We start from the raw sequence: 57,671 nt of genomic DNA on the forward strand, positions 1-57,671 counted from the left end.
TCAGATGGTGAATTTGACAAAGCTTGTTTATATTTCATTTACTTGTCTATAACTGTTAGTTAATTGTTTCTCTATTTAGCTTATTTTTCTTAATTCCGCAAGAGGTCTAATGTAAACAAGCCATCTTCACCAGGCTCAAACTCCAACACTCGCACCACAGCACTGATATTCAAAGCGCCGTAAATGTGAGGAAACTGCTCTCCTGCATCTAATCCTTCATATCGGATTTCTGGCTCCACTTTTTCAGATTCAATGCACAGGATAACTAAACCAGTTTGGTAGCGAAAAAAGTTATTAGCTACTTTAATAACTTGCTGCGGTGTTGAGCAATGAATAAAACCCTCAGATTCTAAGGTATCGCCGCGATATATTTCTGTTGATTGTGATTCTTCCCATTGTTCGCGCTTCGTGATATGCAAGATGATATTCATACAAATCTCAAATTTTAAGTAGGTAGTTATAAGGAGGTGGAGACTCCTTATTCATTCCTAGGTCGCAGCCTAGGAACGATATTTTTAAAGCTTGGATAGGTAGGCTTTGTTTATGTAGCGTAGCCATGATTCTCCTTCGTCGGGACTATTATTAAACAAATTCTCCTTTCGCTATCATAATCACTTTTCCCCCTACAAATACGTCAATTGAATCAGCACGTTTTTCAGCTTTCAACAACAGCAAGGAAGGTCTGCCAATTTCATATCCCTGTTCCACTCGGATATTAATGGGGTTTTGTCCAAAATAGGAATGCTGCGCTAAATATCCAGCCAAACAACCATTCGCACTTCCCGTGGCTGGATCTTCTGGAACGCCAAGATAATCGGCGAATACGCGCACGCTTAGGTCATTCTCTGCATTGTAGGTTTCCGGACAAAAAACCAGTATAGATTTTGCTTGAGTGGTATCTACAAGCTCAAAGTATTTATCTTTGTTGATTTTGATTCGCTTTAAGGAGGAGTGCGTCTTCAATGGAACGATGATAAACGGAACTCCAGTGGAAACTTCTTGAATTGGAAATCGGTTATCTATCTCGGCCGAATCTAGATTTAAAATCTTGGCAAGTGTATCTATTTCCAAGTTTTGGTTAAAAGCAGGCGCTTTTTGCTGCATCCATAACCATTCAACTGCTTGCTCGGCGTAATGCAGGGTTACAGGAATTTGTCCAACTTTCAAGTTTAGATTCAGGGATTCAACCGGTTTATTAATAATTTTCTGCTGCAAGATGTAGGCAGTACCTAGTGTAGGATGACCTGCGAAAGGTAGTTCTTGCTCTGGGGTAAAGATTCGCACGTCATAACCACCTTCGCGAATATCTGGAGATATCACAAAGGTAGTTTCTGAATAATTCATTTCTTTAGCGAGCCGTTGCATTTCACCATCCGAAAGTTCACCGATATTAGTAAAAACTGCTAACTGGTTTCCGGTGTATTTTTCTAGGGCAAATACATCCACAATGTAGAAGGTGAGGTTGTCCATATTTGGTAAAAATTGTTGCGTTGTTGCGATCGCTATTACGTTACCCAGAGGCTGGGATCGCGCTAGAGTGTACAATTAAGGACTGAGCAGATATACTCTTATTGGAGTTATGTATACTGGGTAACGATTAGCTACCCAGAGTGCATTGTAACCAAATATTTAATTGCTCATGCCATTCTTCGGACTTTTTTGGGTGACATCCTGGTTCAGCTATTTTTTATCGTCTAACCAGGCGTTGTTGAGGGTACCAGATTATTTGTCGGCTGCTCTTCCGTCCAAGGTTTTGTCGGCTGTGGGTAATCCCCTGGAAACTTATAATCCCGTAGTTTTTCCGGCACAATTCAACTTAGGGGGCTTGCATTCTCAGGAATTTAGTGCAGTTTTGCCTACCTTGGGTTTTCAGGCTGGATCGGGAATAGGAGAGCCTCTACCAAACAAAGACAAAGTAAAATCGGCTCTTCAATCTATCCACTGGATAGATGCGTTAGACAATGATCTCTGTGTTCCAGCGTCAGAGCAAAGCAATGAATCTGCGCCTTTTACACCAACAATCATTTCCAAATCTGCCTCATGGATTGAAGTACCAGGCAGTAGAGTATCAAAGATTAGTTTTTCTCAAAGAATAATGCAGGTTGTGCAGAATTTGTTAAACTGGCCTGCTCGTTTTGAGCCTAATGAAAAACCAAAGCCTGCGCCTGTTGCCGTGGTTCGGACTCGCTACAAAAGTGAAGCCGGGGAGAATTTAAACAGCTCTAAACTCAGTCAGCGGCAAGGATTTTGGCGGTCATTGGCGAAGGGAAAAAAGAATTCTTCTGGCAAAAAAGCCACAGAACACGAGCAGTTTCAAGTCTGGGTGAAGGGAAATTTGATTGCCGAAATTCCCGACAAAGTTGAAGCTGAAGCTTTTGCCAAGCGTGTAGCGAAACTTCTGCAAAACCCCAATTTGGATGGTTCACAAGTGCAACCAATGCTGTTTTATGGGATGCCTGGGGGGAGGTTAGGCAATAACCAGTTGTTTGCCATTGATGAAGCGATCGCATCCAATCTCGGTCGCAATGGAGAAATATTGGCAATCGAATGGGTGAATAATCTCCGCATCGCTTTGGGCGCTGCACCTTTAACCTTGGTGAAAGCACAGGCGCAACTGCACGGATTAGTCTCCACAGATGACAAATTTGAAGGTTTTGCCTCCTGGTATGGAGACTATTTTCACGGGCGCTTAACAGCAAACGGCGAGAAGTATAACCAGTACGCACTAACGGCAGCGCATCCCTCTCTACCATTTAATACCTTTCTCAAGGTGAAAAATACGAAAAATGGGGATGCTACCATCGTCCGAATCAACGATCGCGGCCCCTACATTGCCCCTAGAACGCTTGATTTATCGCGGACTGCGGCACGCTGTCTTAAAAGTGAAAAAGCTGGTGTCGTGCCGTATGAAGCGGTCGTTATGAAGCAGCTGTAGCCTAAGCCGAATCCAGTTGATTACCAGCCATGAAGAGTCACCCCAACCCCTCTCCGGTTGTTCTCTCTAGGGGTTGGGGGTGGGGTTCTTTAATTATGGGCAGACGGATTTGAAATTATTAGCCAGTAGCAACGGACTGACTAATAGCTAAACAGCGAATCGCCTCTAAAAGCCCTCTGGCTTTATTGAGAGTTTCTTCATATTCTTTTTCCGGGTCAGAATCCGCAACTAAACCAGCACCAGCTTGAACTGAAACGGTATGTTTACCGCCGTCTTGGGGACGCACAACCATCGTGCGGATAGCGATCGCAGTATTCAATTGTCCTTCAAAGTCATACCAGCCATAAGCCCCAGAATATGGCCCGCGACGGCAAGGTTCTAATTCCTTAATAATCTCCATCGCCCGAATCTTAGGCGCGCCGCTGACTGTCCCCGCGGGGAAGCAAGCCTTAAGTAAATCCCAAGCGGTTTTATCGGGGGCCAGGAGTCCCACAACGTTGCTGACAATGTGCATCACATGAGAGTAACGCTCAATTACCATCAGTTGATCGACTCTCACTGTACCGCTGGTGCAGACGCGCCCCATGTCATTGCGTCCCAAGTCAACTAGCATGACGTGTTCGGCAATTTCCTTGGGGTCTTGAAGTAAGTTTTCCGCAAGGCTGTCATCCTCCTTTGGCGTTTTCCCTCGTGGGCGGGTTCCAGCAATTGGTCTGACGGTAGCGATCGCTTTCCCTTCTGGAGAAAGATCCGCTTTCACCATCACCTCTGGAGAAGAACCAATAATTTGCCAGTCGCCAAAGTTGAAATAAGCCATGTAAGGCGACGGGTTAATTAAGCGCAGGGAACGATACAAGGCGAAGGGGTCGCCGCTATACTCAGCCGAGAGTCGCTGGGAAAGTACAACTTGGAAAATATCCCCCGCGCGAATGTAATCTTTTGCCTTTTGGACGTTGGCGCAGTATTGTTCGCGGGAAGTGTTGCTGGTATATTCACTTCCCTCTCCAGTTGGCGGAGTCCATTCTAAAACTGTGTCTTTCCCGGATAAAGGTAGCTGGAGTTTGCTTACCAGTTGCTTAACGCGATCGCCGGCTAACTTGTACGCAGTAGCCAAATCCACATCAGGATCGCGCAAATCTGCATAAGCGATCGCCCAAATTTTCCGCTTTACCTGATCGAAAATAATCAGGTTGTCCACCTGCATCCACAACCCATCCGGCAAATCATCTTCAGTAGCCGGATAAATCGGTACGCGAGGTTCAATCCAGTTAATTAATTCATATCCCCAGAAGCCAAACAATCCCCCAATTCCCGGCGGTAATTGAGGTAACTTCACTGGGTGAAAGGGTTTTAGGCAATATGCCAATGCCTTAAACGGGTCGCCTTCAAATGCGATCGCATTCCCGTTCCGATGAATTTGCCTAGTCTTCTCTCCCCTCGCCTCCAACACCCACAACGGATCGCATCCCAAAAAACTGTAGCGTCCGATATTCTCCCCACCTTCCACTGATTCCAGCAAAAAGCTATAAGGCTGTCCCGCGCAGACTTTGTACCAAGCAGACACAGGGGTTTCTAAATCCGCTACCCATTCCTGGTAGACAGGTACAAAGTTGCCTTCCTTAGCTAAATCGGAAAATTGAGTAAAGTCAGGAAAAATCATAAATTTATCGGGTATTGTTCCTCAAGTTTAAAAAATACAATAAGCCTTTCAAACAAATAGGGTGGGCATTAAGAAGGAAAAAGCAATAGGAAAAAGGGAAAAATGAATAATTTTGCCTTTTTACCTTTGCCGTTTGCCTTTTTCTTGCCCACCCTACTATTTCAGGACTTACGCAGTCAATTAGTGAATCCCTAATTCTGTTGTAGGGGCATGACATTGCCATGCCCCTACAGCGTGTTGACGTGCGTAAGCCCTACTATTTTTTATTTATTTTTTAGGGCAATTGGGGTTATGTGCCTAAAGTTATGCACAACGGCGTACCGCGCCACAAAACTATCGACATTTACCCCAAAAACGGACGCTACACCTCGAAAGTATTACGACCGCTAAACTTGACTTTTGGAGGTTCTACATTCTCTCCTAGGCGGCGTTCTTTCTTACCGACATAAGGACGACCGGGGTTTACCTTCTCAGGGAACACGCCATCCTTCGGATGTAGATACTCCATTTCACCGTTAGGGAAGACACGGTAAATCTTGTAGTTGTTGATTTTGAACTTGGCGCGTAGTTGCTGTCCGCCCAACATAATGCAATATTCTTTGCGGGCGAGGAACAGCAAGTTTTCCCCTTGCCGCATGATGGCAGAACCACCAATCGGCATTTCAAACACTTGCTCTTTGGGGCTTGTCCAGGTGATAGCGTACTTTTCTTCGGTTTGGGCTTTTGTTAGCAAGCCTCCGGTACTGCCACCAAATATCGGGGTTTGTCCAGTTAGAGTCTCTACCGTTTCTGGCATAGATTTTTCTCCCAACGTTTTAGGGCATCCTATCACCCAGCAAACGTCTCTATTGCCAGTCTGTCAAGAACTGTAACAGTTCGTCATTAGTCAAGGCGTTGGAAGGTTGAAGGTTGCAGGTTGCAAGTGTAAATTCCAACCTTCCAACGGTTACTGACTACTAACCATTGACTGCTTTGCCACGATGGGAACGGTGAAGTGAAACTCACTACCTTTGTCCTTACCAGCAGATTTAGCCCAAATTTCGCCACCCCAACCGCTGACAATCTGGCGACAAATTGCCAGTCCCAAACCAGTACCGCTAGTAGTTCGCCGCAAAGCGCCTTCTTCCTGATAGAACCGATCAAAGACAGCCTCAAGTCGATTGGGTTCAATACCGCGTCCCGTATCAGCAACAGTGACTTCCAGCATAGAACCACCGTTACTGGAAGCCTTAATAGTAATTTTTCCTTTAGACGTGGTAAATTTACAAGCGTTATCTAGCAACTTGGCAAGAACCTCAACCAGCCACTCGCCATCAGCTCTTACCAAAGGCAGGGAATCGGGGACTTTTGTGAGAATCTCTGGCAATTGACCATCAGAATGACGGGCGCGGATACTGCTGAGGGCGAGGTCAATGCACTCTTGCAACTCCAGCGATTCTGGGTGCCATTGTACGCGACCGCTTTCCAACCGTGAAAGGGTGAGGAAATCCTGCACGAGTTTACGCATCCGTTCCGCGTCGGAGAGAGCAGTGTTGAGCATCACCTGCCGCATTTCTGGAGACATATCCGGTTCGGTTGCCAGACTTTCCAGACAGACTTGGATGGTAGATAGAGGGGTGCGTAGTTCGTGACCAGTAATGGCAACCAAGTTGCTGCGGGTGCGGTCGAGGGCTTCTAGCTGCTGGTTGAGGTCTTCCAGGTTAGCGTAGGCCTCAGCTTGAATTAAAGCACCGCCGATTTGAGTAGCGATCGCTTCCACCAATTCCAGTTCATCTTCCTCGCACTCATACGGTGTCCCGCCGCAATAATGCAACTCCACCATCCCCAGCAACCGATCCTGATACAGCACTGGTACCATTAGCCACGAAGAAATAGAAAAATTGCTCACAATAGCTTGCAGCTGGCTATTAGAGCCTGACTTCAACCCATCCCCGACAATCCGAGAATCTGTCTGAGTATCAGCTACATACACTTGTTCTCGCTTCTGTACAACTTCCTGAAACAGAGGATTATTCTCCAAAGGCCAAGTCTGACCTAGCGTAGAGGGAAGTCGAGAATCCCCGCTACCACTCACACCCAAAAATTCATGATTGATTGTCGTAGCTGTATCCGTTGAGACGCGATATATTAGACACCGACAAGCAGACAAAGCCTGACCCAATTCCTGCACTGCTACTTCTAGAATTTCATCCGGATGTAGCGGCTGTCCTGTATTGCTACCCCTGCGAATGGCAGCGGTAATTGAGTTTACTAAACGCTCTTTGCGTTCCTGAGCAGAAATAGAACGATAAGCTTTTAGCAGTTTATACTGCCCAGCTTGTAAGTAAGTCAGCAGGCACTCAACAAACGGATCGGGGTTGGTGGCTGTTGCATTTTGAGTTAATAAATTCTCCCCAACCCCTACAACCCGTGCTACCGAAGCAATGCCGTAAGCATTTTGCGCTTGAGCGATTTTCTCTTCCAACTCCGGGCGATACTGTAAAATCCGATTCAGTAATAATCCAGCAACAGTACAGCTTACTTGCCGATCAAAACTCCAAATTCCCTCAAATCGGCGGGCTGTGTCCATCTCCAAAGGAGCCGACAGGCGGGACTTTTCTCCTCTTGCTTCTTGCCTCTTGACTTTTGCTTCTTCAGGTGTTCTTTCCCGACATACTAAGCAGGTGGCATAGTGCTGTCCTACCACCACTAAGTGCCATTCTTTACTCAAGCCGTCCTCAGGCTCAAAAGCCACAGTTTCGTAATAGCCCGATCCGTTGGTAAAGGATGCTTCCGGTGCCGCCATCACATATACCTGATCCGTCCGTTCGGCAATCCGTCGATACCGATGAGCCTCCTGACGATAGAAACGCTCTCGCTGGAAGCTGGCAATCACCAGATGCTTGTCTGAAGATGCCAGAATTTGGTCTTCCATAGCATGAGAGAGTGCCGTTAAGGAAGACTTGAAATACATTTGGGTTCGCAGGTGAGGCAGGGCCCAGAGCAGCTCTGTCAGCACAGAAGTCGGTATGATCATTAATTTTGCCGAGTTTTGTACCCGTTCTAATGCTTATCGTACAAAACCGCGCTGCATTCTAACTTTTAAATAGGATTTCTGTATTTATTTGCTACACATTAGATAGCAAATAAAAGTTATTATTTGTCAGTTATTAATTAACAAATCTTATATCTACTCTCTCCTCACTCTCCATACCCTAGTTCTTAGTCTTTATAACCATAATCAGCTCTACTTATCAATCTTTCTTAAGTAAGAGCTGATGTCAAAATAGCATAACAATTATGCGGAAACTTCATTTACATTAATATTTTGTAACTTTGTATACGAATTTCCTCAGTCAGTCCGCATAACTTATCATCAACGAGCGATTGACGAAACACCTGAAATCGGTTTGGGGGCAGTTGAGCGCTAAGTAATGAGGACACACCCATGACAAGCACAGCCACGCCAACAGCAAGTCTGAACAAGTTTGAAAAATTTAAAGCCGAAAAAGATGGTCTGGCAGTAAAGTCAGAACTTGAACACTTCGCCCGCATTGGCTGGGAGGCGATGGACGAAACAGACCGTGACCACCGTCTGAAGTGGGTGGGTGTGTTCTTTCGACCAGTCACTCCCGGAAAGTTTATGATGCGGCTGCGGATGCCAAGCGGTATTCTCACAGCTAGTCAAATGCGGGTGTTAGCTGAAGTCGTGCAACAGTATGGCGAAGATGGCAATGCTGATATTACCACTCGGCAAAACATCCAACTGCGGGGAATCCGGATTGAGGATCTGCCAGAGATTTTCAATCGGTTTAACCAAGTTGGTTTAACTAGCGTCCAGTCTGGGATGGACAACGTTCGCAACATCACTGGTTCGCCAGTAGCGGGAATTGATGCGGATGAATTGTTCGATACTAGAGAACTTGTGCAGCAAGTTCAGGACATGATTACCAGTAAGGGGGAAGGCAACAAAGCCTTCTCGAATCTGCCGAGAAAATTTAATATAGCGATCGCAGGTTGTCGCGACAACTCGGTTCACGCCGAAATCAACGACCTCGCCTTTGTCCCCGCATTCAAAAACGGCACCTTCGGTTTTAACATTCTCGTCGGTGGCTTCTTCTCCGCAAAACGCTGCGATGCAGCAATTCCCCTAAATGCCTGGGTTCCTCCCGAAGATGTTGTGGATGTATCCAGAGCAGTTCTCGAAGTTTTTCGCGACCAAGGCCCCAGATCCAATCGGCAAAAAGCCCGGTTGATGTGGCTTATCGATGAACTTGGACTCGAAAATTTCCGGGCATTAGTAGAAAAATATCTCTGTAAACCACTGCAACCAGCAGTCGAAAAAGACGAAATCGACTGGGAAAAACGCGACCACCTTGGCGTATATCCTCAAAAGCAACCCGGCTTAAACTACGTCGGTTTGCACGTTCCCGTCGGGCGTTTGTTTGCCCAAGATATGTTTGACCTCGCCCGAATAGCCGAAGTCTACGGCAGCAGCGAAATTCGCCTCACCGTTGAACAAAACGTCATCATCCCTAATATCCCAAGCTCAAGGATGGAGGCATTCCTAGCCGAACCCCTCTTAGAAAAATTCTCTACCAGTCCCCAACCATTGACAAAAGCGCTTGTTTCATGCACCGGGTCACAGTTCTGCAACTTTGCCCTGATTGAAACCAAAAACCGCGCCGTGGCAATGATTCAGGAGCTAGAGGCAGAACTTTCCCTAACCCAACCCGTGCGAATTCACTGGACAGGTTGCCCCAACTCCTGCGCCCAGCCGCAAGTCGCTGACATCGGTTTAATGGGGACAAAGGTACGCAAAAACGGCAAAACCGTTGAAGGTGTCGATCTTTACATGGGCGGCAAAGTGGGTAAAGAAGCCGAACTCGGCACCTGCGTCCAGAAAAGCATTCCCTGCGAAGACCTCAAACCAGTATTGCGCGATTTACTCATCCAGCAATTCAAAGCAGAAATCAAAAATTAGTCAGCAATTAGCAACAACCAACAAACAAAATGACGAGACTTTCCAGAAGGCAATTCATCATCACCGCAGGAGCAGCTACAGCTGCATCTTTACTCGCTCATGGCTGTAGCTCTGGCCCTACCAACACCTCCACAAACGCCAATAGCTCCACAGGTGGTTCAGGTTCCTCACCCGCCGCCACCCTAGCCGCTAACGCACCAAAAGTAGAAACACCCAACGCCAAGTTAGGATTTATCGCTCTTACCGACTCCGCACCCCTGATTATTGCCAAAGAAAAGGGTTTATTCGATAAGTACGGCATGACAGGTGTCGAAATCCTCAAGCAAGCTTCTTGGCCCGTAACTCGCGACAACTTGGAAATAGGCTCTCAAGGCGGTGGTATTGATGGGGCGCATATATTAAGCCCCATGCCTTACTTCATGACCTTGGGTCAGACCAAGAACAAGCAACCCGTACCGATGTACATTTTGGCGCGGTTGAATACCAACGGTCAGGCAATTTCCATTGCCAATACTTACAAAGAGGCAAAAGTTGGTTTAGAAAGCAAGGGGCTGAAAGAAGCCTTTGCTAAAGCCAAAGCAGGTGGTAAAAATGACCTCAAAGCTGCGATTACGTTTCCTGGTGGCACCCACGACCTATGGATGCGCTACTGGTTAGCCGCTGGCGGTATTGATCCTAACCAGGATATTTCCGTTGTTCCTATCCCACCGCCACAGATGGTGGCAAATATGAAAACGGGCAACATGGAAACCTTCTGCGTAGGCGAACCTTGGAACGCCCAGCTGGTTAACCAAGGACAGGGTTACACCGCATTGCTGACAGGTGAACTGTGGAAAGATCACCCAGAGAAAGCTTTTGCCATGCGACAAGATTGGGTGGATAAAAATCCCAACTCTGCCAAAGCGTTACTGATGGCGGTACAAGAAGCCCAGCAATGGTGCGACAAAGCAGAAAACAAAGAGGAGATGTGCCAAATTGTCTCCCAAGCGAAGTGGTTCAAGGTGCCAGCCAAAGATATTATTGAGCGTTCTAAAGGCAATATTGATTACGGCGACGGTCGTCCAGTGGTTACGGGTAGCCCGTTACAGATGAAGTTCTGGGCAGATAATGCTTCTTATCCTTACAAGAGTCACGACACCTGGTTCTTAACTGAAAACATTCGCTGGGGCAATATTCCCGCTGACACAAATCTTAAGGAACTCGTGGACAAAGTAAACCGCGAAGATTTGTGGAAAGAAGCGGCTAAAGCGCTTGGTGTTCCCAGTGCAGAAATTCCTACTAGCAGTTCTCGTGGCATTGAAACGTTCTTCGATGGTGTCAAATTTGACCCCGAAAAGCCAGAAGAATACTTGAAGAGTCTCAAGATTAAAAAGGCATAAATTGCTAATTGAAGGATAGCTAATTGCTAATTCCTTAAGAGGGGTTAGCAATTAGCCAATGACTAATAGATAACCATTAGGAGCGAGAATGACTGCTAAAGCTGACCGCCGCCTGCAAACTAACAATCCTCAACAGTTAGTGACAAGTTTTTTTCAGAAGCAAGCTAAATATATTGTGCCGCCCTTAGTTGCTTTGGCATTGTTTCTGCTAGTATGGCAACTCCTCTGCCCTCCTGGTTCTAAAGGTTTGCCAGGGCCAATACAAGTGATTGGTGATACTTGGAACCCTTACATTATTAATCCGTTTTTTGATAATGGCGGTACAGATAAAGGTTTGGCATTGCAAATTTTAGCCAGCTTAGGAAGGGTAGCAATTGGCTTTTCTTTATCTGCGATAGTTGGCATAACTGTAGGTATTGTAGTTGGGGCTAATGATTTTGCTTATCGGGCTGTAGACCCAATTTTCCAAGTGTTACGTACTATTCCCCCGTTGGCGTGGTTGCCTATATCTCTAGCAGCACTTCAACAAAGCAACCCTTCAGCTATTTTCGTGATTTTTATTACCTCAGTATGGCCTATTATTATTAACACAACTGTAGGCGTACAGCAGCTACCCCAAGACTACAGAAATGTCGCCAGAGTGTTGCGGCTATCTAAACAAAAGTATTTCTTGAAAATTCTACTTCCCGCAGCAGTTCCTTACATTTTTACGGGATTAAGAATTGGAATTGGTTTGTCTTGGTTGGCGATTGTTGCGGCTGAAATGTTGGTAGGCGGTGTGGGTATCGGCTTCTTTATCTGGGATGCCTACAACAATTCTTTGATGAGTCAAATTATCATCGCGCTTGTGTATGTCGGTATTGTTGGTCTGCTGCTAGATAGAATGGTGGCTTTTATCGCTTCAATGGTAGTTCCAGAAGAACAAAAATAGGGGTTGGGGACTGGGGACTGGGGAATAGGGACTAGGTAAGAATTATCCCCAATCCCCAATCCCCAATCCCAATCCCCAATCCCCAATCTCCCAATCACCAATCCCCAATCCCCAATTCCTATGTCTTTTGTAGAAATCGACCACGTAGACAGAATTTACCCACTTGCCAACGGTGGCACTTATGTAGCACTTAGGAATGTTGATTTAAAAATTAAACAGGGTGAATTTATATCTTTAATTGGACACTCTGGCTGTGGCAAATCCACCTTATTAAATATGGTGGCTGGTTTAGATAAACCAACCAGAGGAGGTGTGATTTTAGAGGGGAAACAAATCACTTCGCCAGGGCCAGACCGGATGGTGGTGTTCCAAAATTATTCGTTGCTACCTTGGCTTTCTGTTCGGGAGAATATCTCTCTGGCGGTAGATGAAGTATTTCAGAACAAGCCCAGAGGGGAGCGTAAAGGCATTGTAGAGCATCACATTGATATGGTGGGGCTGCGGCAAGCGGCTGATAAACGACCGGGGCAGCTGTCTGGAGGGATGAAGCAGCGGGTAGCGATCGCCCGCGCCCTCGCGTTGCGTCCGAAAGTGCTGTTGTTAGATGAACCTTTCGGGGCGCTGGATGCACTGACACGCGGCGGTTTGCAAGAAAAATTGATGCAAATTTGCGAGGAAAGCCACGTTACCTCAATTATGGTGACGCACGACGTGGATGAGGCGCTGTTGCTATCAGACCGAATCGTGATGCTGACCAATGGCCCGGAAGCGCATATCGGGCAAATTCTGGATGTGTCGATTCCCCGCCCCCGCAGGCGCATGGATGTGGTGAATCATCCCAGCTACTACGTGTTGCGGAACGAGATGATTTACTTCCTCAACCAGCAGAAAAAAGCCAAGAAGCGCCAGATACAGGCACCTATGGCTATTTCCCGCAACGGGTTGGAAAAAGTAAATCTGGAAATTGGCTTTATTCCCTTAACTGACTGCGCGCCTTTGGTAGTGGCGAAGGAAAAAGGATTTTTTGCCAAACACGGGTTAGAGGAAGTCACCTTAAACCGCGAACCCAGCTGGAAAGCGATCGCAGAAGGTGTGGGGACGGGACGGCTGGATGCTGCCCAAATGGTCGCCGGAATGCCGATGTCAATGACTTTGGGTGGTGGGGGAAAGCCGCCAGTACCAATTTGTACAGCATTGACTTTATCCCGCAACGGTAACTCAATTACTTTAAGTAAGGAATTATACAATCAAGGCGTTCGTACTCTGGCAGACTTAAAAGGAGCGATCGCCCAAAATCCTGACAAAGTTTACAATTTCGGGGTAGTGCATCCAGCTTCAATGCACAATCTGATGTTGCGTTCTTGGCTGGCTTCCGCTGGGATAGATCCAGATCAAGATGTCAACATCGCAGTGATTCCGCCCCCGCAAATGGTAGCCAACCTAAAAGCTGGAAACATTGATGGTTACTGCGTCGGCGAACCCTGGAACTCTCGCGCCGTTCAGGAAGGCTTAGGGTTTGTCATCACTACAGATATGCAACTGTGGGCTGGACATCCGGAGAAGGTACTCGGATGCAAGGAAGAATGGGCAAATAAATACCCCCAAACCCACGTAGCTTTAATTAAAGCGCTGCTGGAAGCTTGTGAATACTGCGATGACCGCCGCCATCGAGAAGAAGTTCTGGAATTACTTTGTCAGCCTCATTATGTAGGTGCTGCCGCAGAACATATTCGTCCCGGCTTTATCGACCCCTACGACCGCGGGACAGGCGAAGAACCTGAGATGATGTTGCGTTACAACCAATTCTTTGTTGACAAGGCAAACTTCCCAGAACGGGAGGAAGGACTATGGGTGATGACTCAGCTGGCACGATGGGGGATTATTCCGTTCCCGAAAAACTGGTTAGACGTTACAGAACGGGTGCGGCGCGTGGACGTTTATGGACAAGCGGCACGGGAATTAGAGTTGACGGATATTGGACGCGATCGCGAACCGATCAAAATGTTTGACGGAACGACTTTCAACCCCGACGACCCCCTGGAATACCTCAACAGCGTCAAAATTAAACGCCCAACCACCATCGAAGAAATCAACATCGACCAATTAGTTATTAGTAAATAGCTAATGGCTGATGGCAAAAACAATTAGTAATCCTTCATCCCCATCCTTCTCATGCAAACTGTAAACAGCAGCAACACCTCATCAGTTAGTCCTCACCCGTCAGCCTTCAGTCCGGTAATCAACCGCGACCCGTATTTGGTAATTGAGAATGTTTCCAAAGTCTATCCTTCTGCCCAAGGGCCATGCACGGTTCTGGATGGGGTAAACCTCACCGTTTACGAAGGCGAATTCATCTGCCTGATTGGTCACTCTGGTTGTGGCAAATCCACACTGTTAAACATGGTGTCAGGTTTCAACAAGCCGACTCATGGGGAAGTGCGCCTGCAAACTGCGACAATTCGCGAACCAGGCCCAGATCGGATGATGGTGTTTCAAAACTATTGTCTCCTGCCCTGGATGACTGCCTTTGATAACGTATATTTGGCAGTAGATTCCGTCTTCCCAGACAAACCCCACAAGGAAAAAGTCGCCATCGTCAAAGAACATTTGGCGATGGTGGGACTCACCGAAGCCGCTGACAAAAAGCCAACGCAACTATCCGGCGGCATGAAACAGCGGGTAGCGATCGCCCGCGCCCTTTCCATTCGCCCTAAAGTTCTGATTTTAGATGAGCCTTTCGGCGCATTAGATGCCATCACCAAAGAAGAATTACAAGAAGAACTCCTGACAATTTGGCGGGAACATCGGGTAACAGTCTTAATGATTACCCACGACATCGACGAAGCGCTGTTTCTAGCAGATCGGTTAGTAATGATGACCAACGGCCCAAAAGCGAAAATCGGCGAAGTCTTGAATATTCCCTTCTCTCGTCCCCGCAACCGCGCCCAGATCATGGAAAATCCCGAATACTACAACTTGCGTAACTACGCCCTAGACTTCCTGTATAACCGATTTGCTCATGACGATGAATAGTCATTGGCTAATTGAAGGATGGCTAATAGCTAATAGCTTCTCTGACTCTGCGCCCTCTGCGCCTCTGCGGTTCATTTTCTCCATCAAATAGGACTGCTAAATTAGCAATAAAATACAGACTAATGACAACTGACACTACAAAAACCCTTTGCCCTTACTGCGGTGTTGGTTGCGGACTGGAGGTGTCACCTCCAGCACAACCAGGTAAAGCAGTAAATAGGGATAGTCAAGGAACTCCCATCTGGAAAGTGCAGGGCGATCGCACTCACCCTTCCAGTCAGGGTATGGTGTGTGTCAAGGGTGCAACCGTTGCCGAGTCTCTGTCCAAAGACCGACTTCTGTATCCAATGGTGCGCGACTCCCTAGACGAACCCTTCCGCCGCGCCTCCTGGGAAGAAGCTTTAGATCGGGTGGCGAGTCGGATTAAAACCGTTCTCTCGACTCAAGGGCCAGAAGCCGTCTGTATGTATGGCTCTGGACAACTGCAAACAGAAGATTACTATGTTGCTCAGAAACTCCTTAAAGGGTGTCTGGGTACTAATAATTTTGACTCCAATTCTCGCTTGTGTATGTCCTCCGCCGTGGCGGGTTATTCGCAGAGCTTTGGAAGCGATGGCCCTCCCTGCTGCTACGAAGATTTAGATGAAACCGATTGTGCCTTTATCATCGGTAGCAACACGGCAGAATGTCACCCAATTATTTTTAACCGCCTGCGGAAACACCACAAGAAAAATCCTAAGGTGAAAATGATTGTGGTCGATCCCAGAAAAACCACCACAGCGGAAGCAGCAGATTTACATTTAGCGATAAAACCTGGGACTGATATTGATTTACTCAACGGTATCGCCCACCTGTTGATGCGTTGGGGCAGAATTGATAGTTTTTTCATTGACGAATGCACCTCCAATTTTCCGGCTTATGCTGAGGTGATTCAGCACTATCCGCCGGAAGTTGTCGCCAAACGCTGCGGCATATTGGTAAAGGAACTGGAAACAGCTGCTCGCTACTGGGCTGATTCTGAGCGCGTGCTGTCTATGTGGTCGATGGGCGTGAATCAGTCTTCGGAAGGGACTGCCAAGGTACGGACTATTATTAATCTGCACCTGATGACTGCTCAGATTGGTAAACCGGGGAGCGGCCCTTTTTCCCTGACAGGCCAGCCAAACGCGATGGGCGGACGGGAAACTGGGGGACTTTCCCACATCCTACCAGGCTATAGAGTGGTAAAAAATCCCCAACATCGCGCCGAATTAGAAGAATTTTGGCAACTTCCCGCCGGACAGATTTCGCCTGTTCCAGGTTTGGCGGCGTGGGACATCATCACGGGTCTGGAAACTGGTGATGTCGGAATGCTCTGGATTGCAGCAACTAACCCGGCTGTGAGTTTACCCGATTTGGAACGTTCTAAGGCAGCGTTAATGCGATCGCCTTTTACGGTATACCAAGACGCATATTACCCCACGGAAACTGCCGAATTTGCTCACGTCCTGCTTCCTGCGGCGCAGTGGAGCGAAAAAACTGGGACAATGACTAACTCTGAGCGAGTTGTCACTTTATGTAAGGCGTTTCGCACTCCTCCTGGTGAAGCGAAAGCCGATTGGAAAATCTTTGTGGAAGTAGCACTGCGACTGGGCTTTGGCGACAAATTTCCCTACTCTACCTCAGCTGAAGTTTATGACGAATATGCTCAGGTAACACGCGATCGCGTCTGCGATATGAGTGGCATCAGTCACGCACGACTAGCAGCACAAGGCCCCCTACAATGGCCCCTCCCAAAGGAAAAGCAATCTACACTTCCAGCTGTGAAGCGGTTATATACAGATGGGCGTTTTCCTACGCCTGATGGACGGGCGCGTTTTGGGGCATACCATTCACGCGGTTTGGCAGAACCACCAGATCCAGACTATCCCTATGTCCTAACTACAGGCAGACTTTACGGCCATTGGCACACCCAAACCCGCACGGGACGGATTGATAAAATCAAGCAGATGCACCCGAATCCATTTATTGAGATTCATCCCCGCGATGCTGCCAATTTAGATGTTCAGGAGAATGATTTGGTGGAAGTGCAAACTCGTCGCGGCACCTCTCGTTTTCCAGCTAAAGTAACAAAAGCAATTTCTCCCGGAACTGTCTTTGTCCCGATGCACTGGGGCGCACTTTGGGCAGACAAGGCAGAAGCTAATGCCCTGACTCATCACATATCCTGTCCCGACTCGCTGCAACCAGAATTAAAGGCTTGTGCCGTGAAACTTGTACCTGTTGCTGCCCAAAAATCTGAGGGAGGTTATTTACGTTGTGACACTAAATCTCCGGCTTTTTCTTCACGAGTTTAGCTTGGTAGAAATTTGTGAAAAATTAGTCCTTTTTGGTGGAACGAACCGCTGAGGGCGCTGAGGGAGAAAAGCACACATTTAAAGATTTTAGCAATCTTCCAAAAGAAAGAGTTAAAAAATTATAAATATTTCAAAAGGTGGGGTTCTGAGTAAATAGGCATCTTCTGTAGCAAAGTCTACCGATTCCTGGCATAAGAGGGCATAAGGTTAGATAAAAATCTGGCTAGATTGTCCGATAAATAGCTGTTGAGGCGAGTCGTGCGCTCGCTACAGACATAATATGCAACGAGGCTAAAACTTATGACGGAAGCAACCGAAGTACCAGGAAAGGTAGGTAAAGCTCAGGTGGAAGCGAACGGCTCCCCAGCAACCGTCGAATCATCTGAAAATTTGACAAATGCAGGCGAAGCAACACCAACCCAAAACAAATTTGAAAGGATTAAATCCGAAAAAGATGGTCTGGTATTAAAGCAAGAACTAGATTATTTAGCTGAGATTGGCTGGGAAGCGATGGAAGAAGCCGATAGAGACTATCGGTTGCGGGTTTTGGGTTTGTTTTACCGCACAGTGACACCAGGCAAATTTATGCTGCGGATGCGGCTGGCGAATGGGATTTTAAGTACCTATCAAATGCGAGTTTTTGCTGAAATTGTGCAGCATTACGGAGATGAGGGAAACGCTGATATCACCACACGGCAAAATATTCAACTGCGACAAATACGCCTTGAAGATGTACCAGACATCTATCGAAAATTAGAACAAGCTGGATTAACATCGGTTCAATCTGGTGTGGACAATGTTCGGAATATTACGGGTTCACCTTTAGCAGGAATCGATCCAGATGAATTGATCGATACGCGAGGATTGTGTCGCATGGTGCAGGACATGATCACTAATATGGGCAAAGGGAATCCAGAGTTTACGAATTTGCCAAGAAAATTTAATATTGCGATCGCAGGTTGTCGTGACAATTCAGTTCACGCCGAACTTAACGATATTGGTTTCATCCCGGCTTACAAAAACGACACCATCGGCTTTAATGTCATCGTCGGCGGGATGTTCTCACCCAAACGTTACGAAGCTTCAGTTCCCATGAATGCTTGGGTTCCACCAGAAGACGTGGTGGCTTTGAGTCGAGCAATTTTAGAAGTTTACCGCGACCACGGACTTCGGGCAAATCGGCAAAAGTCGCGGCTGATGTATCTGATTGATAAATGGGGAATTGAGAAGTTTAGAGAAGAGATAGAAAAACGCTTTGGTGAAGTTAAGGGAACTATACCTTTACAATCGGCTGCTGAAAAAGATGAATTTCTGTGGGAAAAGAAAGATTACATCGGCGTTTATAAACAGAAGCAACCTGGATTAAACTTTGTGGGTTTACATATTCCCGTCGGTCGGATGTATGCCCAAGATATGTTTGACTTAGCCAGAATTGCCGAAGTGTATGGTAGTGGGGAAATTCGGTTTACAGTAGAGCAAAATTTGATTATTCCCAATATCCCCGATACTCGTATGGAAGCGTTTTTAAAAGAACCACTTTTAGAACGTTTTCCACTCGATCCAGAAAACTTGATGCGCGGGTTAGTTTCCTGCACAGGAAGTCAATTCTGCGGCTTTGCACTAATAGAAACCAAGAACCGCGCTTTGGCTTTTGTTAAAGCCTTGGAAGCAGAATTAACTTTACCTCAACCAATACGAATTCACTGGACGGGATGCCCCAATTCTTGCGGTCAACCGCAAGTGGCAGATATTGGGTTGATGGGAACAAAGGGACGCAAAAATGGCAAAGTCGTCGAAGCCGTCGATATCTGGATGGGCGGAAAAGTTGGCTATGAAGCTGAACTTGGTAGCCGGGTGATGAAATCGATTCCCTGCGACGAGCTTAAGCCAGTGCTGCGAGATTTGTTGGTTGAACACTTTGGGGCAAAACCTAAGCAGTCATTAGTTCTTAGTCATTAGTTTGTTGCTAATGGGTAATAGGTAATTCTTAACTGCCATTAGCCATTAGCAAATGACTAATTACCAATAACAAATAACTAATAATATGAGTGATTTAATCAAAACGCTCTGCCCTTACTGTGGTGTTGGGTGTGGTTTAGAAGTTTCTCCGCCAGCCCAAGCTAACCGGGAAACGAATCGAGATAGTAAAGGCAATCCTGTCTGGAAAGTTCGGGGCGATCGCGCTCATCCTTCGAGTCAGGGTATGGTATGTGTCAAAGGAGCCACAGTTACAGAGTCTATCAGTAAAGACCGACTGATGTATCCAATGATGCGCGATTCCCTGGATGAACCTTTCCGTCGCGCTTCTTGGGACGAAGCCTTAGATGCGATCGCAAGCCGCATTAAAACTGTGCGCGATACTTCTGGTGCAGATGCAATCTGCCTCTATGGTTCTGGCCAATTCCTCACGGAAGACTATTATCTTGCCCAAAAACTTTTTAAAGGTATTTTGGGTACTAATAACTTTGATACCAACTCGCGCCTGTGTATGTCTTCCGCCACAGCCGGGTATTATTACAGCTTAGGTTCAGACGGCCCCCCCTGTTGCTACGAAGACCTGGAATTAACAGATTGTGCCTTTATCATCGGTTCCAATACGGCAGAATGTCACCCGATTATCTTCAACCGACTGCGGAAACACCACAAACAAAACAATAATGTCAAAATGATTGTGGTCGATCCGCGCCGCACCACTACAGCTGAAGCCGCAGATTTGCATCTGGCAATTCGACCAGGTACAGACATCGATCTACTCAATGGTATTGCTTATCTACTGCTGCGCTGGAACCGCCTCAACATCGAATTTATAGACGAATGCACCACAGGTTTTCCATCCTACACTGAGTTAATTCAGCACTATCCGCCGGAAGTAGTCGCTGAACGATGCGGTATTTCTACTCATGACTTGATAACAGCCGCAAAAGCTTGGGCTGAATCGAAGCGTGTGCTGTCTATGTGGACTATGGGTTTAAACCAGTCTTCAGAAGGTACCGCCAAAGTGTGCAGTCTGATCAATTTGCACCTCATGACTGGTCAAATTGGCTTTCCCGGAAGCGGCCCTTTTTCGCTGACAGGTCAGCCGAACGCGATGGGGGGAAGGGAAGTTGGCGGTTTAGCGCATCTTTTGCCTGGGTATCGTTTGGTAAAAAATGAGCAGCACAGAACCGAAGTTGAGCAGTTTTGGGGATTACAACCTGGGAAAATTTCGCCCGTTCCCGGTCGCAGCGCTTGGGAAATTATTACTGGATTAGAGACGGGAGAAGTAGAATTTTTGTGGATTGCGGCGACTAACCCAGCGGTGAGTATGCCGGATCTGGAACGGACAAAAGCCGCCCTCAAGATTTCGCCTTTTACTGTTTACCAAGACGCTTACTATCCCACAGAAACCGCCGAATTTGCTCACGTTTTGTTACCAGCAGCCCAGTGGGGCGAAAAAACTGGCACGATGACCAATTCTGAGCGAGTAGTAACGCTTTGTCCAGCTTTCCGTCCACCAGTAGGACAGGCGAGGGCAGATTGGGAAATTTTTGCAGAAGTCGGTCGTCGCTTGGGATTTGCTGAACAGTTTGCTTTTACTTCTTCAGCGGAAGTTTATGCCGAGTTTGTGCAGTTGACACGCGATCGCGTCTGCGAACAAACTGGCATCAGTCATGCACGATTGGCAGCACAAGGCCCTATACAATGGCCCGAACCAGACAAAAAAGAACCCAAATCTTTACCCAACGCGGTGAAAAGGCTGTATACAAATTCCCGTTTTTCCACGCCTGATGGAAGGGCGCATTTTGTTGCCCATCATTCGCGGGGTTTAGCAGAACCACCAGATCCAGACTATCCCTTTGTCCTCACCACTGGCAGACTTTACGGACATTGGCACACTCAAACCCGTACTGGACGCATTGAGAAAATTCGGCAGATGCACCCGAATCCGTTTATTGAGATTCATCCGCGTGATGCTACAAAGCTGGGTATTCAGGAGAACGATTTGCTAGAAGTCCGAAGTCGTCGCGGTACATCCCGATTTCCAGCCAAAGTCACAAAGACAATTTGCCCCGGAACGGTCTTTGTCCCCATACACTGGGGCTATCTTTGGGCAGACAAGGCCGAAGCCAACGCCCTTACCCATCCAGTCTCTTGTCCTCAATCCTTGCAACCAGAGTTAAAAGCTTGTGCGGTGCAACTTGTACCCGTTGCAACCCTGATGGATTCATCTGAGTATCTGCCGTCAAAGGCTTACTCTGAGACTTTTTCTCCACCAATTTCGGTTTGAGGAAAAGTCTTTTACCTCCGCAATGGAGGGAAAGATGGCATCAAAATAAAAACGGTAGGGCAGGTGGAAGATATGAGTTAACAAAAACATCAAAATAGTTGCAACTTTTCTATTATTTCAAGATTAATTGTAAGTTAAGCTCTTGGAACGGATGCCGTTGGTATCCTATAACCCTGATTAGGTCGTGGGGAATGGTTGAGTGAGAAGGAAACCCAAGGAATTCATGAGTGCTGTTAGGTTTCACGTTGTTCAACCATTCTCTAACTAGGGTTGGGATTTTTAGCTTTCAGTGAACTGTATTGGATTATAAATTAGGCGATATTTAGGGACGCGATCGCTTCGGACGCGCCAACTTGTTGTGATAACACAAGTTGCGTTTTTTGGATTGTATACCACAACGCATTAGGCACTTTTTGCATCCAATGGTTGCGTGAATTGCAATATTGGATTAACTAATAATTATAAAAATAAATTCAATTATCCAAATAAAAGAGATTTAAAAATAAATTGAACTTTGGTAACAGAGTATACGAAAATCCTACACAAACCTAATTAATCTAACAGGAAAGCCTTCTCTCGAACAAAATGAAATCAATTACCTGCATTTCAGCTCAAATCCCTAGAAATTTGATATTGAACAATTAAAGAAAGCCTAAGCATTCAAAATTAGTTTTCGGGTAAAAAAAAGCTTTGTTTTGACTAAGTTTATACCCAGTCTAGTTGTGACAGTAAGACTGTTGTACTTTGTTTAAAAAAGGAGATTTTTAAATGTCTGGAATATGGTCATTTAGCGGTCGATACCGCATCTTACACTTGAGCTGGTTTGCTTTCTTTCTGACATTTGTGGTTTGGTTTAACTTTGCCCCATTTGCCACGGCAGTAAAAGCAGACTTGGGTTTAACGGAAGCACAACTTAGAACTTTGGCTATTTGTAATGTCGCTCTCACAGTTCCAGCCAGAATTATTGTGGGGATGATATTAGATCGCTTTGGCCCTCGGATTACCTATTCATGCCTGCTAGTTTATGCTGCCATACCTTGTTTAGCGTTTGCCTTGGCACAGAACTTTGAACAATTAGTTTATAGCCGCTTGGCATTGAGTATTGTCGGGTGTGGCTTTGTGATTGGTATCCGAATGGTGGCGGAGTGGTTTCCTGCCAAAGAAATTGGCTTAGCGGAAGGCATCTATGGCGGCTGGGGTAACTTTGGGTCGGCGGGTGCTGCGTTCACTTTACCGACTATTGCCGCCGCCGTCGCCTTTTTAAATGCGGGTCAAGTTAACTGGCGGTTTGCGATCGCTCTCACCGGAATTGTTTCCGCCATTTACGGGGTAATTTATTACTTTAACGTCCAAGATACACCCCCCGGCAAAGTTTATGAGCGCCCAGAAAGCAGCGCGGGGATGGAAGTCACAACCCAGAAAGATTTCTGGTTTATGATGCTGATGAACATTCCCTTAGTGGGGGTTTTGGGCTTAATCGCTTGGCGTTTAAATCGAGTTAACTTCATCAACAATACGCAACTGTATACCACTTGGTTTCTGCTGGCTTGCTTATATGCGTTCCAGGCTTACAATTGCTGGAAAGCCAATAAGAAATTGATGAATGGTACAAAACGATATCCTGCTGAAGAACGTTACAAATTTTCTCAAGTAGCTAATTTACAATTGGCTTACCTTGCTTGTTTTGGTTCTGAGCTTGCAGTTGTTTCCATGCTGCCTACATTTTTTCAAAGAAGCTTTGGCTTAACTGCGGCAATCGCCGGGGCAGTTGCTGGAACTTACGCATTTATGAACTTAGTAGCTCGTCCGGGTGGTGGTTTAATTTCTGACAAAATCGGCAGCCGGAAATGGACGCTGGCGGCGACACTCGCAGGCACCGGAATTGGGTATTTAGTATTTAGCAGTTTGGGTGGTAATATACCGCTTTTGGTTGTAGTAATTATGACCATGATTGCTTCCTTCTTTGTGATGGCAGCAGAAGGGGCAACTTACGCGATTGTCCCCCTGATTAAGCGGCGAGTGACGGGACAAATTGCTGGTAACGTCGGTGCTTACGGCAATGTGGGGGCGGTGGTTTTCCTCACTGTATATAGCTTGTTGCCTGAAGGCGCTGCGGGCGATCGCATCTTTTTCCAGATGCTAGGCTTAATTGGCTTAATTGCAGCTAGTTTTTGTGCATTCTTCCTCAAAGAACCGGAAGGCTCTCATGAAGGTGAAGAAGCAGAAGTTTTATCTCCAAAAACTGAAGTGTTTTCCCACGAACAGGAACGACATTAATTTCAACTTCTACCTAGCAAATATACACCCACACTCTTCTAGGGTGTGGCTACACAAACAAAGCCCGGATGGTGCGCGGGCTTTCCTCTTATTACCAGGTTGAGCTTAGTAGCGAGGATGAGGCGGCTTTACCTTCTCATCTTTGCTACCAAGAGATTAATTTTGGCTAGTTTGCTTCCACAACTTCTCCAAAACCTGTATTTTCTGAGTCAGAGCCGTAGCGCGATGAAGGCAATACTTGTCATACAACACTACCCCTACACAAGCTCCACCAAGAATAAAATAGGTAAGCCAGAGAAGGATATTTGCAAGTGACTCTTGCTCTTGGGGAGTAAGCATTTGCAAATTAATAGTGACAGTAGATGATTTTAGGCTTTCAGCTGCTTGCTTGGGAGCCGAAGCGCGATCGCTAGTCTTTTCCACCTCGCACAGCAAACGCTCTCCCTGTTTTACACAGGATAAATGCTGTACCTGTTCTGCATCTACAACCGGCTCCACGCTAGCCGCAGATGCGCTCGCACAAGCAAGCAATCCCGAAGCCGTTAAACACGCAGCTAGAAAATTAAGTTTGAATTTCATAGCTGATTGAAACCCTGTTGGGCTGTTCGACAAGCTGGAAGCGTTAAACCGTGCTTGTGTTATACCTAAAACCATTTTCCCTGCCTTCCACGTTGCACAAATTTTAAAAGTATTTTGTAGTCATTGATACTATTGTACATTTGTGGGACAAGACATTCATCACCAGATCGGGGCAATTTTGGACTTGCCTCGATCTCGAAGGCTTGCTAACAATGCATCTCGGCTAGTGATGAAAAGGCTAGGCGGGAGCGAGTCTTAATCCAGTATTGGGTTTGGGAAGCGATCGCGTCTGTGGAAAATGCGGTTTGAGCTAACCAGGATGCCAAACTTGCATCTGGGTTATGTCATCTATTTTTAACTTCAGCGCTAAAAGCTACTTTCAATACATTTTCACTTTTACTGCTTGGGTAGGTTTAATTGTCTAGAGATTTGAAAAAGGCCATTCATTATTTCAGAGGATGTCTGAAAAGTCATAATCCACACGCTTAGACGGTGGAGATCCCCCTTGCATCCCCCTTAAAAAGGGGGACTAAGACTTGATTCTCCCCTTGAAACGGGGGCTGGGAGTATCAAGCTAATTGACACTTCTGGGACATCCTCCCAACTATCTGGGGAGAAACAGCGGATTTCTTCTCAAAGAACCCTAGACACTTAATTAGGAAGATTTCCTAGACGATGCAGCAATAATCGGGCATTAGCAATTTTTCCCCTGGTTCTTTGTCTCCAACTAGAAACGAGAAATTCTGATTCGATGGCTACTAAAATTGAGGATATTTCATGTCATCAAATGCTCAATCTCAAACAATGGCGGCCGAGACGCTACAAAGTAGCGATCGCGAACTTACCTACCAGCAAACAATCCTTTGTGCCGCAGTAATTGGCATTGCTGGAGGATTAGTTGCAACTGCTTACTACTACGTGCTGGAAGGAAGTTTACATTTTGTCTGGCACACACTTCCTGATGTTCTCAACCCCTACTTCCCCAGCAATTTCCCCGCATGGAATTACGTGTGGATTGCCACTACCATTGGCGGATTTCTGGTTGGTGTCACGCTGCACTTAATGGGACTTCCCGGTGAAGTTTCCTTTGTCGTCGATAAAGTACACGATCCAGGGCGAATTTCTGTGCGCCAAACTCCAGCGATGATTCTAGCATCATTATTTTCGATTACCGCAGGCGGTAGCGCTGGCCCAGAAGCCCCACTTGTACAGATTAATGGCAGTTTTGGCGGTTGGCTTGGTCAAAAGCTCCATCTGACCCTGACAGCAACCCGCGTGCTAACCTTTTGCGGGATGAGCGCTGCCCTTGGAGCCTTCTTCGGTGCGCCTCTTGGTGGCGCACTCTTCGCCTTGGAACTTCCCCATCGTCGAGGCTTGGAATACTACGAAGCCCTAATCCCAGCCGTACTTTCAGCGATTTTGAGCTTTGTTGTGTTTCGGTTTAATACCGGGTTAACGATTGGTGGGATGTACCACTTTGCTGCTATTCCGAAACTGTCCCTAACTAATTTAGCTCAGGGTGCAATGCTAGGAATATTAGGGGCGCTAATTGCTGTCATCTTTATTTATCTATTCCGGATGATCGGACATCTGAGTGAGTACCTGCGACACCAGACGATTCTACTGGCCACGCTGGGAGGATTATCAATTGGTTTGATTGCATTGGTTTTCCCCCAAACGCTGTTTTTTGGCGAGAAAGAAATTCAAACCGTCGTTGAAACAGGTTCTACTTTTGGGATGACAATGTTGCTTGCGATCGCTTTTGCGAAAATGTTAGCGGTATGTTGCACCCTGCACTCTGGTTTCCGGGGTGGATTCATCTTTCCGCTGTTTTACATTGGTGCGGCGGTGGGTTTAGCTATTTCACTGGCTTTCCCCGAAATCCATCCGACAATTGGAATGATTTGCATGATGGCGGCGGTGAATGTGGCGGTGACAAAAACGCCCATCAGTACCACTGTAATTTTGGGCGTACTCTCCGATACAGCGATGGTTCCGGTGCTGGTAATCGCCAGTTTTGTGAGTTTCCTGTTGACCACCCAAGTATCATTGATTAAAACGCAGCGATCGCGTACTGTCTTTGGCGGAGAATCCCCGGAAGTAAGATTAGCTGCTGGCATTGCAAATACTTAAGAATGTAGCGTTTCTCAGTCGGGTGGAATATATCGCGGTTCTTTTGTTTTTGTCACCTTGGTAGGGACATGGCATTGCCATGTCCTTACAGATGTATCGCATGGGTGGAATATATCCCGGTTATGACGTTCAGCCCACCTTGGTAGGGATATGGCAATGCCATATCCGTATTCCCTATAGATGTATAGCACCTAACTCTTACTACAAAACTGCCCGAAATGTGACTGTAGGGACTTACCCAAATCTTCGGGCAAGACAGGGGACTAAGAAAAGCTATTAGCTTAGCGGTAAAAAAGTGAATTGCTATTAGTTTCTCAAACGCCACGCCCCTCAACGCGGGAAACCCACGCACGGGGGTGGCTTCCTAACCTTACAATTATTCTTAACTTCAGTTTTAGAATCAATCGTCGGAGCAACGAACAAATCCGATGTTCGCAAAATCACGCGCGCGATGTTTTGGGAAGAGTTAATCTCCTCAAAAACGGCTCCAAAATCCAAAATCCAAAATCTAAAATCAAATGGCTGATTTCTTTAAATTTGAAGCAGACTTCGTAGACTCCTTACGCTGCATTCCCATGCAAGTGCGGATGAAATTAGACACTTGCGGCGTAAAATTAAAATTACCGCACTGGCACCAATTTAGCCAAGTTGAGCGTCAATCTGTGGTAGATATGCCCTGCACCACACCAGACGAAATTCAAGCATATCGCCAATTTCTCCACCAGCGCGTTATCGAACACACAGGCATTCCCCCAACTGACTTGCCAGTAGAACCTCACCCTCCCTGGACGGATGCAATCAACGTGCCAGATACCATTCAGGAAAAAGCCGCTGAATTAGGGGTAACGGTGACACGCCAACAGTGGGCAGCCTTGACTCCCGCACAACGCTTTGCCCTAATTAAACTCAGTCGCCCCAGTCACGAAAACATGAACTTTTTACCAGCACTCAAAGAATTTCACCTAATGTAAGGCATCAAGAAATGTAAAAAATCTTCCTCCAACCTTGCTACAGCATAATTATTTGGTTAAGAATGAGGCGCTTAGAGTGCATTTACGCTCTTATTCTGGCGTTGCACCTTCAAATAATGTTCTTGTAGGGTGGGCTTTTGCCTGCCCTACTACTCGTAATTCATCTGCCAGTAAGCATTAGAGGAAGTATCAAAATGCCTTTCACCGCTAGCGTCATTTCAGCCCAAGAATGGGGAGCCAGACCTCCTAAAAAGTGGGCCGCCGAAACAGTTCCTAAATACGTCATTATCCACCACACCGATACACCAAATTCCCCAAGTGATATCTCGAAAGCAACTGTGGATGGAGCTAAAAGATTTGCCAAAAGTGTCCAGAATACACATATGGATGTTTTTGGATGGGATGATTCCGGTCACAACTTTTTAAACACAACTGGGGGCATTCTTTTAGAAGGAAGACAGGGTTCTTTAGCAAAAGTAAAGCGGGGTTTGTGCGTTAAATCAGCTCATTCTGGCAACCCGGTTGGTAACGAATCACCAGGGATAGAAAATGAAGGCAGGTTCATGACCTACCAAATGGGCGAAAAACAATGGAATAGCTTAGTGGAATTATGTGTTTCTATTTGCGATTCCTGCAAAATTTCTCCTGACAATATCAAAGGACATCGAGACTTTTCTGCTACTGATTGTCCTGGGGATTGGCTATATGCTCAACTACCACGTTTACGTCAAGCTGTGCGCCAAAAGTTGTCTACAGGGGGTGTGCCGCTAAGTGATGATTCTTTAAGGGTAGGATCTAGTGGTGCAAAAGTAAAAGAGTTGCAGCAGTTGTTGAAAGACAGAGGCTTTAATCCTGGCCCAATTGACGGGAGTTTTGGTAGCGGGACAGAAACCGCTGTAATTGCTTTTCAAAAGTCGCAAGGACTCAAGGCTGATGGAATTGTTGGTACTACTACTTGGAATGCGTTAACAAAACCTGCTACACCCCCTCCAATTAATCTGGTTAATATGTGTAAATATTACCAGGGATTGCCTCACCAAGATGAGGCGATGGAGTGGCTGCAAACGCAAATTCCCCAAGCAACGCTGGAAGAGTTTGCCAAAAAATGGCGTAACCAAAAGTAATAATTAAGTAGGGTGGGCAATGCTCGCCCTACGGAATTTTAATTAATAAAAATTTATAAATAGTATGGGCTATAAGAAGAATACAAAGCCTCACAACCTTCGTTATTAAGGTAAGTGGGGAACGAGGAATAAATCTAAATATTAGAGTTTTATTTAAAATTTAGGTGCGATGTTAAGTTGCGAATACCGCACCCTATACCTAAAAGTGGATGCCATTTAGAGGCAGCATTTTTTAAAATTTTCATCATGTACAAACACGCTCGAAAACGTAAACCCGAAAATATATGGTCGAAGGAATGCAACGACCTAATTCGGGGCGCAGCGGGTGGGTTTTTATTTGGAATTCCGCTGCTGTATACGATGGAAGTTTGGTGGATAGGATCGTTTACCAAACCGCCCGTACTTTTGGGGGCGATCGCATCCAGTTTTTTTGGAGTTCTTCTGCTAAATCGTACCGAAGGATTCCGCAAAACCAAGGGAATTAAAGCAAGTGATGCACTGATGGATAGCGTGGAAGCGATCGCTATCGGCATCGTCTGCGCTACTATTATCCTGATTTTGTTGCGCGAAATCACCCAGGATACCTCGTTGAGTGAGGCGGTGGGAAAAGCGATTTTCGAGGGTATCCCCTTTTCGCTAGGCGTGGCGCTTTCTCGTTCCTTGTTGAGTGGCGATCGCTATCAGGCTTCAGATGGTCAAGATACACCTCCATCTGCAAACCAAACCAGCATCAATGCCACTCTTGCAGACATCGGTGCCACTTTAATCGGTGCCACCATCATTGGTTTTAATATTGCGCCGACTGACGAAGTACCAATGCTTGCCGCCGCCTCCTCACCCCTTTGGCAACTGGCTATTATCGCCGCATCGCTGCTGATTTCTTATGGCATCGTGTTTCAGGCTGGTTTTACTGGTGAAGCCAAGCGCATCAAGCAGCGGGGTCTTTTTCAGCGCCCCCTCAGTGAAACTGTTATGTCCTATTTAGTGTCGCTTTTTGCCGCAACATTGATGTTGTGGTTCTTCCACAAGTTAAGCTTTGACGATCCGTGGCAAACTTGGTTGAGCTACATATTATTACTAGGACTACCAGCAACGATTGGCGGTGCTGCCGGAAGGTTAGCAGTATGACTCAGACAAATCAAGACAGCAATTCATCAGAAAAAGAGGAAAAGCAACCGCAGCGATCGCCTGCGGAATGGACTACTTTTGGTATAGCTACATCTATTTTGGCGGCGCTGGTCGGGCTGCTGCTTTATAATTGGGTTAACGATAAAGATCGTCCACCAGTTCTATCAGTCACGCCCAACGCTGAAATTAGGCAAGCTCAAGGGCAATTTTACGTACCATTTGAAATTACCAACTCTGGCGGAGAAACAGCCGAATCAGTGCAAATTATTGCAGAGTTGCGCGTCAATGGGGAAGTGGAGGAAACTGGCGAACAGAATATCGACTTTCTCTCCGGTGGTGAAAAAGAAGAAGGCGCATTTATCTTTAGCCGCAACCCGCGAGAAGGGGAATTAGTCTTGCGAGTTGCCAGCTACAAATTACCCTAAAAATTAATTATTGCCAGCTTTAAATCGCCTTGTTATGGGCAGGGGAAGTTAGCTGTATGAAAAATAAAGTTGTCGCTGCTAACACTAAATTTGCCTTTAAGCTTTTTGGAAAACTTACAAAACAGGAACCTGGCAAAAACATCTTTATCTCGCCAGCAAGTGTAGGTATCGCTCTGGCGATGACTTATAACGGTGCTGTGGGACAGACACAAGCGGCAATGGCGATCGCTTTGGAATTGCAAGAAATGAGCTTGCTACAAGTCAACAAAGCTAATGCACAGCTGTTGAAGACGCTAGAAAAGTTGGACGATCAGGTGGAATTAGCGATCGCTAATTCACTTTGGGCGCAGCAGGAATTCCCGTTTAAGCGAGATTTTTTACAACGTACTCAGGATTTCTACAAAGCCAAAGTTACCAATCTCGACTTTAGCGCTGCCGATTCGCTGGCAACTATTAACAACTGGGTGAGCGAAAATACCAACGGCAAAATCGAGACGATACTCAACAAACTCAACCCCCAAACTATTTTAATCCTGATCAACGCCATCTATTTCAAAGGTATTTGGACAAACCCTTTCGACAAAGAAAAGACGCACAATAGAGTTTTTACCCTACTCGATGGCACGCCCAAACAGCACCCGATGATGTCTCTGGACGAAACCGACCACCGCTACTATCGAGGTGATAACTTTCAGGCGGTCAGCTTGCCTTATGGTACTGGACGGGTAAGTATGTATATCTTCCTCCCAGATCAAGACTCAAGCCTGGAGGCATTCCACACCAATCTGAACGCTGAGAACTGGGAGAAATGGATGAACCAGTTCGACAAGATGAAAGGAAAGGTCATCTTACCTCGCTTTCAATTGGAGTATGAAGTAGAACTCAAAGATGCCCTGATTGCCTTGGGCATGGGAGCAGCTTTTGAGGAGGGAAATTTTGACCAGATGTGTGCGGAACCCGTCTGTGTGGGAAAGGTTATCCACAAAACCTTTCTAGAAGCCAACGAAGAAGGCACCGAAGCCGCCGCCGTTACTGCTGTGGAGATGGAAAGAGGACTTTCAGCACCAACTTTTACCATGATTGTTGATCGCCCATTCTTCTGCTGCATCCGGGACAATCAAACTGGAACTGTGCTATTTATGGGTTCAATCGTGGAGCCAAAATCTCCAACATCCGATTAATAAAGCAGGAGTACAGAAAATGGCTGCAAAGAAAATATTAATGATTGTGGGCGACTTTGTGGAAGACTACGAAGTGATGGTTCCCTTTCAAGCATTGCAAATGGTTGGTTACACCGTCCATGCTATCTGCCCCAACAAGAAATCTGGGGAAAAAGTGCGGACAGCGATTCACGACTTTGAAGGCGACCAAACTTATAGCGAGAAACCCGGTCACAACTTCACCTTAAACGCTACCTTTGATGAAGTAGAAGCGACAGAATATGACGCTTTGGTAATTCCGGGTGGACGTGCGCCGGAATATATTCGCCTTAACGAGAAAGTGTTAGAAATAACCCGCCACTTTTCCGAAACAAATAAACCTATTGCTGCAATTTGTCACGGGTTACAAGTTTTGGCGGCTGCTGGGGTTTTAGAAGGCAAAAGTTGCACAGCTTATCCCGCTTGCGGGCCAGATGTAAACCGCGCCGGGGGTCTTTATGTGCATATTCCCCCAGATGAGGCAATGGTTGATGGTAATTTGGTGACAGCACCAGCATGGCCTGCACATCCCCGCTGGTTGGCGGAATTTATGAAACTTTTGGGAACGAAAATCGAGCATCCAGAGATGGCGATCGCGTAATATATTCTCGCGTTTTGATGCAACCAATTTGCTCCCCCCTAGCCCCCTTTTTCTGGGGGTGAAGTTCTTATTAGCCCCCCTTAAAAAGGGGGGTGGGGGGGATCGTCTTTTATTACGCAGGATGGAAGTAGAAAGCTGCTCCTAGAATTATGTAAGTAGCCAAAAGTAGCACCCCTTCTAACCAATTAGAACGTCCGTCTAGACTGATAAGATTGGCAACTATAACTGCGATCGCTACCGCCACAACCTCAAAAGGATTGAAATTCAAATCCATTGGTTGACCAATTACAACGCCTACCAAAACTAAAATCGGCGCTACAAGTAAGGCAACTAACAAGCTGGAACCCATCGCTACAGAAACCGATAGATCCATGTTATTTTTCAGTGCTACACTAACCGCTGTTACATATTCTGCTGCACCGCCAACTAAAGGCAAAAGAATCACACCTGTAAAAAGTGGAGTTAAACCCAGTTGTTTTGTTGTTTCCTCTACAACTCCGACAAAAATCTCCGACTCAAAAGCAACCCCAATAGTAGCGGCGACTAAAACACCCATCCACAGCCATAAATTCGGCTTGTGTTCAGTCGCCTCACCTCCAGAACCGGGCGGCGTTTCTGCCTCTAAATCTAGTAATCCCACATCGTAAAGATAGCTGTGAGTTTTCAAGGAAAACAGCAGCGTTAGAGCATAAACTACGATTAAAACTGTAGCTACTGTGAGGGAGAGATTGCGAATCGCCGTAGGTTCTACCCCATTTGAGGTGTAGATTACTGTTGTAGGTAAGATGATAGCGATCGCTGCCAGCGTCATCGAGGAACCATTCACCCGCGCCACAATTGGTTTAAAATCTTGTTCCTTGTAGCGCAGACCCCCTAAAAGCATGGAAAGTCCCATTACTAGCAGTAAGTTACTGATAATCGTGCCAGTAATACTTGCTTTCACAATATCAACCAATCCTGCATTTAGGGCAACTAAAGCAATAATTAACTCAGTCGCATTCCCAAAAACTGCATTTAACAAAGCGCCAATAGAAGGGCCAGTAACGACAGCTACTTCTTCAGTGGCAGTGCTTAACCAAATTGCTAAGGGTACAATCGCTATAGCTGATGTGATGAATACACTCAGCGTACCCCATTTAAAAAATTCCGCTGCAATTGAGATGGGGATAAAGATTAACAGTCCCAAAGAAATTAATTTCTTTATTTTCATAGAGTTCTGGCGGTAATTTAAGGGCATTGCCACTTTAACCGAGATCCTGCACCAAGTGACAAGTAGTAGGGTGTGCTACCCATTGAAAAAATTTAACCCCAGAGGCGCGCCAGAACGCACAGGGAAGAGAAATAAAAGCGAAGCTGCCCAAAGTTTGCTAAAAATCATCTAGCTGTTTACAGAGTTCCTCAGGAACACTACCAGTGTGGAATTACTTCTAGTAGCCGATCCCTAAGTAGTACCTACAACGTTATCCCATAAAAAGGTATCAAATTATCCTTTGCAGGGAGAACACTTAATGACTTTACCTGGGACATCTGTATCTGTTTGGCTGGACACTACTACAGGCACTTCTTTTCCCCAATTAGCAGATGATATTTATGTAGATGTTGCCATTGTTGGCGGCGGTATCACTGGCTTAACTGCTGCCTTGCTGCTGAAACGCGCTGGATTAACGGTTGCTGTTATTGAAGCATCGCAAATTGGTTGCGGTGTCACAGGATACACGACTGCACACATCACCGAAGCTGCTGACGAACGTTACAAAGATTTGATTTCTTCCCTGGGGGAAGAAAATACCAAGCTGGTAGCAGAATCTAGTCGGGCAGCAATTGAACGTATTGCCCAATTTGTGAGTGAGGAGCAAATTGATTGCGATTTTGAGCGAGTTCCGGGATATCTTTACACCCAGAAATCTGACGATGTTTCTGAAATTGAATCAGAGGCGGAAGCAGCAAGTAAGTTGGGAATTCCTAGTGCTTTGACCAAAGATGTGCCGCTGCCATTCGGAGTAGAATCTGCGGTGTTGTTCCCAAATCAAGGGCAGTTCAATTCTCTTAGTTACCTGCAAGGACTTGCTAAGGCTATTACCAAAGACGGCGAAAGCTTCATTTTTGAAAATTCGTTTGTTGTCGATATTACTGGCGACAAACCGAGTCGGGTTTCCACCGAACAAGGTACTGTGACGGCTCAAAATGTCATTATTGCCACTCATACGCCAATTCATGACTTATCGAGTCTCCCAGACTTGTATGTAATGACTACAAAAATTGCTCCGTATCGTTCTTATGTGCTTGGCGTGCGGTTGAATTCAGCCTTACCCTCCGGTTTATTTTGGGATACAGATGAGCCTTATCATTACACCCGCAGCTACAAAGATTTGCTGATTGTCGGCGGTGAAGACCATAAGACAGGGGAGGATGTGGATACCGAGGAGCGTTTTCGGGATTTGGAAGCGTATGCGCGATCGCATTTTGATGTCGCATCCATCGATTATCGCTGGTCAGCCCAACTTTACGAACCAGTCGATGGTATCCCTTACATCGGCCAAACCGCAGCCCACTCTCACATCTACATTGCTACAGGCTATTCGGGCAACGGCATGACCTTCGGCACCGTTGCCGGAATGCTCGTCAGCGACCTCATCCTGGGGCGCGAAAACCCCTGGAGCGAAGTTTTTGACCCTAACCGCGCCAACCTCCTCGCTAGCGCCCAAAAGTTTGTCACAGAAAATTTGGGAGTTGCCAAACACTTTATCGCTGACAGGTTATTCAAGTCGGATGGAGAGGAACCGTCTGAAGTTCAAGTAGGCGAAGGCAAAATTCTTGACATCGACGGGAAAAAATATGCCGTTTACCGCGATGAAACTGGTTATCTCTGCTCTCTGTCTCCAGTGTGTACCCATGCTGGGTGCATTATTAACTGGAACAACGCCGAAAATACCTGGGATTGTCCTTGCCACGGGGGACGTTTCAGCCCTACGGGTGACGTATTAAATGGGCCGCCAATTAATGATTTGGATCAAAAACAACTTCCCAATAGTTATACATCCAAAGGGTGAGTAAATAGTTTTTCGGTTTCAACCCACAGGTTGATAAACTCACTTTAAGTGGTTGCTACTGTTTAACAGTGACAAACACAAACAACCGTGCATTAGATGAGGATAATCTAGCTGTAACTCAGCATCGTATGTAGAAAGAAGTTTAATCCTTAGGATAAATGCTTTCTTGGTGCGAAAGTAACAATAAGTTGTACGTTTTTGTCGCTTTCTGTACTTAATTACTACCAATACGGGATACAACTTTAGGGCTGAGCGCTTTGAAGTATAGATGTCTATTGTGACAAGGTTATCCCAAATCAAGCATAGATATAGATGCCTATATCTATGCAAACTTTCAATCTTGAATTGAGCCTAATTCAAGGGAACGGTTTTTTCCAATTTAAAAGTTCACTCACGCGCAAGGAGAATTGTATGTCACCAGAGCAAACCTTACAGCCACCCCAGCATCAAGATAATCGACCGGGTAGTGAGTCAGAAATGACACCAAAACCCAAGTCCGACGATCCTAATTATCGCGGTAGTGATAAGTTACGCGACAAAGTAGCGCTAATTACTGGTGGTGATAGCGGTATTGGTCGTGCGACTGCCATCTTTTTTGCTAAAGAAGGAGCCAATGTTGCGATCTCGTACTTAAATGAACACGATGATGCCCAAGAAACCAAGCGGCTAATCGAACAAGAAGGGCGTAAATGTATCGCAATTCCTGGCGATATTGGCGACGAAAAAGTTTGTCAGCAAGCTGTACAACAGACAGTTGACGAATTTGGAAAACTTGATATTCTCGTCAACAATGCCGCCGAACAGCATCCTCAACAAAGCATTGAAGATATCACCGCCGAACAGTTGGAGCGCACTTTCCGCACCAACATTTTCTCAATGTTTTTCATGACCAAAGCTGCACTCAAGCACCTTAAAGAAGGCAGCGCGATTATCAACACGACTTCGGTAACGGCTTATAAAGGAAATCAGCAGTTGCTCGACTATTCCTCCACTAAAGGGGCAATTGTTGCCTTTACGCGATCGCTCTCTCAATCCTTAATTGAAAAAGGAATTCGCGTTAATGGTGTGGCACCTGGCCCCATCTGGACACCGCTGATTCCCTCAACTTTCCCAGAAGAAAAAGTTGCAAATTTTGGTCAACAAGTGCCAATGAAGCGGGCTGGACAACCTGAAGAACTTGCACCAAGCTATGTCTTTTTGGCATCGGATGACTCTTCTTATATGTCAGGTCAGATTCTGCATCCAAACGGCGGCGAAGTCGTCAACGGCTAACAATTTAAGACAGTCTCATTACTCGTTCAAAGTAAGGCAAGCATCTTGTCTGCCTTACTGAAAAAAACTCAAAAGATTACCATGAATACCCGAAATCAGAAAAATTCTATCAAAACGCTTTTTAGCTTGCTCGGAGTTGCCAGCGCTAGTGTTTTACTCAGTTTTCCAGCATTGGCATCTCTGAATGAAGTCAGTAGCAGTGCTAATTCTACTGGCAAAAGTAGACAATTATTAGCTCAGACTACTCCCGGTGGCACAACAACTCCCGGTAGCACCACTACTCCGAGAAGGACAACTCCTGGTGGCACAACAACTCCCGGTGGCACAACAACTCCCGGTGGTGCAGGTACGACAACTCCCGGTGGCACAACAACTCCCGGTGGCACAATAACTCCCGGTGGTACAGGTACAATAACTCCCGGTGGTGCAGGTACGACAACTCCCGGTGGCACAGGTACAACAACTCCCGGTGGCACAATAACTCCTGGTGGCACAGGTACAACAACTCCCGGTGGCACAGGCACAACAACTCCCGGTGGCACAGGCACAACAACTCCCGGTGGCACAGGCACAACAACTCCCGGTGTAATAACTCCCGGTGGCGCAGGTACAACAACTCCCGGTGGTGCAGGTACAACAACTCCTGGTGGCGCAGGTACAACAACTCCCGGTGTAATAACTCCCGGTGGCGCAGGTACAACAGCTCCCGATGGCGCAGGTACAACAACTCCTGGTGGTGCAGGTACAACAACTCCTGGTGGCGCAGGTACAACAACTCCTGGTGGCACAACAACTCCTGGTGGCACAACAACTCCCGGTGGTGCAGATACAACTCCCGGTGCCTCTACTCCGAGCAATGGGCGATCCAATAGGGCGCAGAATTATACTCAAGCCATGAAAATTGGGTATGCTGCAACCCAAAGAGGAGACTACCAAACTGCTTTGATTAACTTTAGAAGAGCGCTTCAGGCACGTCCTAACGATTCTTATGCTACACAAGCGATTCGCAATGTAGAAACTTACATTCAACGCGCTCAGTAGTCAAAACCAGGCTGTCCATTAAAAAAAAGAGGGGGATGCGATCGCATCCCCCTCTTTCCTTAAACCTAACTACTTATAGTAGTTAGACTTCACCTTTTTCTTCCTGCGCTAACCCCTTTTCTTAGCCCCTATTTAAAGGGGGTTGAGGGAATCAGATGTGTAGCCTCACAAAAGTAAAATGGTATTACTTCATAGAAGCTGCCATTTCTTCCTGAATCTTGCTCTTAGCTGCTTTAAATTCAGTAGCCATTTGTTCTTTTTGCTCGTCGGTGCAATTTTTGTCAATTGCGGCGAACATGGTGCTTTCTTCTTGACGAATGTGATCGCCAACTGCATCCATCAACTGTTTAATTTTCGAGCGGAACGCATCAGCATCACCAGGACTCATAGACTTGATTTCATCCAGCATCTGCTTCATTTCAGCTTGCTCATCGAACAGCTCTTGAGTATCGCCTTCACCGTAGAAGGGGCGAACTTTCGGATACACAACTTGCTCTTCTGCTATAGCATGAGCGGACAAATCTTTGTAAATCTGTCCAAAATACTCTTGGAGCTTTTGAGGATCTTTAGTAGCACCAACTTCGGTAAACAGGGTATTAACCTTGTCGTGATCCAGCCGGATTAGGGTCTGGATGTTCATATCCTGCTTGTCAGTGTTTTGGGTGAGGACACTACCAGCTACGCCTGATAGTGCTGCCACAGCGTCCTGAACCCGCGCCCAGAGTCCCTGATCTGCATCTTTGCCAGTCAGTTCGCGGACACCTACAAGTTCCAGCAATCCTTTAAGCTGTTCCTGATGAGCGCGGTTTTCAAAGTTAACTGTGTTCAAAGGCCCGATTGCGACTTCAATATCAGCGCCAACAACTTGAGCCGCTTTATGAACAACAATTCCGCTCATTACCTGACCGTGCTTAAGCAGTTCGTGTTGAACTAATTTCTGGTAAAAAGACAGTTCCGAGCCTGACATCATTTGCTCAGCCTGTTCCACAAATTTTTTCATTGTGTCGTGGGGTTCAGACTGAATTCCGTACTGAACAAGAACTGTTTCCAGAACGCCCAAGTTTTTCTGGTCGTCACTGAGCATATTTTGCAAGCGTTCCCGAACATCTTGAGCGGGAGCCGCACTTATCAGTTTTTGCTCAGTGGAAATTAATAAATTTTGGATCGCTCTCATATCTGCCAATTTTTGTGCGATCGCCATGCGCTTTGTATCATCAAGCGTCGTTACCATTCGTATTTCTCCTGTTAAATTGTCATTAAAGATATATTACAATCATGTCACAGGAATTTTAGTAATAACATCCTTCTCTCGACCGATCAAAAATGCTAATTTTTGATTAAATATGGCAACACCGTTGACGGCAGGCAGGATGACTATTGTACAGTTTTACAAATGAAATAGCATCCCTATATGCACCTTCATACAGAGGCTAATAAAAAAAATCCACCACATAGTTAGTGGTGGAAATAAAGAACTCTAGCCTTTAAAGGCGATTATTAAACTGCCCCTATTATGATTTGGCTTCAGCTTACTTACTGGAAGCAGCAAACTGATCTTGTACCTTGCTCTTAGCAGTTTTGAACTGGGTAGCCATTTGCTTCTCTTGCTCGTCGCTGAAGTTGTCGCGAATTTTCGCAAACATTTCGTTTTCTTCTTGCTGTACGTGATGCATAACAGTTTGCATCAACTGAGAAAGCTGTTGTTTGAAATTGGAGGCAGAGGGGTTGAGAGACTTAATTTGCTCCAACATCTGCTTCATTTCAGCTTGCTCATTGTACAGATCCTGAGTGTTTTGGTAGTAAGAACGAACTGCGGGATAAACAATTTGTTCTTCAGCTTCAGAGTGTGCAGTTAGGTCTTTGTAGATTTGACCGAAATACTCTTGCAGCTTTTGAGGATCGTCAGTAGCTTGAGCTTGCGCGAACAGGGTATTTACTTTAACGTGATCCATTCTGATAAGATCGCGGATCTTCATCTCATCATCAGTGCGAGTAACCACACTACCCGCCACGCCAGTTAATGCAGCAACAGCATCTTGTACGCGACCCCACAGCCCTTGATCTGGCTGTTTTCCGGTCAGTTCGCGAACGCCTAGAATTTCCAGAATACCTTTCAGTTGCTCTTGGTGAGCGCGGTTCTCAAAGTTAAGGGTATTTAAAGGAGTGATTGCAGCTTCAATATCAGCACCAACAACTTGTGCAGCTTTATGAATCAGCAGTCCAGTCATAGTTTGCTTATGCTTAAGCAATTCATGCTGAGCTACTTTTTCAAAAATAGTAAGTTCAGAACTTTCCATTAGTTTCTGAACTTCTTCAATCACTTTTGTGCTTCCTTGTGAGGGTTCGGATTTGATACCGTATTGCACAATTACAGTGTCTAGAACGCCAAGGTTTTTGTGATCGTCGTTGAGCATATCTTGTATGCGGTGACGAATATCATCATCGGAAACCGCAGAGATAAATTTTTGCTCGTTGGCAATAAGAAGATTTTGCAGAGCTTTCATGTCTGCCAACTTCATGCCAATTGCCATGCGCTTTGCATCATCAATTGTCGTTACCATTCGTTGCTCTCCACTGATAAACATAGGATCGGAATCTATACCTACGATCACATTCGTTTTCAGTATATTCATCTCTCTTTTGACTGATACCCCTGGTTTATCTAGGAAAACTCTTTAAACGGTAACTATGTTATACAAAAATCTAAAAACAGAATCTTATACAAAATGCTTATTTTATTTATGGTTGTATTGAATGTAGTGGTGTTTATATTAAAAAAATATCATCTATCTAAAATAGGATTTTGAACCATAACAATCAACTATTTAGTTATAGGTACTTATATTTACCTCTAGAGGAATAGCTCTTTGCTTGTTTATTGAGAATAAAAGCTTAACCTTCCTTCCCCCGTCAGACAGATACACTTCTTAATACAGATCGCCTAGATTGACTCAATAACAGGACACCAGGAATTCGCTTTTGTGACGACTAATAACGATTCTTCTTTAGGACAACAGGCCCTTAATAAAGCAGCAGAAATTGGGTTATCCAGCCAATTGGATAAAGCAGATAAATTGGAGGTGGATGTCGAAGCCGATCCGCTTTCCCTGGTTCAGGGAAAGGTGAATTCAGTCACCATTGAAGGGGAAGGTTTGGTGATGAAGGGCGACCTCCGCATGGAGGAACTAGACATGGAAATGACTAACATAGACATCAATCCTCTCAGCGCTGCTTTCGGCAAAATTGAACTGAACAAACCCACCGAGGCAAGTACCCGCGTGGTGCTGACGGAAGCGGACGTCAACCGTGCCTTCAACTCGGAATATGTCGGCAGTATGCTACAAAACCAGCAGGTGCAGGTCAATGGGCAACCAATGACAATTGACACCAAAAAGGTAGATTTCCGGCTACCGGGTGAGGGCAAAGTAGCATTGAATACCACCGTATTCCTACGCGAAACTGGAGAAACTAAGCAAGTTTCCTTCACAGCAGTACCCAGAGTTAGTGCCAATGGACAGAATGTTTCTCTGGAAGACGTTCAGTATACTGAAGGCGAGGAACTATCGCCAGAACTAACAAAAGGGCTGTTAGATAAGGCAAGTGAGCTTTTGAATCTCAGCAATTTCGACTTAGAGGGAATGTCGCTGCGGATCAAACAGCTGAATGCGGAAGCAGGCAAATTAACAGTGATTGCGGAAGCACACGTCGAGAAAATCCCTTCAAGTTAACTGTTTGTCAGTTGTCAGTTATCGGTTGTCCTTGAAAAATGGCCATTAGCAATACACAATTAGCTATTAGCCAATTACCAATTACTAATCACCATGACGCAGACTCCAAATGTCCCTCCGCTTATTGAAAGTGATGAGTCAGATTATCGTGACAGTGGCGTGGCGAGTACGGTTGCGATCGCAGCCCATCCTCTGCACCCCCTAATCGTCACCTTCCCGATCACTTTGCTGACCACGCCAGCAGCCGCCGATCTCGCCTACTGGTGGACAAAGGATATGTTCTGGGCGCAAGTTTCTATTTGGCTAATAGGGCTTGGGTTGGCAAGTGGCATCATAGCAGCCATCACAGGTATGATGGATTTCCTGAAAATTGAACGAGTCCGCAAGCGCAGCGCTGGCTGGGCGCACATGGTACTTAATGTCGCCGCCTTGATACTGACAGTTGTCAACCTAATATTCCGTTGGGGTAACACTTCTGGGGCAATATTACCTTTAGGACTCACTCTCTCAATAATTGTAGCGGCACTTCTTGGTCTTTCCGGTTGGTACGGAGCCGAGCTAGTTTATCGGCATAAAGTGGCTGTGATTGGCTACGGCGATCCGAACAGATAATTAAAGATTGGGGAAAATCCCCAATCTTTTTTATAGTTTTAGTATTACGGGCATAGCGAAGGAAAAAGGCAAAAGGAAAAGAGAAAGCTGAATAATTTTTTCTTGGTCTTTTGCCTTTCCCTTTGTTGCCAAGGTTAGATAAATCCTTGCCCTTTCGGACGCTTATCGCCATCATCTGTTAGGTTTCCTTCCTCATCGTGCTGCAAATTGGCTAGTTCCTCAGCGCGTTGGGCAGTTTCAGCTTGCTCTTGTTCCTTCAAGTCTCCTGGTTCGTTGACATACATTTCGGGTTCAATAGCATAGTTATTTAGTAGACCTTCTTTGTCTACCGTGTAACCATCTGTGGTATTAATGCTTCCACCATCTGTTTGATCGTTAGTTGGAGACTTTTCCTCATCTCTTTGTGATGGAGTAGTTTTAAAAGCATTACCTTCTCTTTCTTTACGTGCTGCCGTCTCAGCGGGTACAATACCTCTGTCATAGGTATCGACATCTACACTAACTTCTGAATTCGTATTGGTTTCATTATTCATGACTATTTCCTCCTAACAAAGCAGCTTTATTACATCAGATTGTAATTTTTTTGTATAATTATATACTCTATCTTTAGAGTTAAACTTTTCATATATAAAATAATTAGCCTGTCTAGGGTATAGATTGATACCAGAAAAAACAAGGGAAATATATACGTATATCCTGCATAACTTCACGGTGGAAATAGCTAATGCTTCGAGACGGAACCCAAAGCTGGCGTATACTCATCACCATGCTCGTCATTGTGCCATTAGGGTTATTGTCAAAAAGATACGACGGTTTTGCTTCTAAGTGGGTAAATGATTTCTCAGGAGATATTTTATACGAAATATTCTGGTGTTTATTAGTATTTTTGCTGATTCCAACTCGCCAAGCTGCAAACCAAATTCCATTGTGGGTATTTGGTGTCACCTGTGCGATAGAATTTTTGCAACTATGGCACCAACCTGTTTTGGATTCGTTTCGCTCAACCGTGTTGGGAAAATTGCTGCTGGGAACTACCTTTAGCTGGTGGGATTTCCCGCATTACGCTGTGGGCTGCATCATCGGCTGGTTATTTTTGCGGAAAATTGGAAAATTTGACTAGATGAAAATTACAGCTCGAAAATAAGTAGTAGGGATAGCAATGCTATCCCTACAGAAATATTTTAAAGAAACCATGAAGAAACAAGTAAAGGTTAAACCAAATTCCAAAAATCAAAACATTGAGGAAGCTGCGGATGGTAGCCTTATAATAAATCTGAAATCGCCGCCTGTGGATGGTAAGGCAAATAAGGAGTTAATTCAAATTTTGGCGAAAAAATTTGAGGTGTAAAAATCGAGAATTAGCATTAAGTTTGGTTTATCGTCAAGGAATAAGGTGGTTGAAATAGATATTGATTCATGATGTTTTCTGGTTTAAGTCAGCATTCCCAACTCAAAAACATTTTCCTTAAAGTTCTAACTACCGAAACCTAGCCCAAATAAATACACTTTAAGCAAGAGGTATCAACATGACACACGTCTTACTGGTAGATGACGAAGAGGCATTACGAGCTAGCCTCAGCTATGCTTTAATCAAAGAAGGTTATCAGGTGACAACTGCGGCAGATGGACAGACGGCGCTGAAATTGTTTCATAAACAGGTGCCGGATGTGATGATTTTAGATTTGATGTTACCTGGGATAGATGGGATGGAATTGTGTTGGCGCATCCGAGCTTTTTCTAATATTCCTATTTTGATGCTGACGGCTAAAGACCAGGACATTGATAAAGTTTGGGGTTTAGAAGCGGGTGCAGATGACTACATTACCAAGCCTTTCAATACTCGCGAACTTTTGGCACGGATAAAAGCTGTTTTACGGGGTCGTGCTGCTGGTAATGTCAATCAATAATAGGGATTTACCTGTGTTTAGCCCGCCCATATCTACCTTCAGGCAATTTGTCAGAAGTTTATCAAAAGCACATTTTGAAAATCTGAGGAGTTGATAGCCATTCGCATCCGCTGGAATTCAATTTACCGAAAACTTTTTCTTACTTACCTGGCGCTCACTGCACTGGGGACATCAATTTTGGCAAGCTATATCCTGTTTTCTTTCCATGCCTATTTTATGAGGACGAGACAGGGTGATTTAGATGTCTGGACTACTGCTTTGGGGGAAAGTGTAGCTGATGCGTTGGAGGAAAACGATCTCCGGCGGGTGGAATTGCTAGTACAACGCTACGGTTCCCCGGATTCAGTAACTCTGCGGATTTTTGGGACAGATGGTCGGCTGCTGTTCACTTCCGCTCCCCAGCTAGATCGGCAAATAACTAATTGGTTAAGCGTTCCGGGAGTGAGGGAAGCGCTGCAAAATCAGCCGATGCAAGGGGTGGCGAAAGGCGTTCTGTCAAATGATGACAGGTTATATGCAGCAAAGCCGATATCCCGCAATGGTCGCTTGCTTGGTGTTGTGCGGATGTCGATAACGCTTAATCAGTTTCAGCGTCAATTCCGGATAATTATTTTCACAGTTCTGGGAACTCTCTTCTTGACTGTTTTGCTGTGTGCGCTGATTAGCGAACGACTTGCACGTAATATTGCTAGACCAATCCAAGCGATGTGCAACTTTGCTATCCAGGTGGGTGCTGGTCATTTAGGCGAGAAGCTGAATATCCGTCAAAACGATGAGCTAGGTCAGTTAGCGATTGAGTTAAACCGGATGAGCGAACGGCTGGCTTCACTCGATAAGGAGAGGCGAGCATTCTTGGCGAATGTGTCTCACGAGTTGCGGACTCCAGTTAGTAACGTCCATGTGACTTTGGAGGCGCTTTCGAGTGGCGCTGATCAGGAACCGGAATTACGCGATCGCTTCATGCAAACTGCACAGGAAGAGACTATGCGTCTGTCGCGGCTAATTAAGGATTTGCTAGATTTGGGACGACTGGAAGCAGGTGTAACTGTACTTGAGAAGCAACCCGTCAATCTGCGAGACTTGATTAATCGTGCTTCGCGAGCAATGGAGTCTCGGATGCGCTCTAAGGGTGTAGACATCAGCATCAATGTTCCCGATGTTGCGCTACAAGGCGATCCAGAAAGGTTGTTGCAAGCTTTTCTGAATATACTTGATAATGCGATTAAGTTCTCGGTGGCGGATTCTCAGGTTTATATTTCTGGAAGTGTAGAAGGTTCTCAGGTTTCTGTGCAAATTTGCGACCAAGGAGCGGGAATTAGCGATCGCGATCTTCCCCACATTTTTGAACAATTTTATACCGCAGATCGTTCCCGCAAAGGCACTGGTACTGGTTTAGGGTTAGCGATCGCGCGGCGAATTGTCGAAGCACACGGCGGAATTATTACCGCTAGTAGCGCCCCTATTCAAGGTACAACTTTCACTTTTCGCCTTCCGCTTAATTCATCCTCAGAGAAACGAAAGAATTAATATTATGTCCGGCTTATTGCTTTGTTTATAGTCGGTTAGGAATTGGCGATTGGGAATTGGGAATTGGGAATAATCTTACCCAGTCACTTGTCCCCAGCCCCCAGTCCCCAGCTCCCCTTACCAACTAAAGCGGCTACTAAATTAGTCTTCTAGACAAACATAACTTCTGCACCATCGGTTCTGTTTAATTTAAAGAAAGCAACAAACCGCTTTATAGCTTCGTTGTTTGATTTAACTTTTTTACTCAAAATCTTGTATTGCTTAAGCAGATACCTTTCTGATTCCCCCGGAAAAAGGAACGCCATACCAGAAGTCATATTCAGCTCTGGTAATTGCACCACTCTGGTAAAGAGTAAATAATCAGGCTTAGCACTTTGACTAAACCCAATATCAATGAGTTTTATTTCATCTTTATTATTCAAACTATCAGTCAAAATCAAAGCACTTTCTGAAGGCAATACAGAATTAATTTTGAACAAAGAAGTGTAAGACGCTAAATAAGCATTCAACAGAGTTTTTTCTAAATCATTTTTGCCGCCAGTTGTTTCTTGGTACATCTTAATCGCGTTTTTGTTATCTACTTGATAATCATGGATAGAAAAATCCATTAAGATATCGCCTTCATCGTCACTTTGCAAAACCAAGGTATTACCTTCCCTAATACCAAGTAACTTTGATACTCCGTCTATTACATCTTCATCCATATAGGAATTAACTATATTATCATTCAGCTCTCTGCTAACTTCTCTATACTTTTTATATGTTTTGACAATATCTGGAGTCTTCTTCTTTGCAACCCATGAGCGTTTGCCGAACATCTTAGCCTCCTAAGTTAGCCTGACAACAATTTAGAAAAAAGATGAATTATTATATCATGCCTAAATAAGCAGTGGCCTAAAAACCTGACTGGTTGAAGTTTTTCTAATCAGTGACAGTGTGAATTGCCATTCTATCTGCGATCGCGCACGGCGATTAAATTAAGGATAGTACGCCTTGAGGATATACGCGATCGCATCGCAAAACTCTTCGTATTGCCCATTAGCATCAGGTTGCTCGAAGCCTAGAAGCAGCTTTTGTTTCTCCTCATCTGTGAGCAAGTCAATGACTTCCAAGATATCTTCAATTGCCGCACGACGCATGGCATTCAGCTTATCAATATTAAGTCCGAGTTTATCAATTGTTGTGTGGGCAGCAGATTTTTTCTCTGTAACCTCTGTTGCTAGAATCTGTCCATCATCGGTATACCTGAAGAACTCCGCACAGTTCGCATCTAGAGGCGAAACCATCAGCGGCTCGTCGTACCATTCATCTTTCTTGCTCCCGCAGTGCAAGGGTTCCCTACGTTCTCTTTCTCTTTGGCATGAAGCCAATAAATTTGTGTACTCCAGTGCTAAGTTTGGATAAGTTTTCCTGGGCTTTAGATGTTCGATATGGCTGGTGTCTCTGGTAATTCTCCTCCCGCAGTAGCAACAGATATAACCCTGCTCCTGCAACAAAGCATCATGCACCATTGGTTTCTGTGGTGTGCGTAGGTCATCCCAAGTAGGTGTCCACTCCTCGTTTTTCTGACCTTTCCATTTTGAGAAGTCTGTCGGTTCCTTACCCTTGTGGATGTATCTCACCGACTCAGAATCTCCTTGCGCCGGATAGACACACTTGCTTTGACTAACTCAGGCTCATCAGCTCCAATTTCATCAGCAATTTGTTGACGTAATTGCCTAGCACCATCAAGATCACCCTTGTCGATGAGTCGAAACAACTCAAGAAGATCGTCCTTAAATTCTTGGGGACGGGCTGGAACACCCATGAGGTCTTCTAAAATACGATTGCTGTCTCTCCCATAAGAACTTTCTGGACGTTTGGCAACAACTCCTTCAGATGTTGCTTCTAAAATGTATATTCCATTAGGTTTGACTTCGCTGATTACCTGTGGCGAATGCGTAGTGACGATGAACTGACAATTAGGAAATGTTCTTGTTAGTGCGGGAATAATTTCGCGTTGCCATTTCGGGTGGAGGTGCAGTTCAATTTCGTCGATGAGAACAACGCCTTCGCCTTGGAGCGGATTTGGTAGACCAGGGTTTGCGATCGCTAACCTTCTCGCCAAATCTCCCACCATCGCCAACAGGCATTTCTCACCATCAGATAGTTGATTGACGATGAGTTCCTGGCCTTGTTTTGTTACAGTCATTCGTAAGGGAGAACGACGCACCCGTAAGTTTGAAAAATCGGGCATTAGTGAATATATACCCCGTCTCACCGCTTCAAGAAAGCGATTGCGATAATCCCGGTTATCCCGCCGTTCTTCGTTCTCCAAATCTTCCAAGGCTCTAAACCATTGGAAGAAACTCCCGAACCCCATTTGCTCTCCCGTGAGAGCCTCTATATAGGCATCTCTTGACTTAAAAGAATAATTTTGATTAGCTTCCAAGGAAACATCAAGAACCGCACGATTTACCGGATAATATACTGCCAAAGGTAGGTTAGCTTTGGGATTATCTTTTAGCTGACTGCGTATGTCCTGAGCAACCACTTCCAGCTCTTCCCTATCGAATTTTATTTGCCCTTCCTGAACTTTGCTGAAATACCACTTAACTTCCCGCGACTGCTGGAGTGAGATGGTAATTTCATTGCGGGTCTCTTGATATTCATTTGTAATATCGTGTTTGTTCGTGTTCTTGATTAAATACTTTCTACCTTTTTTTGCATCTTCCTTAGTTTTCAATAGTCTAGAGCTAGGCGTAAGAAATACAAGTAACTCTAAAAAATTGGATAGGAGAATAGCGAGACAGTCAAGGACACTTGATTTTCCCACTCCGTTGATACCGATGAGTACCGTTGGCTCATCAGTATCGAACTCCAGCGTCAGATCGCTGATTCCCCGGAACGAAGTCATTTTTAGACGCTTGACTTTCATAAGTTTAAATTAAGCTGATTGCAGTGAAATAACACCTTTGTCAAAAACGCGGTTATTAGTGCCAATGCCGCTAATTACTATTTTGTCTGCAAACACATCCAATGCAGCAAAACTCAACTCACTGACAGAATGCGCCGTCCATTCTGAACGTCCAACTTTACGAACTCCTGCGCCAGCACCACAAGTTAGATAAGTAGTACCGTTAATAGACTTTGTACGCTCATAGTTGTGGTCGTGACCGTTGATGTAAAGTTGCACGCGGTATTTTTGGAAAAGCGGAGTTAGTGTTTCAATAAAAGGTTCATTTACTCCGTATTCACCAGATGAGTAAATCTGATGATGACCAACAACAATTTTCCAAGGCGCATCGCTGCTGCTGAGTTCTTGTTCTAACCAAGTTAGTTGAGCCTTCCAGTCAGCATTATTATTGGTATCTAGAGCAAAAAAATGTACTGGGTTGCGCCGAAATGTGTAGTAACGTCGCCCCTGCATATTAAAGGCTGGATAATTAACTTGGGGGTCGCCGTTATCTGTGCGGATGTCGTGGTTGCCTAGAACAGCTTGAAATTTGACACCCTGTTGCAATAAAACTTGATAAGGGCGCTCAAAAACATCAACAATTTTCTCAATTTCACCATTGTTGTAGATGTTGTCACCAGCCAGGATTGCCAAATCAAAGGGCTTTAGCTGCTGATAACGACTCATGGCTGCTGCTACAGCATATTGACCTTTTGCACCAGTTCCCGTGTCTGCCACCGACACAAAGCGTAGTAGCGGGGTTCCTAGCGTTGACTCAGGCGTTGCTGGTTCGGCGGCAAGATTGAAGGAGACAGCACTCGTAGCCCTTTGACTGCGGAGTGCCTTTGCCAGAAAAGCTAGACCGAAACCACTGAGGGTACTTAAAGCTAGAAAGTGACGGCGTTTAAGGGGCATAGATTAAAAGTTAAGTCAGTTGATTGCAAGTCAGATAAAAGCAGAATAGCAAAGTGGTAGATTAGGGCTGCGAAGGCAGCATCCGGTAAGAATCTACCGTGAGTAGCGCATACGCGCCTACGCCGGAGGCGATCGCAATTATTTTTGCTGCTTTTAAGGGAGATTCCATGTCAGAAGATCAAACAAATCAGCCAAATATACCACCAGCACCGAAAAAGGTGACACCACCGCCCATCCGCCAATCGTTTCTGAAAGCTCAAAGCATTAAGATTCTGCGGGGGACAATTAGACTGCTTGAAGGGACAGTAGAGAAATTGGAAGAGCCACCAACGGCTACCTCCCAAATTACAACTGCCAAGCCAAGCCTTCTGGAACGTTTTTTAAGTTTGTGGAATGGCATTATAGGGATAATCCGCTCTTTGCTGCCAACATCGCTGAATCAAAAGCTTTCTGATACGGCTTTGAGTGGCGCGATCGCAGTCGTTCTCGTTCTACTACTCTGGACAACAACTACCCTTATATCTGGGAAACCGACTGAAGTAGCTGAGGTTCCTCCCGCAGCAACACCTGTTCCCGAACAGATATCTTCTCCTGAACCAACGCCTGTTCCAGTTGCGCCTGTTCCCGAACCAACACCGCCTCCCGCCAACATCGACACGCCTCCAGAATTAAAAGCGCCAGAAGCACCCCAAGCCGTGGAAATTGCTCCACCGCCTCCCCCTGTGCTAACCCCAGAACAAAAATTGATTGCTTCTATTCAAGATCAAGTTGCCCAAACTACTACCCAATATGCAAATGGGCTAATTGGGTCTATTCAAGCTAACTTTCCCGCTAGTCTTCTAGTCGTCCAAGTCAGTGATGCTTGGTACGACCTCAATTTATCCAAACAGGACAAGTTAGCAGGCGAAATGTTGCAACGCGCTAAAGAACTCGACTTTAGCAAGTTGGAAATCTCTGATTCTCAAGGTACGCTTTTAGCCCGATCTCCTGTGGTAGGAGACAAAATGGTAATTCTCAAGCGCCGCCTACTCGCCGCAGGTTAGGAACGTAGATTTAATAACTTACAGAATTTGCGATTGGTAGAGGCATGGCATTGCCCCTACCAAACCAGAGACGTGAAATTTCGCGTCTCTCTTTTTATATTTATCTACCTTCGACTGCGCGCACAGACTGGGATGGTGTTCTAAAATCTAAACTCTGTTCTGGTAGCATCCAGGTAATCAGCAATCCCTGAATAGCACCTACTGCAACCAACGCCCATATAAAACCTGTCTTTTTTATGGCTCGTGGCAACGTGTTCATAAAATTACCCTAAGTAGTGCCTTCCGGCAATTCCGAATACTTTTTTTGACCACCAATTTAACTACGGTCATCCTCTGGTGGCATCTACCTATAGGAGTATATCCAGGGAAATACTTACGTACTTAAGAAAAAGTTGTGGAATTTGGTGAACTACTTAGGCTCAAATTATTAAAGTTTTGTTTTATACATTCCCGATATTGCTAAGAACTATTTTTGCTGGCTATTAGGAAAAACAGCTCCGTAGGTTTTTACGTTAATATCGATACCCGTAATCGCCGTACCAACAACGACGGCATAGGCTCCCAGTTCCAGCGCTTGCTTTGCCATCTGGGGTGAGGCAATGCCACCTTCACAAATAGTTGGAACGTTTAGCTGTTCTACCATCTGGGCTAGTAAGTCAAAGCCTGGGGGAATTAGATGTTTTGTAGCGGCAGTATAGCCGTAAAGGGTGGTGCCTACGATGTCTGCACCTGCGGCGGCGGCGGATAGAGCATTCTCTATAGTATCCACATCTGCCATCACTGGCTTACCCAGTTCATCGTGAATTCGGCTAATCAGTGTTTGTAGTGTCTCTCCATCCGGGCGATCGCGTAATGTGGCATCAATAGCGATAATGTCTGCACCAGCGATCGCGATCGCTTGCGCGTGATGAAACTGCGGAGTGATGTATACTTCGTAACCCGGTATCTGTTGTTTCCACAGACCAATTATCGGTAATTTAACCTTTTCGCGCACTGCCTTTATATGATCTGGCGTATCAATACGCACACCAACAGCGCCATTGAGAATAGAAGCGTGCGCGATCGCGGCAATAACTGAAGGCTCGTGCAGCGGCGACTCAACCGGAGCCTGACAAGATACAATCAAGCCTTGACTCAAAGCCTTTAATGTGTCGCTGCTACGGGGGAAAACAAAATCGTGCATCGTCTAGCCGCTACTCCTGGGGGATGGAATCCTCAAGCTGAGGGTGTCATTTTTATAGAGCAAACACCTGCTCCCATCGTCTTGCTCACCGCAGCGGATACCGATATTCAAACCCTCGCCGCCGCAGTATCTAAATTGCCAGACTCATTTCCCGCGCTACGAGTCGTTAATCTCTTGCAGTTGCAGCAACAACTCAGTATTGATACTTACGCTGAAGAAGTGCTAGAGCAGGCACAGGTAATTATTTTAAGGCTACTGGGAGGACGTTCCTACTGGTCTTATGGATTAGAAGTGGTGCGCCAGACAGTGGAAAGTACCCAGAAGTCGCTGTTTGTCTTACCTGGAGACGATCGCCCAGATCCAGATTTAATCAGTCACTCTACCGTAACTCTGGCATCTAGTAACCATCTGTGGCGCTACTTTACCGAAGGTGGCGTGGAAAATTTCGTTAACGCCTTAAAATTTGTCGCTGATATTTGCTTGGGAAATACCTACAATCCACCACCACCGCAAGAAGTTCCTCGCGTCGGGGTTTATCGGGGGCTGGGGGCTGGGGTCTGGGGGCTGGGGACTGGTGAAAAGGGACTAGGTACTAGGAACAAGGAACTAGGTAAGAGTCCTTCCAATCCCCAATCCCCAATCCCCAATCCCCAATCCCCCAATCCCCAATCCCCAATCCCCAAAATTGGTATTTTGTTCTATCGCGCTCATTATCTAGCGGGAAATACAGCCCCAATTGATGCAATATGTCAAGCTTTAGCTGAACGAAATTTAGAACCAATTCCCGTTTTTGTCTCTTCTCTGCGCGATCGCGATGTACAAGAAGAATTATTGCAATACTTCCAACCGAAAGACGGCGAGGAAATTCAGCTTTTACTCAACACCACCAGCTTTTCTATCTCTCCCCTGAACCCCAACGAGGGCGCTACTTCAATTGTCGATTCTTCCGACTTATGGGGAAAACCCACTCCTACCATTCCTTTATCCCTAGATATCCCTACTTTGCAGGTAATCTTCAGCGGCGGTACGGTGGAACAGTGGAAGAGTGGATTTCAAGGGCTTTCGCCGCGCGATATGGCGATGAATGTGGCTTTACCAGAGGTGGATGGGAGAATCATTAGTCGTGCGGTTTCTTTTAAGGCTGTGCAAACCCGAAATCCTCTGCTGCAAACGGATGTGGTGGTTTATGAACCTGTGCGCGATCGCATTCAATTTGTCGCTGATTTAGCATCTAACTGGGTACGTCTGCGCCAAACTCCACCACAACAGCGAAAAATTGCTTTAATTTTGGCAAATTACCCTAATCGCGATGGGCGTTTAGCTAATGGTGTCGGGTTGGATACTCCAGCAAGTTGTGTAGAAATACTTAAGGCTTTGCAACAGGCTGGGTATTATGTGGAAAATATTCCCGCTACTGGGGATGAGTTAATTTCGCGTTTGACTGCTGGGGTGACTAACGATCCGGAGGCGCGGGAGTTGCGTCGGGTGCAGCAGAGTTTGGCTTTTCAGGAGTATCAAGAGTATTTTTCTACTTTGCCAGAAGCGGTGCAGCAGGGAGTATGCGATCGCTGGGGTTCGGTTTTGGAAATGAACCGCCCAGGCGCAGAGGACGCAGAGGAAGAAAGATTTTTTGCTGTTGCTGGTTTACAGTTAGGTAATGTTTTTGTGGGGATTCAGCCTGCGCGTGGTTATGATATTGACCCAAGTTTAAATTATCATGCTCCGGATTTGGAGCCGCCTCATAGTTATCTGGCTTTTTATTATTGGGTGCGGCAAGTTTTTGGGGTTGATGCGTTTGTTCATGTGGGGAAGCACGGGAATCTAGAATGGCTTCCGGGTAAAAGTGTGGGTCTTTCAAGTAATTGTTATCCGGAAGCAGTGTTTGGGCCTTTGCCTCACTTGTATCCTTTTATTGTTAACGATCCGGGGGAAGGTTCTCAAGCTAAACGTCGCGCTCAAGCTGTAATTATAGACCACTTAACTCCGCCGATGACTAGGGCTGAACTTTATGGCCCTTTGCAACAGTTGGAAGGTTTAATTGATGAATATTATCAGGCTGAAAGTTTAGATCCTTCAAGATTACCAGCGATCAGTTCTCGGATTGCCGATCTAGTTTTTCAGGAGAATTTACACCAAGATTTGAAAATCAAAAAAGAAGATAATTTTGAATTGTCGATTTTAAATTATCTGGATGGTTATTTGTGCGAATTGAAAGAGGCTCAAATACGGGATGGATTGCACATTTTTGGGCAATGTCCCCAAGGGCGACAACTTCGAGATTTGATAGTCGCGATCGCACGTCATCCCGGAAGCGATCGCAAAGGCTTAACGAGAGCGATCGCTCTTGATTCTAATCTAGATTTCGACCCTCTGACAGCAGATCCTTCTCAACCTTTTGTAGGACAGCCCTGTCCTACAAGATATCAGATTGTCGGCGATGTCATTGAGGTATTGGAACAACAAGCCAGTGTGTTAGTAGAACAGCTGATGATGGGAAACCTCCCCGTCAACGAGGGAACTGTAAAAAGAGAATTAGACTGGATACGTCGCTACCTCCTCCCTTCCCTCCAACAAACCAAGCAAGAAATCTCCAACTTATTACGCGGGTTAGATGGGCGATATGTCCCCAGTGGCGCATCTGGCGCACCAACGCGAGGACGACCTGATGTTTTGCCTACTGGTCGCAATTTTTACTCGGTTGATATCCGGTCAATTCCCACAGAAACAGCCTGGAGTGTTGGACGCAAAGCGGCTGACGCTTTAATTGAACAATACACGCAGGAACACGGCGAGTATCCAAAAACACTCGGATTGTCGGTATGGGGAACGAGTACCATGCGGACTGGTGGCGATGACTTGGCGCAAGCAATGGCATTGATTGGAGTGCAGCCCGTGTGGGATGGTGCCTCGCGACGAGTGGTAGACTTTGAGATATTGCCAGTCTCAGTTTTAGGTCGTCCCCGCGTGGATGTGACGCTGAGAATTTCTGGATTTTTCCGCGATGCTTTCCCTAATTTAATCGATTTATTCGATCAAGCTGTAGCAGCAGTAGCGGCGTTAAAGGAACCAGCAGAACAAAACCCATTAGCAGCGCAAGTATCCCAAGAAACCGAGTTTTGGCAAAATTCCGGGTTGAGTCAAGAACAAGCCCAAATGCGATCGCGTTATCGCATCTTTGGTTCTAAACCTGGTGCTTATGGTGCTGGATTGCAAGGTTTAATTGAAGCACAAAATTGGACAGACGACGAAGATTTAGCCCGTGCTTACATCAACTGGAGCAGTTACGCTTACACTAGCTCCCCTCTCGAATCCTCGACAGGGGAGCTAGGGGGGGTTAGCGCCCCAGAAGCCTTCCAGAAGCGTCTACAGCAAATGCAAATAGTATTGCACAATCAAGATAACCGTGAACACGATTTACTAGATTCTGATGATTACTATCAATTTCAAGGCGGTTTAACAGCAGCGGTTCGGGCTTTAACTGGCAAGAATCCGCAAACATATTTTGGCGATAATTCTCTTCCCGAAAATCCCAAAGTTCGGCAACTGCGCGAAGAAATTGCACGAGTTTATCGTTCCCGCGTTGTGAATCCTAAATGGATTGCTGGTGTCATGCGCCACGGTTACAAAGGCGCATTTGAAATGTCAGCAACAGTAGATTATTTATTCGCCTATGATGCGACAGCTAACTGTGTAGAAGATTTCATGTATCAAGGAGTAGCAGAGGCGTATTTATTTGACTCGGCTGTACAAGATTTTATCCAGCAGAAGAACCCTTGGGCGTTAAGAGATATGGCAGAAAGATTGCTAGAGGCTAATCAACGAGGTTTGTGGCAAAACGTTGATAAAGAAATACTAGAAAAATTGCGAAACTTAGTTCACCAATCCGAAGCCGTCATCGAAGGTATGACAGCAATCGTTACAACTGATGAGTTAGGGTAGTTAACCTAGAAATAAGAAAAGTTAGGTGAATTGCAATGTCAGAACAAATGACTTTGGCAGAGTTAGCCGAATATGGGGTGACAATTCCCCCAACACAAGATGAACTTCCCTACAGTGATGGTATCCCTATGGAAAGTCAACGCCATGTTTTGCAAATGCAGATGCTTATAGATATCTTATTGCTGCTGTGGGCAGAACGTCAGGATGTTTTCGTCGGCGGCAATATGTTTGTGTACTACAGTTTAGAACAGGTACGCAATAAAGATTTTAATGGGCCAGATGTTTTTGTGGTGCTAGATGTACCCAGGCGAGAACGCAAAAGTTGGGTTGTCTGGGAAGAAGGCAAAGCACCAGATTTGGTAATCGAATTATTATCAGAAAGCACCGCAAATCGGGATAAAGTTGAGAAAAAGCAAGTTTATCAAAATCGCTTGCGAGTCCCAAATTATTTCTGGTTCGATCCCTTCAGTGGTGAATTGGCAGGTTTTGCCTTGCAAAATGGTGTCTATGCAGAGATTCAACCTGATGCTCAAAATCGACTAATCAGCCAGCAGTTAGGATTGGCGTTAGTACGATGGGAGGGAATTTACCAGGGAGTAACCACCCGTTGGTTGCGTTGGGAAACCCTGGAAGGCGATTTGCTGCCAACAGCCGAGGAGTTGGCTTCCCTGGAACGGCAACGGGCAGAGGAGGCGACTAGGCAGATGCAAGCAGCGCAAGTACAAGCCGCAGAGTTAGAGTCAATGCTGGCTCGTTATCGCGATCGCTTTGGAGAACTACCTGAGTAAATGCTGAATATCTAATAACATGATTTTTCAGAACCAATAAGGCTCTTAACATTTTTTATTACTAATAAATGTTAACGGTGTAACGTCAAAAAAATGCAAGATTATTTCATATTTTTCTTCAAGCCTATTGGTTAAGCTAAAAGAAGACGCCAAAGGTGAGGAAATTCTATGACCGCTTTTTCTGGTGCTAACTTAAAGCGCTCGGCATGGCAAACAACAGTCATGTTTACGCTGGCCTTCTGGCTAAGTGGCAGTCTGATTTTGGACTGGGTAATTATGCCGAGTATGTTTGCTACAGGGATGATGACTGAACCTGGATTTGCCACAGCAGCTTATTCAATCTTCTGGATTTTTAATCGTATCGAGTTGTTGTGCGCCGCTTTAGTATTAACAGGAATTTTGGTTCTTAACCGCACTCATATTGCATCTTATCTGGCAGGACGCAAAGTTATTTTCCTATCTTTGCTGTTGCTAACAATCGCCATTATTGATACATATTTCTTAACACCGCATATGAGTGCTTTGGGAATACAACTCAATCTTTTTGATGCTGTTGCCGAGACTCCGGCGGGTATGAATCAGCTACACGCAGGTTATTGGGTATTAGAAACAGTGAAACTTATTGCCAGCGGTACGCTGTTAGGTTTGTGCGATCGCGATCGCTAATATAGCAATTCTAAACAAGTTGTAAAATATTTTACTCGTTCCCAGTATCAGACTGGGAACGAGTATTTGTATGCTCTGCATCCATTAAACAGGAAGATCCAAACGAGGTTTAAAGGTTTCGATTTGGCGCAGCTTTTCGTAAAGTTCCCGTTCGTGGGGACTGACAGATGGGGGAACCGCAATTTGAATCTCGACTAACTGATCGCCGCGATTGCCATTACCAGTAGGGTAGCCTTTACCAGCCAGACGCAGACGCTTCCCGTGTCCGACATTGCTGGGAACCTTCATTTTCACCATACCATCGAGAGTCGGAACTTCCACAGCTCCTCCCAACACCGCTTCACTCGGCGTAACTGGTAATTGGCAGAAAATATCTGAACCTTCTAGTTTAAAGAAAGGGTGGGAGGATACGGTAATTTTCAGATACAAATCCCCACCACCAATGCCTTGATTTTTTAACCGGATACGTTGCTGATTTAACATTCCCGGTGGCATATCAACTTCCAGACTTCGCCCATCTTCCAGACGAATTCGTTCTCGCCCTCCCTGATAAGCTTTTTCTAATGGCATCGTTAATCTAGCTTCCACGTCGCGACGAGTTTGGCGTGAAGGAACAGTGTAAGCGGTTCTGGTGTTGCCGGGGCGAAACTCATCAGAGGCAGCAACTCTAGGGTTTGTATTGCTTGAGGGTGTTTGTGCCGTCTTTGTTTGGCGACGACCTAACAGAGTATCGACAAAGCTAGGAAAGTCGGGATACTCCTCATAATTTAATTCTTCAGTGGAACTGCGACCATTCCCACTGCGATCGCTCCAACTTTTCCCAGTTGTAGTTTTTCCCGTCCTTCTGGTGCCAAATCCTCTCTGGTTCCAGAAGCGGCTGAACTTATCGTACTCAGATCGCTTAGCCGTATCGGAGAGAATATCGTAGGCTTCACCGATTTCCTTGAACTTTTCTTCTGCTGTTTCATCTCCCGGATTAACATCGGGATGATACTGCCTCGCTAGCCGTCGATACGCCTTTTTAATTTCTTCACCGGTAGCATCTCGATTCACACCTAGAATCTGGTAGTAGTCCCGAAAATTTTGCATACGTCTATTTTTGATTTTAGAAATTAGTTTTTAGA

47 protein-coding genes and 1 pseudogene are annotated in these 57,671 nt (G+C 45.6%); 31 read left to right on the top strand and 17 right to left on the bottom strand.

Annotated elements, in window-relative coordinates; genetic code table 11:
* Nucleotides 1–89 precede the first annotated feature (89 nt).
* Together H6F74_RS13545 and H6F74_RS13550 are read right to left on the bottom strand one after the other, a co-directional pair.
* On the bottom strand, nucleotides 90–431 hold the full coding sequence (locus tag H6F74_RS13545; protein WP_190441853.1) for a DUF952 domain-containing protein: 342 nt from the start codon (nucleotides 429–431) through the stop codon (nucleotides 90–92).
* Nucleotides 432–582: 151 nt separating this feature from the next.
* Nucleotides 583–1,470, bottom strand: a complete 888-nt coding sequence (locus H6F74_RS13550) for a PhzF family phenazine biosynthesis protein (protein ID WP_190442046.1) — start codon at nucleotides 1,468–1,470, stop codon at nucleotides 583–585.
* A 169-nt stretch (nucleotides 1,471–1,639) separates the two neighbouring features.
* Here H6F74_RS13550 and H6F74_RS13555 point away from each other — a divergent pair, with 169 nt between their 5' ends.
* A complete protein-coding gene (locus H6F74_RS13555) occupies nucleotides 1,640–2,935 on the top strand; it encodes a septal ring lytic transglycosylase RlpA family protein (RefSeq protein ID WP_190441855.1) in 1,296 nt (431 codons plus the stop codon).
* A 118-nt stretch (nucleotides 2,936–3,053) separates the two neighbouring features.
* Here H6F74_RS13555 and trpE read toward each other — a convergent pair whose 3' ends face one another.
* From trpE to H6F74_RS13570, 3 genes are all read right to left on the bottom strand, one after another.
* Nucleotides 3,054–4,595 carry an anthranilate synthase component I gene (gene trpE / locus H6F74_RS13560; RefSeq protein ID WP_190441859.1) on the bottom strand — a complete coding sequence of 514 codons (1,542 nt, stop codon included), beginning with the start codon at nucleotides 4,593–4,595 and terminating at the stop codon, nucleotides 3,054–3,056.
* 361 nt (nucleotides 4,596–4,956) lie between these two features.
* Nucleotides 4,957–5,391 (bottom strand): photosystem I reaction center subunit II PsaD, encoded by a 435-nt coding sequence (locus H6F74_RS13565; protein WP_190441861.1) that lies wholly within the window; start codon nucleotides 5,389–5,391, stop codon nucleotides 4,957–4,959.
* Between the two features lie 150 nt (nucleotides 5,392–5,541).
* Nucleotides 5,542–7,611, bottom strand: a complete 2,070-nt coding sequence (locus H6F74_RS13570; protein WP_190441869.1) for a DICT sensory domain-containing protein — start codon at nucleotides 7,609–7,611, stop codon at nucleotides 5,542–5,544.
* A 411-nt stretch (nucleotides 7,612–8,022) separates the two neighbouring features.
* Between H6F74_RS13570 and H6F74_RS13575 the strand changes: the two genes are divergently transcribed.
* The 9 genes from H6F74_RS13575 (at nucleotide 8,023) to H6F74_RS13615 (ending at nucleotide 23,781) form a co-directional block, all read left to right on the top strand.
* Nucleotides 8,023–9,558: a ferredoxin--nitrite reductase gene (locus H6F74_RS13575; RefSeq protein ID WP_190441871.1), complete on the top strand. Its 1,536-nt coding sequence runs from the start codon at nucleotides 8,023–8,025 to the stop codon at nucleotides 9,556–9,558.
* Nucleotides 9,559–9,587: 29 nt separating this feature from the next.
* The gene (locus H6F74_RS13580) at nucleotides 9,588–10,937 is read left to right on the top strand and encodes a CmpA/NrtA family ABC transporter substrate-binding protein (RefSeq protein ID WP_190441872.1); all 1,350 of its coding nucleotides are present in this window, start codon (nucleotides 9,588–9,590) and stop codon (nucleotides 10,935–10,937) included.
* A gap of 88 nt (nucleotides 10,938–11,025) precedes the next feature.
* On the top strand, nucleotides 11,026–11,868 hold the full coding sequence (gene ntrB / locus H6F74_RS13585) for a nitrate ABC transporter permease (protein WP_190441874.1): 843 nt from the start codon (nucleotides 11,026–11,028) through the stop codon (nucleotides 11,866–11,868).
* A gap of 120 nt (nucleotides 11,869–11,988) precedes the next feature.
* The gene (locus tag H6F74_RS13590; RefSeq protein ID WP_190441876.1) at nucleotides 11,989–13,989 is read left to right on the top strand and encodes a nitrate ABC transporter ATP-binding protein; all 2,001 of its coding nucleotides are present in this window, start codon (nucleotides 11,989–11,991) and stop codon (nucleotides 13,987–13,989) included.
* A 51-nt stretch (nucleotides 13,990–14,040) separates the two neighbouring features.
* Nucleotides 14,041–14,901 carry a nitrate ABC transporter ATP-binding protein gene (locus tag H6F74_RS13595; protein WP_190441884.1) on the top strand — a complete coding sequence of 287 codons (861 nt, stop codon included), beginning with the start codon at nucleotides 14,041–14,043 and terminating at the stop codon, nucleotides 14,899–14,901.
* Between the two features lie 122 nt (nucleotides 14,902–15,023).
* Nucleotides 15,024–17,237, top strand: coding sequence for a nitrate reductase (locus tag H6F74_RS13600; RefSeq protein WP_190441886.1), 2,214 nt, complete (start codon nucleotides 15,024–15,026; stop codon nucleotides 17,235–17,237).
* A gap of 390 nt (nucleotides 17,238–17,627) precedes the next feature.
* On the top strand, nucleotides 17,628–19,196 hold the full coding sequence (locus H6F74_RS13605; protein WP_347269519.1) for a ferredoxin--nitrite reductase: 1,569 nt from the start codon (nucleotides 17,628–17,630) through the stop codon (nucleotides 19,194–19,196).
* A gap of 85 nt (nucleotides 19,197–19,281) precedes the next feature.
* Nucleotides 19,282–21,504 carry a nitrate reductase gene (locus H6F74_RS13610; RefSeq protein ID WP_190441889.1) on the top strand — a complete coding sequence of 741 codons (2,223 nt, stop codon included), beginning with the start codon at nucleotides 19,282–19,284 and terminating at the stop codon, nucleotides 21,502–21,504.
* A gap of 768 nt (nucleotides 21,505–22,272) precedes the next feature.
* Complete coding sequence (locus tag H6F74_RS13615; protein WP_190441891.1) at nucleotides 22,273–23,781, top strand: NarK family nitrate/nitrite MFS transporter; 1,509 nt, start codon at nucleotides 22,273–22,275, stop codon at nucleotides 23,779–23,781.
* Nucleotides 23,782–23,937: 156 nt separating this feature from the next.
* Here the strand turns inward: H6F74_RS13615 and H6F74_RS13620 are convergent, their stop codons facing one another.
* Nucleotides 23,938–24,360 (bottom strand): hypothetical protein, encoded by a 423-nt coding sequence (locus H6F74_RS13620; RefSeq protein ID WP_206756318.1) that lies wholly within the window; start codon nucleotides 24,358–24,360, stop codon nucleotides 23,938–23,940.
* A gap of 777 nt (nucleotides 24,361–25,137) precedes the next feature.
* On the opposite strand from H6F74_RS13620, the gene H6F74_RS13625 reads away from it, so the two are divergent.
* From H6F74_RS13625 to H6F74_RS13660, 8 genes are all read left to right on the top strand, one after another.
* Nucleotides 25,138–26,493, top strand: a complete 1,356-nt coding sequence (locus tag H6F74_RS13625; RefSeq protein ID WP_190441895.1) for a chloride channel protein — start codon at nucleotides 25,138–25,140, stop codon at nucleotides 26,491–26,493.
* 79 nt (nucleotides 26,494–26,572) lie between these two features.
* Nucleotides 26,573–26,773, top strand: a complete 201-nt coding sequence (locus tag H6F74_RS13630) for a hypothetical protein (RefSeq protein ID WP_190441897.1) — start codon at nucleotides 26,573–26,575, stop codon at nucleotides 26,771–26,773.
* A gap of 238 nt (nucleotides 26,774–27,011) precedes the next feature.
* Nucleotides 27,012–27,464 carry a nitrate reductase associated protein gene (locus H6F74_RS13635; protein WP_190441899.1) on the top strand — a complete coding sequence of 151 codons (453 nt, stop codon included), beginning with the start codon at nucleotides 27,012–27,014 and terminating at the stop codon, nucleotides 27,462–27,464.
* Nucleotides 27,465–27,658: 194 nt separating this feature from the next.
* Entirely contained in the window at nucleotides 27,659–28,588 is a 930-nt protein-coding gene (locus H6F74_RS13640) for a peptidoglycan-binding protein (protein WP_190441906.1), read from the top strand.
* A 246-nt stretch (nucleotides 28,589–28,834) separates the two neighbouring features.
* Nucleotides 28,835–29,716: a TIGR02587 family membrane protein gene (locus H6F74_RS13645; protein ID WP_190441908.1), complete on the top strand. Its 882-nt coding sequence runs from the start codon at nucleotides 28,835–28,837 to the stop codon at nucleotides 29,714–29,716.
* The gene (locus H6F74_RS13650; RefSeq protein ID WP_190441910.1) at nucleotides 29,713–30,141 is read left to right on the top strand and encodes a TIGR02588 family protein; all 429 of its coding nucleotides are present in this window, start codon (nucleotides 29,713–29,715) and stop codon (nucleotides 30,139–30,141) included. The genes H6F74_RS13645 and H6F74_RS13650 overlap by 4 nt, the downstream gene beginning before the upstream one ends.
* 56 nt (nucleotides 30,142–30,197) lie before the next feature.
* On the top strand, nucleotides 30,198–31,322 hold the full coding sequence (locus H6F74_RS13655) for a serpin family protein (protein ID WP_190441912.1): 1,125 nt from the start codon (nucleotides 30,198–30,200) through the stop codon (nucleotides 31,320–31,322).
* Nucleotides 31,323–31,341: 19 nt separating this feature from the next.
* Nucleotides 31,342–31,941, top strand: a complete 600-nt coding sequence (locus H6F74_RS13660; RefSeq protein WP_190441914.1) for a DJ-1/PfpI family protein — start codon at nucleotides 31,342–31,344, stop codon at nucleotides 31,939–31,941.
* Between the two features lie 112 nt (nucleotides 31,942–32,053).
* On the opposite strand, the gene cax is transcribed toward H6F74_RS13660, so the two are convergent.
* On the bottom strand, nucleotides 32,054–33,151 hold the full coding sequence (gene cax, locus H6F74_RS13665) for a calcium/proton exchanger (RefSeq protein WP_190441917.1): 1,098 nt from the start codon (nucleotides 33,149–33,151) through the stop codon (nucleotides 32,054–32,056).
* Nucleotides 33,152–33,449: 298 nt separating this feature from the next.
* On the opposite strand from cax, the gene H6F74_RS13670 reads away from it, so the two are divergent.
* The 3 genes from H6F74_RS13670 (at nucleotide 33,450) to H6F74_RS13680 (ending at nucleotide 37,304) form a co-directional block, all read left to right on the top strand.
* Complete coding sequence (locus H6F74_RS13670; RefSeq protein WP_190441919.1) at nucleotides 33,450–34,991, top strand: FAD-dependent oxidoreductase; 1,542 nt, start codon at nucleotides 33,450–33,452, stop codon at nucleotides 34,989–34,991.
* Between the two features lie 411 nt (nucleotides 34,992–35,402).
* Nucleotides 35,403–36,263, top strand: coding sequence for an SDR family oxidoreductase (locus H6F74_RS13675; RefSeq protein ID WP_190441921.1), 861 nt, complete (start codon nucleotides 35,403–35,405; stop codon nucleotides 36,261–36,263).
* An 81-nt stretch (nucleotides 36,264–36,344) separates the two neighbouring features.
* A complete protein-coding gene (locus tag H6F74_RS13680) occupies nucleotides 36,345–37,304 on the top strand; it encodes a hypothetical protein (RefSeq protein WP_190441928.1) in 960 nt (319 codons plus the stop codon).
* Nucleotides 37,305–37,488: 184 nt separating this feature from the next.
* Here H6F74_RS13680 and H6F74_RS13685 read toward each other — a convergent pair whose 3' ends face one another.
* Both H6F74_RS13685 and H6F74_RS13690 read right to left on the bottom strand, forming a co-directional pair.
* Nucleotides 37,489–38,535: a hemerythrin domain-containing protein gene (locus H6F74_RS13685; RefSeq protein ID WP_190441936.1), complete on the bottom strand. Its 1,047-nt coding sequence runs from the start codon at nucleotides 38,533–38,535 to the stop codon at nucleotides 37,489–37,491.
* A gap of 298 nt (nucleotides 38,536–38,833) precedes the next feature.
* A complete protein-coding gene (locus H6F74_RS13690) occupies nucleotides 38,834–39,865 on the bottom strand; it encodes a hemerythrin domain-containing protein (protein ID WP_190441943.1) in 1,032 nt (343 codons plus the stop codon).
* Between the two features lie 420 nt (nucleotides 39,866–40,285).
* Between H6F74_RS13690 and H6F74_RS13695 the strand changes: the two genes are divergently transcribed.
* Both H6F74_RS13695 and H6F74_RS13700 read left to right on the top strand, forming a co-directional pair.
* Entirely contained in the window at nucleotides 40,286–41,032 is a 747-nt protein-coding gene (locus H6F74_RS13695) for an LmeA family phospholipid-binding protein (protein WP_190441945.1), read from the top strand.
* 93 nt (nucleotides 41,033–41,125) lie between these two features.
* Nucleotides 41,126–41,644, top strand: coding sequence for a DUF2231 domain-containing protein (locus H6F74_RS13700; protein WP_190441947.1), 519 nt, complete (start codon nucleotides 41,126–41,128; stop codon nucleotides 41,642–41,644).
* 134 nt (nucleotides 41,645–41,778) lie between these two features.
* Here H6F74_RS13700 and H6F74_RS13705 read toward each other — a convergent pair whose 3' ends face one another.
* A complete protein-coding gene (locus H6F74_RS13705) occupies nucleotides 41,779–42,177 on the bottom strand; it encodes a hypothetical protein (protein WP_190441948.1) in 399 nt (132 codons plus the stop codon).
* Nucleotides 42,178–42,368: 191 nt separating this feature from the next.
* On the opposite strand from H6F74_RS13705, the gene H6F74_RS13710 reads away from it, so the two are divergent.
* From H6F74_RS13710 to H6F74_RS13725, 4 genes and pseudogenes are all read left to right on the top strand, one after another.
* Complete coding sequence (locus tag H6F74_RS13710) at nucleotides 42,369–42,764, top strand: DUF2809 domain-containing protein (RefSeq protein WP_190441950.1); 396 nt, start codon at nucleotides 42,369–42,371, stop codon at nucleotides 42,762–42,764.
* Nucleotides 42,765–42,836: 72 nt separating this feature from the next.
* Nucleotides 42,837–43,064 (top strand): annotated as a pseudogene (locus H6F74_RS13715) (DUF167 domain-containing protein).
* Between the two features lie 106 nt (nucleotides 43,065–43,170).
* Complete coding sequence (locus H6F74_RS13720) at nucleotides 43,171–43,551, top strand: response regulator (protein ID WP_190441953.1); 381 nt, start codon at nucleotides 43,171–43,173, stop codon at nucleotides 43,549–43,551.
* Nucleotides 43,552–43,767: 216 nt separating this feature from the next.
* On the top strand, nucleotides 43,768–45,078 hold the full coding sequence (locus tag H6F74_RS13725) for an ATP-binding protein (RefSeq protein ID WP_242022085.1): 1,311 nt from the start codon (nucleotides 43,768–43,770) through the stop codon (nucleotides 45,076–45,078).
* Between the two features lie 149 nt (nucleotides 45,079–45,227).
* Here the strand turns inward: H6F74_RS13725 and H6F74_RS13730 are convergent, their stop codons facing one another.
* The 4 genes from H6F74_RS13730 to H6F74_RS13745 all read right to left on the bottom strand — a co-directional run bounded on the left by H6F74_RS13730 (nucleotide 45,228) and on the right by H6F74_RS13745 (nucleotide 48,928).
* Nucleotides 45,228–45,896 (bottom strand): hypothetical protein, encoded by a 669-nt coding sequence (locus H6F74_RS13730; protein WP_190441957.1) that lies wholly within the window; start codon nucleotides 45,894–45,896, stop codon nucleotides 45,228–45,230.
* Nucleotides 45,897–46,055: 159 nt separating this feature from the next.
* Nucleotides 46,056–46,700 (bottom strand): retron system putative HNH endonuclease, encoded by a 645-nt coding sequence (locus H6F74_RS13735; protein ID WP_190441960.1) that lies wholly within the window; start codon nucleotides 46,698–46,700, stop codon nucleotides 46,056–46,058.
* Entirely contained in the window at nucleotides 46,697–47,995 is a 1,299-nt protein-coding gene (locus H6F74_RS13740; protein ID WP_190441961.1) for an AAA family ATPase, read from the bottom strand. The genes H6F74_RS13735 and H6F74_RS13740 overlap by 4 nt, the downstream gene beginning before the upstream one ends.
* A 9-nt stretch (nucleotides 47,996–48,004) precedes the next feature.
* Entirely contained in the window at nucleotides 48,005–48,928 is a 924-nt protein-coding gene (locus tag H6F74_RS13745; protein WP_190441963.1) for a metallophosphoesterase, read from the bottom strand.
* A gap of 98 nt (nucleotides 48,929–49,026) precedes the next feature.
* Here H6F74_RS13745 and H6F74_RS13750 point away from each other — a divergent pair, with 98 nt between their 5' ends.
* Complete coding sequence (locus tag H6F74_RS13750) at nucleotides 49,027–49,971, top strand: hypothetical protein (RefSeq protein ID WP_199301209.1); 945 nt, start codon at nucleotides 49,027–49,029, stop codon at nucleotides 49,969–49,971.
* A 100-nt stretch (nucleotides 49,972–50,071) separates the two neighbouring features.
* Here H6F74_RS13750 and H6F74_RS13755 read toward each other — a convergent pair whose 3' ends face one another.
* Both H6F74_RS13755 and H6F74_RS13760 read right to left on the bottom strand, forming a co-directional pair.
* Complete coding sequence (locus tag H6F74_RS13755; RefSeq protein WP_190441965.1) at nucleotides 50,072–50,230, bottom strand: hypothetical protein; 159 nt, start codon at nucleotides 50,228–50,230, stop codon at nucleotides 50,072–50,074.
* Between the two features lie 207 nt (nucleotides 50,231–50,437).
* Nucleotides 50,438–51,154: an N-acetylmannosamine-6-phosphate 2-epimerase gene (locus H6F74_RS13760; protein ID WP_190441967.1), complete on the bottom strand. Its 717-nt coding sequence runs from the start codon at nucleotides 51,152–51,154 to the stop codon at nucleotides 50,438–50,440.
* Here H6F74_RS13760 and cobN point away from each other — a divergent pair.
* From cobN to H6F74_RS13775, 3 genes are all read left to right on the top strand, one after another.
* Entirely contained in the window at nucleotides 51,149–55,093 is a 3,945-nt protein-coding gene (gene cobN / locus H6F74_RS13765; protein WP_190441969.1) for a cobaltochelatase subunit CobN, read from the top strand. The genes H6F74_RS13760 and cobN overlap by 6 nt on opposite strands.
* A 35-nt stretch (nucleotides 55,094–55,128) precedes the next feature.
* The gene (locus H6F74_RS13770) at nucleotides 55,129–55,881 is read left to right on the top strand and encodes a Uma2 family endonuclease (RefSeq protein WP_242022086.1); all 753 of its coding nucleotides are present in this window, start codon (nucleotides 55,129–55,131) and stop codon (nucleotides 55,879–55,881) included.
* 168 nt (nucleotides 55,882–56,049) lie between these two features.
* Nucleotides 56,050–56,547 carry a hypothetical protein gene (locus H6F74_RS13775; protein ID WP_190441971.1) on the top strand — a complete coding sequence of 166 codons (498 nt, stop codon included), beginning with the start codon at nucleotides 56,050–56,052 and terminating at the stop codon, nucleotides 56,545–56,547.
* An 84-nt stretch (nucleotides 56,548–56,631) separates the two neighbouring features.
* Here the strand turns inward: H6F74_RS13775 and H6F74_RS13780 are convergent, their stop codons facing one another.
* Complete coding sequence (locus H6F74_RS13780) at nucleotides 56,632–57,636, bottom strand: J domain-containing protein (RefSeq protein ID WP_190441972.1); 1,005 nt, start codon at nucleotides 57,634–57,636, stop codon at nucleotides 56,632–56,634.
* Nucleotides 57,637–57,671: the final 35 nt, after the last annotated feature.

The organism is Trichocoleus sp. FACHB-90 (genome assembly GCF_014695505.1).
Taxonomy (GTDB): domain Bacteria; phylum Cyanobacteriota; class Cyanobacteriia; order Cyanobacteriales; family FACHB-T130; genus Funiculus; species Funiculus sociatus.

Excerpts from the sequence above, each read along its gene's own strand:
- H6F74_RS13545 (WP_190441853.1), bottom strand. The coding sequence starts at position 431 with ATGAATATCATCTTGCATATCACGAAGCGCGAACAATGGGAAGAATCA.
- H6F74_RS13550 (WP_190442046.1), bottom strand. The coding sequence starts at position 1,470 with ATGGACAACCTCACCTTCTACATTGTGGATGTATTTGCCCTAGAAAAA.
- H6F74_RS13555 (WP_190441855.1), top strand. The coding sequence starts at position 1,640 with ATGCCATTCTTCGGACTTTTTTGGGTGACATCCTGGTTCAGCTATTTT.
- trpE (WP_190441859.1), bottom strand. The coding sequence starts at position 4,595 with ATGATTTTTCCTGACTTTACTCAATTTTCCGATTTAGCTAAGGAAGGC.
- H6F74_RS13565 (WP_190441861.1), bottom strand. The coding sequence starts at position 5,391 with ATGCCAGAAACGGTAGAGACTCTAACTGGACAAACCCCGATATTTGGT.
- H6F74_RS13570 (WP_190441869.1), bottom strand. The coding sequence starts at position 7,611 with ATGATCATACCGACTTCTGTGCTGACAGAGCTGCTCTGGGCCCTGCCT.
- H6F74_RS13575 (WP_190441871.1), top strand. The coding sequence starts at position 8,023 with ATGACAAGCACAGCCACGCCAACAGCAAGTCTGAACAAGTTTGAAAAA.
- H6F74_RS13580 (WP_190441872.1), top strand. The coding sequence starts at position 9,588 with ATGACGAGACTTTCCAGAAGGCAATTCATCATCACCGCAGGAGCAGCT.
- ntrB (WP_190441874.1), top strand. The coding sequence starts at position 11,026 with ATGACTGCTAAAGCTGACCGCCGCCTGCAAACTAACAATCCTCAACAG.
- H6F74_RS13590 (WP_190441876.1), top strand. The coding sequence starts at position 11,989 with ATGTCTTTTGTAGAAATCGACCACGTAGACAGAATTTACCCACTTGCC.
- H6F74_RS13595 (WP_190441884.1), top strand. The coding sequence starts at position 14,041 with ATGCAAACTGTAAACAGCAGCAACACCTCATCAGTTAGTCCTCACCCG.
- H6F74_RS13600 (WP_190441886.1), top strand. The coding sequence starts at position 15,024 with ATGACAACTGACACTACAAAAACCCTTTGCCCTTACTGCGGTGTTGGT.
- H6F74_RS13610 (WP_190441889.1), top strand. The coding sequence starts at position 19,282 with ATGAGTGATTTAATCAAAACGCTCTGCCCTTACTGTGGTGTTGGGTGT.
- H6F74_RS13615 (WP_190441891.1), top strand. The coding sequence starts at position 22,273 with ATGTCTGGAATATGGTCATTTAGCGGTCGATACCGCATCTTACACTTG.
- H6F74_RS13620 (WP_206756318.1), bottom strand. The coding sequence starts at position 24,360 with ATGAAATTCAAACTTAATTTTCTAGCTGCGTGTTTAACGGCTTCGGGA.
- H6F74_RS13625 (WP_190441895.1), top strand. The coding sequence starts at position 25,138 with ATGTCATCAAATGCTCAATCTCAAACAATGGCGGCCGAGACGCTACAA.
- H6F74_RS13630 (WP_190441897.1), top strand. The coding sequence starts at position 26,573 with ATGTCCTTACAGATGTATCGCATGGGTGGAATATATCCCGGTTATGAC.
- H6F74_RS13635 (WP_190441899.1), top strand. The coding sequence starts at position 27,012 with ATGGCTGATTTCTTTAAATTTGAAGCAGACTTCGTAGACTCCTTACGC.
- H6F74_RS13640 (WP_190441906.1), top strand. The coding sequence starts at position 27,659 with ATGCCTTTCACCGCTAGCGTCATTTCAGCCCAAGAATGGGGAGCCAGA.
- H6F74_RS13645 (WP_190441908.1), top strand. The coding sequence starts at position 28,835 with ATGTACAAACACGCTCGAAAACGTAAACCCGAAAATATATGGTCGAAG.
- H6F74_RS13650 (WP_190441910.1), top strand. The coding sequence starts at position 29,713 with ATGACTCAGACAAATCAAGACAGCAATTCATCAGAAAAAGAGGAAAAG.
- H6F74_RS13655 (WP_190441912.1), top strand. The coding sequence starts at position 30,198 with ATGAAAAATAAAGTTGTCGCTGCTAACACTAAATTTGCCTTTAAGCTT.
- H6F74_RS13660 (WP_190441914.1), top strand. The coding sequence starts at position 31,342 with ATGGCTGCAAAGAAAATATTAATGATTGTGGGCGACTTTGTGGAAGAC.
- cax (WP_190441917.1), bottom strand. The coding sequence starts at position 33,151 with ATGAAAATAAAGAAATTAATTTCTTTGGGACTGTTAATCTTTATCCCC.
- H6F74_RS13670 (WP_190441919.1), top strand. The coding sequence starts at position 33,450 with ATGACTTTACCTGGGACATCTGTATCTGTTTGGCTGGACACTACTACA.
- H6F74_RS13675 (WP_190441921.1), top strand. The coding sequence starts at position 35,403 with ATGTCACCAGAGCAAACCTTACAGCCACCCCAGCATCAAGATAATCGA.
- H6F74_RS13680 (WP_190441928.1), top strand. The coding sequence starts at position 36,345 with ATGAATACCCGAAATCAGAAAAATTCTATCAAAACGCTTTTTAGCTTG.
- H6F74_RS13685 (WP_190441936.1), bottom strand. The coding sequence starts at position 38,535 with ATGGTAACGACGCTTGATGATACAAAGCGCATGGCGATCGCACAAAAA.
- H6F74_RS13690 (WP_190441943.1), bottom strand. The coding sequence starts at position 39,865 with ATGGTAACGACAATTGATGATGCAAAGCGCATGGCAATTGGCATGAAG.
- H6F74_RS13700 (WP_190441947.1), top strand. The coding sequence starts at position 41,126 with ATGACGCAGACTCCAAATGTCCCTCCGCTTATTGAAAGTGATGAGTCA.
- H6F74_RS13705 (WP_190441948.1), bottom strand. The coding sequence starts at position 42,177 with ATGAATAATGAAACCAATACGAATTCAGAAGTTAGTGTAGATGTCGAT.
- H6F74_RS13710 (WP_190441950.1), top strand. The coding sequence starts at position 42,369 with ATGCTTCGAGACGGAACCCAAAGCTGGCGTATACTCATCACCATGCTC.
- H6F74_RS13720 (WP_190441953.1), top strand. The coding sequence starts at position 43,171 with ATGACACACGTCTTACTGGTAGATGACGAAGAGGCATTACGAGCTAGC.
- H6F74_RS13725 (WP_242022085.1), top strand. The coding sequence starts at position 43,768 with ATGAGGACGAGACAGGGTGATTTAGATGTCTGGACTACTGCTTTGGGG.
- H6F74_RS13730 (WP_190441957.1), bottom strand. The coding sequence starts at position 45,896 with ATGTTCGGCAAACGCTCATGGGTTGCAAAGAAGAAGACTCCAGATATT.
- H6F74_RS13740 (WP_190441961.1), bottom strand. The coding sequence starts at position 47,995 with ATGAAAGTCAAGCGTCTAAAAATGACTTCGTTCCGGGGAATCAGCGAT.
- H6F74_RS13745 (WP_190441963.1), bottom strand. The coding sequence starts at position 48,928 with ATGCCCCTTAAACGCCGTCACTTTCTAGCTTTAAGTACCCTCAGTGGT.
- H6F74_RS13755 (WP_190441965.1), bottom strand. The coding sequence starts at position 50,230 with ATGAACACGTTGCCACGAGCCATAAAAAAGACAGGTTTTATATGGGCG.
- H6F74_RS13760 (WP_190441967.1), bottom strand. The coding sequence starts at position 51,154 with ATGCACGATTTTGTTTTCCCCCGTAGCAGCGACACATTAAAGGCTTTG.
- H6F74_RS13770 (WP_242022086.1), top strand. The coding sequence starts at position 55,129 with ATGTCAGAACAAATGACTTTGGCAGAGTTAGCCGAATATGGGGTGACA.
- H6F74_RS13775 (WP_190441971.1), top strand. The coding sequence starts at position 56,050 with ATGACCGCTTTTTCTGGTGCTAACTTAAAGCGCTCGGCATGGCAAACA.
- H6F74_RS13780 (WP_190441972.1), bottom strand. The coding sequence starts at position 57,636 with ATGCAAAATTTTCGGGACTACTACCAGATTCTAGGTGTGAATCGAGAT.